This is a genomic window from Mycolicibacterium peregrinum (assembly GCF_001665625.1).
In the GTDB taxonomy this organism is placed as follows: domain Bacteria; phylum Actinomycetota; class Actinomycetes; order Mycobacteriales; family Mycobacteriaceae; genus Mycobacterium; species Mycobacterium peregrinum_B.
Map to the genome: position 1 here is coordinate 1 of NZ_LZSY01000193.1, position 45,934 is coordinate 45,934.

46 protein-coding genes and 1 pseudogene are annotated in these 45,934 nt (G+C 66.8%); 21 read left to right on the forward strand and 26 right to left on the reverse strand.

The annotated features are described in order from the left end of the window. The 5 genes and pseudogenes from A5779_RS30835 to secA2 form a co-directional block, all read right to left on the reverse strand. Positions 1-336 (reverse strand): annotated as a pseudogene (locus A5779_RS30835) (DUF881 domain-containing protein); the annotation flags it as partial. A 1-nt stretch (position 337) separates the two neighbouring features. Next, positions 338-670 (reverse strand): small basic family protein, encoded by a 333-nt coding sequence (locus tag A5779_RS30840; protein WP_036449743.1) that lies wholly within the window; start codon positions 668-670, stop codon positions 338-340. Positions 671-698: 28 nt separating this feature from the next. Further along, positions 699-1,598 (reverse strand): DUF881 domain-containing protein, encoded by a 900-nt coding sequence (locus tag A5779_RS30845; protein ID WP_064887613.1) that lies wholly within the window; start codon positions 1,596-1,598, stop codon positions 699-701. Further along, a complete protein-coding gene (locus A5779_RS30850) occupies positions 1,595-2,224 on the reverse strand; it encodes a CDP-alcohol phosphatidyltransferase family protein (protein ID WP_236734935.1) in 630 nt (209 codons plus the stop codon). The genes A5779_RS30845 and A5779_RS30850 overlap by 4 nt, the downstream gene beginning before the upstream one ends. Before the next feature lie 9 nt (positions 2,225-2,233). Beyond that, complete coding sequence (gene secA2, locus A5779_RS30855) at positions 2,234-4,579, reverse strand: accessory Sec system translocase SecA2 (protein WP_064887618.1); 2,346 nt, start codon at positions 4,577-4,579, stop codon at positions 2,234-2,236. 110 nt (positions 4,580-4,689) lie between these two features. On the opposite strand from secA2, the gene A5779_RS30860 reads away from it, so the two are divergent. Together A5779_RS30860 and A5779_RS30865 are read left to right on the forward strand one after the other, a co-directional pair. Continuing rightward, a complete protein-coding gene (locus A5779_RS30860; RefSeq protein ID WP_064887620.1) occupies positions 4,690-6,621 on the forward strand; it encodes an ABC transporter ATP-binding protein/permease in 1,932 nt (643 codons plus the stop codon). A 32-nt stretch (positions 6,622-6,653) separates the two neighbouring features. Beyond that, positions 6,654-8,567 carry an ABC transporter ATP-binding protein/permease gene (locus tag A5779_RS30865; protein WP_064887622.1) on the forward strand — a complete coding sequence of 638 codons (1,914 nt, stop codon included), beginning with the start codon at positions 6,654-6,656 and terminating at the stop codon, positions 8,565-8,567. On the opposite strand, the gene A5779_RS30870 is transcribed toward A5779_RS30865, so the two are convergent. The 5 genes from A5779_RS30870 to A5779_RS30890 form a co-directional block, all read right to left on the reverse strand. Next, positions 8,564-10,069 carry an FAD-binding protein gene (locus A5779_RS30870; RefSeq protein ID WP_064887624.1) on the reverse strand — a complete coding sequence of 502 codons (1,506 nt, stop codon included), beginning with the start codon at positions 10,067-10,069 and terminating at the stop codon, positions 8,564-8,566. The two genes, A5779_RS30865 and A5779_RS30870, sit on opposite strands and share 4 nt — an antisense overlap. Beyond that, positions 10,066-10,560: a VOC family protein gene (locus A5779_RS30875; protein ID WP_064887626.1), complete on the reverse strand. Its 495-nt coding sequence runs from the start codon at positions 10,558-10,560 to the stop codon at positions 10,066-10,068. The genes A5779_RS30870 and A5779_RS30875 overlap by 4 nt, the downstream gene beginning before the upstream one ends. 65 nt (positions 10,561-10,625) lie before the next feature. After that, entirely contained in the window at positions 10,626-11,291 is a 666-nt protein-coding gene (locus A5779_RS30880) for an Rv1815 family serine proteinase (protein ID WP_064887628.1), read from the reverse strand. Positions 11,292-11,499: 208 nt separating this feature from the next. Continuing rightward, positions 11,500-12,108, reverse strand: a complete 609-nt coding sequence (locus A5779_RS30885) for a LysM peptidoglycan-binding domain-containing protein (RefSeq protein ID WP_064887630.1) — start codon at positions 12,106-12,108, stop codon at positions 11,500-11,502. Positions 12,109-12,400: 292 nt separating this feature from the next. Beyond that, positions 12,401-13,306, reverse strand: coding sequence for a sterol desaturase family protein (locus A5779_RS30890; RefSeq protein WP_064887632.1), 906 nt, complete (start codon positions 13,304-13,306; stop codon positions 12,401-12,403). Positions 13,307-13,381: 75 nt separating this feature from the next. On the opposite strand from A5779_RS30890, the gene A5779_RS30895 reads away from it, so the two are divergent. Together A5779_RS30895 and A5779_RS30900 are read left to right on the forward strand one after the other, a co-directional pair. Continuing rightward, positions 13,382-13,717, forward strand: coding sequence for a DMT family transporter (locus A5779_RS30895; protein ID WP_064887634.1), 336 nt, complete (start codon positions 13,382-13,384; stop codon positions 13,715-13,717). Then, complete coding sequence (locus tag A5779_RS30900) at positions 13,717-14,052, forward strand: DMT family transporter (protein ID WP_064887636.1); 336 nt, start codon at positions 13,717-13,719, stop codon at positions 14,050-14,052. The genes A5779_RS30895 and A5779_RS30900 overlap by 1 nt, the downstream gene beginning before the upstream one ends. On the opposite strand, the gene A5779_RS30905 is transcribed toward A5779_RS30900, so the two are convergent. From A5779_RS30905 to A5779_RS30915, 3 genes are read right to left on the reverse strand one after another with little or no spacing between them, the layout of a single operon-like run. Then, positions 13,990-15,225: an MFS transporter gene (locus A5779_RS30905; protein ID WP_064887638.1), complete on the reverse strand. Its 1,236-nt coding sequence runs from the start codon at positions 15,223-15,225 to the stop codon at positions 13,990-13,992. The genes A5779_RS30900 and A5779_RS30905 overlap by 63 nt on opposite strands. Before the next feature lie 28 nt (positions 15,226-15,253). After that, the gene (locus A5779_RS30910) at positions 15,254-16,162 is read right to left on the reverse strand and encodes an SDR family NAD(P)-dependent oxidoreductase (protein WP_064887640.1); all 909 of its coding nucleotides are present in this window, start codon (positions 16,160-16,162) and stop codon (positions 15,254-15,256) included. Beyond that, positions 16,159-16,767, reverse strand: a complete 609-nt coding sequence (locus A5779_RS30915; RefSeq protein ID WP_064887641.1) for a TetR/AcrR family transcriptional regulator — start codon at positions 16,765-16,767, stop codon at positions 16,159-16,161. Before A5779_RS30915 ends, A5779_RS30910 begins: the two co-directional genes overlap by 4 nt. 102 nt (positions 16,768-16,869) lie before the next feature. Between A5779_RS30915 and malQ the strand changes: the two genes are divergently transcribed. The 4 genes from malQ (at position 16,870) to A5779_RS30935 (ending at position 21,605) form a co-directional block, all read left to right on the forward strand. Beyond that, entirely contained in the window at positions 16,870-19,005 is a 2,136-nt protein-coding gene (gene malQ / locus A5779_RS30920; protein WP_064887643.1) for a 4-alpha-glucanotransferase, read from the forward strand. A gap of 79 nt (positions 19,006-19,084) precedes the next feature. Then, positions 19,085-19,495, forward strand: a complete 411-nt coding sequence (locus A5779_RS30925) for a hypothetical protein (RefSeq protein ID WP_064887645.1) — start codon at positions 19,085-19,087, stop codon at positions 19,493-19,495. Between the two features lie 74 nt (positions 19,496-19,569). Continuing rightward, complete coding sequence (locus A5779_RS30930; RefSeq protein ID WP_064887647.1) at positions 19,570-20,469, forward strand: metal-dependent hydrolase; 900 nt, start codon at positions 19,570-19,572, stop codon at positions 20,467-20,469. Positions 20,470-20,480: 11 nt separating this feature from the next. Further along, the gene (locus A5779_RS30935) at positions 20,481-21,605 is read left to right on the forward strand and encodes a PDR/VanB family oxidoreductase (RefSeq protein WP_064887649.1); all 1,125 of its coding nucleotides are present in this window, start codon (positions 20,481-20,483) and stop codon (positions 21,603-21,605) included. Between the two features lie 4 nt (positions 21,606-21,609). Here A5779_RS30935 and A5779_RS30940 read toward each other — a convergent pair whose 3' ends face one another. Next, positions 21,610-22,107 carry an NUDIX hydrolase gene (locus tag A5779_RS30940; RefSeq protein ID WP_064887686.1) on the reverse strand — a complete coding sequence of 166 codons (498 nt, stop codon included), beginning with the start codon at positions 22,105-22,107 and terminating at the stop codon, positions 21,610-21,612. A gap of 280 nt (positions 22,108-22,387) precedes the next feature. Between A5779_RS30940 and A5779_RS30945 the strand changes: the two genes are divergently transcribed. Both A5779_RS30945 and A5779_RS30950 read left to right on the forward strand, forming a co-directional pair. Beyond that, positions 22,388-22,687 carry a hypothetical protein gene (locus tag A5779_RS30945; RefSeq protein ID WP_064887651.1) on the forward strand — a complete coding sequence of 100 codons (300 nt, stop codon included), beginning with the start codon at positions 22,388-22,390 and terminating at the stop codon, positions 22,685-22,687. A gap of 101 nt (positions 22,688-22,788) precedes the next feature. Beyond that, a complete protein-coding gene (locus A5779_RS30950; protein WP_064887653.1) occupies positions 22,789-23,559 on the forward strand; it encodes an SGNH/GDSL hydrolase family protein in 771 nt (256 codons plus the stop codon). Positions 23,560-23,578: 19 nt separating this feature from the next. On the opposite strand, the gene A5779_RS30955 is transcribed toward A5779_RS30950, so the two are convergent. Both A5779_RS30955 and A5779_RS30960 read right to left on the reverse strand, forming a co-directional pair. After that, positions 23,579-24,142 carry a hypothetical protein gene (locus A5779_RS30955; protein WP_064887654.1) on the reverse strand — a complete coding sequence of 188 codons (564 nt, stop codon included), beginning with the start codon at positions 24,140-24,142 and terminating at the stop codon, positions 23,579-23,581. A 74-nt stretch (positions 24,143-24,216) separates the two neighbouring features. Next, positions 24,217-25,017 carry a ketosteroid isomerase family protein gene (locus A5779_RS30960; protein WP_064887656.1) on the reverse strand — a complete coding sequence of 267 codons (801 nt, stop codon included), beginning with the start codon at positions 25,015-25,017 and terminating at the stop codon, positions 24,217-24,219. A gap of 90 nt (positions 25,018-25,107) precedes the next feature. Between A5779_RS30960 and A5779_RS30965 the strand changes: the two genes are divergently transcribed. The 3 genes from A5779_RS30965 to A5779_RS30975 all read left to right on the forward strand — a co-directional run bounded on the left by A5779_RS30965 (position 25,108) and on the right by A5779_RS30975 (position 27,797). Further along, positions 25,108-25,494 carry an Rv0313 family protein gene (locus A5779_RS30965; protein WP_064887658.1) on the forward strand — a complete coding sequence of 129 codons (387 nt, stop codon included), beginning with the start codon at positions 25,108-25,110 and terminating at the stop codon, positions 25,492-25,494. Between the two features lie 113 nt (positions 25,495-25,607). Next, entirely contained in the window at positions 25,608-26,045 is a 438-nt protein-coding gene (locus tag A5779_RS30970) for a hypothetical protein (RefSeq protein ID WP_064887660.1), read from the forward strand. Between the two features lie 81 nt (positions 26,046-26,126). Beyond that, positions 26,127-27,797 (forward strand): acyl-CoA synthetase, encoded by a 1,671-nt coding sequence (locus tag A5779_RS30975; protein WP_064887688.1) that lies wholly within the window; start codon positions 26,127-26,129, stop codon positions 27,795-27,797. A 72-nt stretch (positions 27,798-27,869) separates the two neighbouring features. Here the strand turns inward: A5779_RS30975 and A5779_RS30980 are convergent, their stop codons facing one another. Genes A5779_RS30980 through A5779_RS30990 form a run of 3 tightly spaced genes read right to left on the reverse strand, consistent with a single transcriptional unit; the run spans position 27,870 to position 30,374 of the window. After that, complete coding sequence (locus A5779_RS30980) at positions 27,870-28,337, reverse strand: SRPBCC family protein (RefSeq protein WP_064887662.1); 468 nt, start codon at positions 28,335-28,337, stop codon at positions 27,870-27,872. A gap of 22 nt (positions 28,338-28,359) precedes the next feature. After that, a complete protein-coding gene (locus tag A5779_RS30985) occupies positions 28,360-29,541 on the reverse strand; it encodes a cytochrome P450 (RefSeq protein ID WP_064887664.1) in 1,182 nt (393 codons plus the stop codon). Then, complete coding sequence (locus A5779_RS30990) at positions 29,538-30,374, reverse strand: mycofactocin-coupled SDR family oxidoreductase (protein ID WP_064887666.1); 837 nt, start codon at positions 30,372-30,374, stop codon at positions 29,538-29,540. The genes A5779_RS30985 and A5779_RS30990 overlap by 4 nt, the downstream gene beginning before the upstream one ends. Before the next feature lie 86 nt (positions 30,375-30,460). Between A5779_RS30990 and A5779_RS30995 the strand changes: the two genes are divergently transcribed. The 4 genes from A5779_RS30995 to A5779_RS31010 all read left to right on the forward strand — a co-directional run bounded on the left by A5779_RS30995 (position 30,461) and on the right by A5779_RS31010 (position 34,615). After that, a complete protein-coding gene (locus tag A5779_RS30995; RefSeq protein ID WP_082941927.1) occupies positions 30,461-31,033 on the forward strand; it encodes a TetR/AcrR family transcriptional regulator in 573 nt (190 codons plus the stop codon). Continuing rightward, positions 31,030-32,538, forward strand: coding sequence for an AMP-binding protein (locus A5779_RS31000; protein ID WP_064887668.1), 1,509 nt, complete (start codon positions 31,030-31,032; stop codon positions 32,536-32,538). The genes A5779_RS30995 and A5779_RS31000 overlap by 4 nt, the downstream gene beginning before the upstream one ends. Before the next feature lie 194 nt (positions 32,539-32,732). Next, the gene (locus tag A5779_RS31005) at positions 32,733-33,293 is read left to right on the forward strand and encodes a hypothetical protein (protein WP_055114598.1); all 561 of its coding nucleotides are present in this window, start codon (positions 32,733-32,735) and stop codon (positions 33,291-33,293) included. Between the two features lie 5 nt (positions 33,294-33,298). Beyond that, positions 33,299-34,615 carry a Dyp-type peroxidase gene (locus A5779_RS31010; protein WP_064887669.1) on the forward strand — a complete coding sequence of 439 codons (1,317 nt, stop codon included), beginning with the start codon at positions 33,299-33,301 and terminating at the stop codon, positions 34,613-34,615. 8 nt (positions 34,616-34,623) lie between these two features. Here A5779_RS31010 and A5779_RS31015 read toward each other — a convergent pair whose 3' ends face one another. Then, positions 34,624-35,547: a DUF7159 family protein gene (locus tag A5779_RS31015; RefSeq protein WP_064887671.1), complete on the reverse strand. Its 924-nt coding sequence runs from the start codon at positions 35,545-35,547 to the stop codon at positions 34,624-34,626. A gap of 174 nt (positions 35,548-35,721) precedes the next feature. Here A5779_RS31015 and A5779_RS31020 point away from each other — a divergent pair, with 174 nt between their 5' ends. Both A5779_RS31020 and A5779_RS31025 read left to right on the forward strand, forming a co-directional pair. Continuing rightward, positions 35,722-36,576: an SDR family oxidoreductase gene (locus A5779_RS31020; protein ID WP_064887692.1), complete on the forward strand. Its 855-nt coding sequence runs from the start codon at positions 35,722-35,724 to the stop codon at positions 36,574-36,576. Continuing rightward, entirely contained in the window at positions 36,569-37,834 is a 1,266-nt protein-coding gene (locus A5779_RS31025) for a spinster family MFS transporter (RefSeq protein WP_064887673.1), read from the forward strand. Before A5779_RS31020 ends, A5779_RS31025 begins: the two co-directional genes overlap by 8 nt. Here A5779_RS31025 and A5779_RS31030 read toward each other — a convergent pair. Further along, positions 37,831-38,226 (reverse strand): DUF4267 domain-containing protein, encoded by a 396-nt coding sequence (locus A5779_RS31030; protein ID WP_064887675.1) that lies wholly within the window; start codon positions 38,224-38,226, stop codon positions 37,831-37,833. The two genes, A5779_RS31025 and A5779_RS31030, sit on opposite strands and share 4 nt — an antisense overlap. A gap of 24 nt (positions 38,227-38,250) precedes the next feature. Further along, entirely contained in the window at positions 38,251-38,412 is a 162-nt protein-coding gene (locus A5779_RS34180; RefSeq protein ID WP_165609849.1) for a hypothetical protein, read from the reverse strand. Between the two features lie 208 nt (positions 38,413-38,620). Between A5779_RS34180 and aceA the strand changes: the two genes are divergently transcribed. Further along, on the forward strand, positions 38,621-40,900 hold the full coding sequence (gene aceA / locus A5779_RS31035) for an isocitrate lyase ICL2 (RefSeq protein ID WP_064887677.1): 2,280 nt from the start codon (positions 38,621-38,623) through the stop codon (positions 40,898-40,900). 17 nt (positions 40,901-40,917) lie between these two features. Here the strand turns inward: aceA and A5779_RS31040 are convergent, their stop codons facing one another. The 4 genes from A5779_RS31040 to A5779_RS31055 form a co-directional block, all read right to left on the reverse strand. Beyond that, on the reverse strand, positions 40,918-41,688 hold the full coding sequence (locus tag A5779_RS31040; protein ID WP_064887679.1) for an SDR family NAD(P)-dependent oxidoreductase: 771 nt from the start codon (positions 41,686-41,688) through the stop codon (positions 40,918-40,920). Continuing rightward, positions 41,675-42,673, reverse strand: coding sequence for a DUF7064 domain-containing protein (locus A5779_RS31045; RefSeq protein ID WP_207549144.1), 999 nt, complete (start codon positions 42,671-42,673; stop codon positions 41,675-41,677). The genes A5779_RS31040 and A5779_RS31045 overlap by 14 nt, the downstream gene beginning before the upstream one ends. 64 nt (positions 42,674-42,737) lie before the next feature. Continuing rightward, positions 42,738-43,889 carry a sulfotransferase family protein gene (locus A5779_RS31050; protein ID WP_064887683.1) on the reverse strand — a complete coding sequence of 384 codons (1,152 nt, stop codon included), beginning with the start codon at positions 43,887-43,889 and terminating at the stop codon, positions 42,738-42,740. Between the two features lies 1 nt (position 43,890). Continuing rightward, positions 43,891-44,766 (reverse strand): SDR family NAD(P)-dependent oxidoreductase, encoded by an 876-nt coding sequence (locus tag A5779_RS31055; RefSeq protein ID WP_064887684.1) that lies wholly within the window; start codon positions 44,764-44,766, stop codon positions 43,891-43,893. A gap of 122 nt (positions 44,767-44,888) precedes the next feature. Here A5779_RS31055 and A5779_RS31060 point away from each other — a divergent pair, with 122 nt between their 5' ends. Beyond that, positions 44,889-45,842, forward strand: coding sequence for a LysR family transcriptional regulator (locus A5779_RS31060; protein ID WP_064887694.1), 954 nt, complete (start codon positions 44,889-44,891; stop codon positions 45,840-45,842). Positions 45,843-45,934 lie beyond the last annotated feature (92 nt).

A 45,934-nucleotide genomic window follows, 5' to 3' on the forward strand; every position in this document is an offset into this window, starting at 1 on the left:
CTCGTTCTGGCGGACCTGGGTGACGATCGCCATGCCCAGCAGGATGCACAACAACACCCCGAGCGCGCCGAACACCAGCTGCGAACGGCTGCGGCGCACGATCCGCAGATTCCGGAACCGGCGTGGCGAGACGTCGGCGGGCATCTCGTGGCGGCCGTGGTGTTCGGCAGCGTGCTCTGCGTGATGTTTCGGCTCTGGTTCTGGCTCGGAATCCGTTTCGGGCCCGTCCGGCTCAGTCGGCTCCGTTGGCTTGGTCCGCTCGGCTGGCCCTGTCGGCTCTGTCGGCTCGGCCGGATGGTCCGGCTGGTCCTTGGGTGGGGGCTCGGCGTCGCTCATGTCAGGCGCCGAACAACCTGCGCCGCAGTGCGGCGGCGTTGCCGAAGATCCGGATGCCGAGGACCACGATGATGGCCGTCGACAGCTGGGTGCCGACGCCGAGCTGATCACCGACGTACACGATCAACGCGGCCACCAACACGTTGAACACGAACGAGACCACGAACACCTTGGCGTCGAATATGCGCTCCAGGTAGGCGCGCAACCCACCGAACACCGCATCCAACGCCGCCACGACGGCGATGGGCAGGTATGGCTCGACGAAGTCGGGAACGCTGGGGTGGAACACCAACCCGAGCACGATCCCGACGACCAGTGCGACGATCCCGATCATCTAGCGGTCCATCCTGTGCACCTCAGGCCTATCCAATCTGTTTGGCGAAGTTGACATCTCGCACCGACACCGCGGGCACGGTCAGGCCGTCACCCGCACTCACGTTCACCCCTACCCCGTAGGAAGTCTCCAACAACCGGAGCCGCTGCAGGCCCGGGGTCCGGTCGAAAGCGTCGGCCATCCCCTTCGGCGGTCCGATGGCCACAATGGCATACGGACTGGTGATCGGCTGGTTGTCGACCAGAATCCCGCCTCCTGCCTGACGGATCGTCACCCCGGCGCCGACCCGCACACCGCCTACCGAAACCGCCTCTGCGCCACTGGCCCACAGCGAATTCACCACCAGCTGCAGGTCCCGGTCCAGGATGATCTGCTGTCCACCGGCAACCCGCTGTTTCGACACGTCGCTGAGGTCCTTGGACAGACCGGGATCGGTGACCGTGACGGTCAGCCCGGGACCGATCATCGGGATGGCGGCCGCTTCGATGTTGGCGGTGTCCAGACTGCCGAGCAGATGCTGGCCGTTCTCGTCCATACCGAGTCTGCTGCGTCGCTCGGCGTCCACCTGATCGACGAGTGCATCGCGTTCGGAGCTGGCCTCGTCGGCACCAATCTGCGCCGCCCGCACCCGCCCGGCCAGGGTGTGCTGGGCTTCGCGGGCCGCGGGCGCCGCGGTCTGGGCCTGGCCGGCGGCCACCGCGAACACTGTCGCGATCGCCCCCGCACCCACCACCAACCACGCGAAATCCCGGATGCGCCGATGCGGTCGATCACCGGTCTCACGGGCCGCCGCGGCCGCGGCGTAACCCGGGTCGAGGTGCTCCGAGAGCAACGACCGAAGCAGCGAGGGCAGTGGGATCCGCTTGGGCGCGTGGGCCTCATGGTCGTTGAGTCCTGCCCCCGACTCGTAGCCGCCCAGCGTGCTCATGATCTGACTGGGAGTTGTCGCATCACCATGCCCACCTGCACCAGGTACAGCACGGCCGACCACAGGTAGAGCGCCACGCCCCACAGCAGGAAGGCCCATCCGCAGGCCAGCGCCACCCGGCTCCACGTCGCATCCCACTGCCCGAGCAGGATCCACGGGAACCCGGACATCAGCGCGAAGGTGGCGGCCTTGCCCAGATACGTCACCGGCAGTGCGGTCAGTCCGCGTCGACGCAGAAGCGGCAGTGTGGCGGCGAGCACTATGTCGCGCCCGAGCAGGGTCAGCACCACCCACCACGGCACCACGCCGTACAGCGCGAGGGCGACCGGCACGGTGACCATGTAGATCCGGTCGACGAGGGGGTCGAGCAGTTCACCGAGCCGCGACGACTGATTGTCGACGAGGCGCGCGATCTTGCCGTCGGCCCAGTCGGAGAAGCCGCTGAACATCAGGATCGCCACGGCCCAGCCGTTGGCGTGTGCGCCGAACAGCAGCCACAGGAATACCGGCACCAATACGAGGCGCAGCGCACTGAGCGCGTTGGGCACCGTCAGCACCCGATCCGACCCCGGTGGTGCGGCCCGACTCGTTGCGCTCCTGCCCTCAGGAGCAGGCGCGTGATCCATGTCTAAAACTTAGCGGAACACACCCGGCAGGCTCAGCGCCGACATGGTGTCGTCGTTGAGCGGATTGTCGTGGACCATGTACGTCCACGTCGATGTCGGCCGCGCCAGCTTCGACAGATCGATGCCCGGCTCGTCCTCGATGTCGTCGGCCGTGTCGAAGGTCTGCTGGGCTGCCTCGATGGCGTCGGCGGCCAGCGAGGCGAACGCGTCGACGGCCATGCGGTGGAACTCGTCGAGCGGATTCTGCCGGCCCAGCGCCCGCAGATGGATGCTCTCGCGGATGTCGGCGAGGAATGCCAGGTGATCACACCAACCGCGGTCGAGGTGGTAGAGCATGATCAACCGGCAGATCTTGGTGAGTTTCTCCTCGGCGTCCTCACCCAGGCCTTCTGCCAGTTTGGCGTAGCGCTCGGGTGAGCGGGTCTCGAGTTCCTGGCGGGCGGTATCGGTGCGCAGCAGGGTTTCGCGACGCTCCACGATGATCGCACGCTGCTGGGCGATGAGTTGGTTGTAGCGCCAGGTGTTGGCGTGCACGTCGAGCAGCCGACCCTCGGCGACCCGCTGCGCGTGGTCGAGCAGACCGGCCGCCTTGGGTGCGCTGACACGGCCGTCCTCGTCTGTTTCGGTCGGCAACTTGGTTTCGTCGAGGTGAGCTGCCACCACCTCGTCCTCCCAACTGGAGAAGAACACCGTCGACCCGGGATCGCCCTGACGTCCGGCGCGGCCACGCAACTGGTTGTCCAGGCGCTCGGTGTGGTGCCGGCCAGTGCCGACCACGTGCAGCCCGCCGAGGTCGGCCACCTTCTCCTTCTCGGCCGAGTCGTCCGCCACATCGGACCCACCCAGGCGGATGTCGGTGCCGCGGCCGGCCATCTGGGTGGACACCGTGACCGAACCGAGCTTGCCTGCCTCGGCGATCACGGAGGCTTCTTCGGCGTCGTTCTTGGCGTTGAGCACGACGGCGGGGACGCCCGCCTTGACCAGCCTGCGGTGCAGGTCTTCGGACTCGGCCACGTCGTGGGTGCCGACGAGGATCGGTTGACCGGTCTCGTGCACCTCGGCGATGTGCTCGACGATGGCGTGGTTCTTGGCGGCCTCGGTGAGGTACACCCGGTCCGTCTCGTCCTCGCGGATGTTGGGCTTGTTCGGCGGGATCGGCGACACCCCGAGCTTGTAGAACTGGCGCAACTGCTCGCCGGCGGCCAGCGCGGTACCGGTCATTCCGCACACCGTCGGGTAACGGTTTACCAGCGCCTGCACGGTGATGGTGTCGAGCACTTCACCGGTCTCGGTGGTCTCGATGCCTTCCTTGGCCTCGACGGCGGCCTGCAGGCCGTCCGGCCAGCGCTGCAGGGAGGCGATCCGGCCGCGGGACGCGTTGATCAGGTGCACCGCGCCGTCGCGGACGATGTAGTGCACATCGCGCTGGAGCAGCACGTGCGCGTGCAGCGCGACGTTGACCTCGGTGAGCGTGGTGGCGACGTGCTCCTCCGAGTACAGGTCGATGTTGCCAAGGCGGGCCTCCAGCTTGCGGGCGCCGGCCTCGGTGAGGTGCACGTTGCGGTTGTCGTCATCCGTGTCGAAATCTGTTCCGGCGGTGAGGTCTCCGACCATGCGGATGACCTCGACGCGCGGCTGCTCCCGGTGGCTGGTGCCGGCCAGCACCAGCGGCACCAGCGCCTCGTCGACCAGCACGGAGTCGGCCTCGTCGATCAGCGCGACGTCGGGATTGGGTGACACCAGATCGTCGACGTCGGTGACCAGCTGGTCCCGCAGGACGTCGAACCCGATCTCGTTGACCGACGCATAGGTGACGTTGCACTCGTAGGCGGCACGCCGCTCTTCGGCTGTCGAGTCCTCGGTGATCCAGCCGACGGTCAGCCCCAGCGCCTCCAGCAGCGGACCCATCCACTCCGCGTCGCGCTTGGCCAGATAGTCGTTGATGGTGATGACATGCACGTGCCGGCCGCCGATGGCGTAGCCGGCCGCGGCGATCGCCCCGGACAGGGTCTTGCCCTCACCGGTGGCCATTTCGACGACGTCACCGGCGAGCATGCGCAACGCGCCGAGAAGCTGTACGTCGAAAGGCCGGAGGCCCGTCGTCCGGTCGGCGGCCTCGCGCGCCAGCGCCAGGAACTGTGGCATGTCGGCGGAGGCGGCCAGGTCCTCCAGCTCGAGCAGTTTGGCAGCCTTGGTGAGCTGCTCGTCGTCGAGCTTGGCAGCCTTGTCTTCGAACGCGGCTGCACCCTTGACCTCTGAGAGCGACCGGGCCTCGTTCCGCTCGGTACTGGCCCCCAGTAGCTTCCAGAACTTGCTGCTCAAGCGGCCCGGTTTGGCGCTGGACGTCTTCGGCACATGTTCACGGTACGCGGGCGCGCCGAGTGTCCCGGAAACCGGATCGGTGCAGCCACGCCCGGATGACGTCCGGCCGGGCTCATGCCAGCTGATGGGGGTACTTTGCCCGCATGGAGATGTTCACCCCGACACTGGACTGGGGCAACGAGCTCGGGACATCGCTGGTGTGGATCGCCAAGGGCTGGCTGATCGCGGCGGTGTCCACGCTGGTGATCCTGTTGCTGATCGCCAGGTTCACCGCCTGGGGCAGGCAGTACTGGCGGATCACCAGCGGGTATTTCACCGGGCGCGACAGCGTGATCGTGTGGGCCTGGCTGGGTGCGATGCTGCTGTCGGTGATCGCCGGGGTGCGACTGGCGGTGCTCTTCAGCTATCAGGGCAACGACATGATGACCAGCTTCCAGGTGATCGCCGGCGGCATCTCCAGCGGCAACGAGGCTGTGAAGGTCTCGGGTAAAGACGGGTTCTGGCTGTCGCTGGGCGTGTTCGCGCTGCTGGCAGCGATCCATATCGCCCGGATCATGCTCGACATCTATATGGCGCAACGGTTCATGCTCCGTTGGCGGGCCTGGCTGACCACCCAGCTCACCGGTGACTGGCTGGAGGGCAAGGCCTACTACCGCACGCGCTTCATCGACGACACCATCGACAATCCGGACCAGCGCATCCAGGCCGACATCGACACTTTCACCGCGGGCATCGACTCGCTGCCGAACCGTCCGAGCGCCAGTTCGACGAGCACGCTGTTGTTCGGCTCCATCTATTCGGTGGCCTCGATGATTTCGTTCACCGCGATTCTGTGGAACCTGTCCGGCGAAATCACCTTGCCTCTCGTCGGCATCGACCTGCCCCGGGCCATCTTCTGGATCGGCATCGTCTACGTTCTGTTCGCCACCGTCGTGGCGTTCTGGCTCGGCCGGCCGATCATCCAGCTGGCCTTCAACAACGAGAAGTACAACGCGGCCTTCCGCTATGCGCTGGTGCGGCTGCGTGACGCTTCCGAAGCGGTGGCCTTCTACCGCGGCGAGATCGCCGAACGCACCGGGCTGCGGAAGCTGTTCGCGCCGGTGGTGTCGAACTACCGGAACTACATCAACCGGATGGTCAAGTTCCTGGGCTGGAACAACTCGATCGACCAGGCCCAGGAGCTCATCCCCTACATCGTGCAGTTCCCACGGTTCTACAGCGGCGAGATCACCTTGGGCGCGCTGAACCAGACCGCCAGCGCCTTCCGCAGCCTTCTCGACGGGTTGTCGTTCTTCCGTAACGCCTACGACCAATTCGCCGGCTACCGCGCCGCGATCATGCGTCTGCACGGGCTGGTCGTGGCCAATGAAGAGGCCAGGGCCCTGCCCGAGGTGACCACCCTGCCGTGCGTGGACGGCACGGTGAAGCTCACCGACGTCGAGGTCCGCACCCCCGACGGCAGGCAACTCGTCAATCCGCTCGACCTGCACCTGCAGGTCGGTGACACGTTGGTGATCACCGGGCCCTCCGGCAGCGGCAAGACCACGCTGCTGCGCAGCCTCGCCGAACTGTGGCCGTTCACGTCGGGCACGCTGACCCGCCCGTGCGGGCCCAACGAGACGATGTTCCTCTCGCAGTTGCCGTACGTCCCACTCGGTGACCTGCGCGCCGTGGTGACGTATCCGGGTGAAGAAGGGTCCGTCGATGACGAGACCCTCAGGCGGATCCTCGACGAAGTGGCGCTCGCGCATCTGGTCAGCCGGCTCGACGAGGTCCAGGACTGGGCCAAGGTGCTGTCTCCCGGTGAGCAACAACGGATTGCGTTCGCCCGGATCCTGCTCGTCAAGCCCAAGGTGGTGTTCCTCGACGAGTCGACGTCCGCACTCGATGAGGGCCTGGAGTTCATGCTCTACCAGCGGGTGCGCACCGACCTGCCGGACACCATCCTGGTCAGCGTCAGCCACCGCACGACGGTCGAGCAGCACCACACCCACGAACTCGAGCTGCTCGGTGACGGTGAATGGCGACTCGGCCGGATCGAAGACGACGCGGCCGGCCTGGTCAAGCAACCCTGATCGGGCGGTAGTTCCCGGTAACTTCCCGGGGTATGGAGATGTTCACCCAGTCTCTGGACTGGGGCAACGAGATCCTGGGATCCCTGGTCTGGGTCCTCAAGGCGTGGGCGATCGGCTCGGTGGCGCTGGTCGCGGTCGCGGCCCTGCTGGCTCGCTTCACCACATGGGGTCGTCAGTTCTGGCGGGTCACCGGCGGCTATTTCATTGGGCGCGAGAGCTTTCCGGTGTGGGCGCTGCTGGGTGTCCTGCTGTTCTCGGTGATGCTCTCGGTGCGGATGGACGTGTTGTTCAGCTACTACGTGAACGACCAGACGACTGCGCTGCAGGTGGCGTTCTCCGGTGCCGGTTCAGGTGACGAGGCGGTGCGCCGTTCGGGAATCGACGGGTTCTGGCACTCGATCCTGATCTTCGCGTTGTTGGTGACAGCCGATATCACCCGCACCCTGCTCGACCTGTATCTCATGCAGTACTTCATCATCCGCTGGCGGGTCTGGCTCACCAACCGGCTGACCGGCGACTGGCTCGACGAGCGTGCCTACTATCGCGGCCGGTTCATCGGCGGTTTCGGCGGTACCCCGATCGACAACCCGGATCAGCGGATCCAGCAGGACATCGACGTCTTCACCACCGGCACCGGTCCGGAGACCAACACGCCGACCGTCGCCACCGCGCAGACTCTGGTCTTCGGCTCGGTGTACTCGATCGTCTCGGTCGTCGCATTCACCCCGATCCTGTGGAACCTCGCCGGCCCGTTGACCCTTTTCGGCGTCACCGTGCCGAAGGCATTGTTCTGGATCGCCCTGCTGTGGGTGGCGATCACGACGGTCGTGGCGATCTGGATCGGTAGACCGATGATCCGGCTGACGTTCCGCAACTCGCTGACCAACGCGGCGTTCCGCTATGCACTCGTGCGTATCCGTGACGGTGCCGAGGCAGTCGGTTTCTATCACGGTGAACGCACGGAACGCGGCACGCTGTCCGATCGATTCGCCAACGTGATCACCAACTATCGCAGGCTCGTGCGCCGGGGCGTCGCGTTCCTCGGCTGGAATCGGTCCATCAACCAGATCATCGATCCCCTGCCGCTGATCATTCAGGCACCTCGGTTGTTCGCGGGTCAGCTCACGTACGGCGACGTCTTGCAGTCGGCCAGCGCGTTCAACAACGTGCAGAGCTCATTGAGCTTCTTCCGCTCGGTGTACGACGCATTCGCCGGATACCGGGCCGCGATCATCCGTCTCGACGGACTCGTCAGCGCGAACGAACAGGCAAGGGCGCTACCACGTTTGGACACCGGGATGAGTGCCACCGGCGGGGTGGAACTCGAGGACGTCGAGGTGCGGTCACCTCAGGGCGACCTGCTGCTGCACAACCTCGACCTGCAACTCGCACCCGGCGATTCTCTGGTCATCACCGGGCCGTCCGGTACCGGTAAGACGACGCTGCTGCGTAGCTTGGCGCGGCTGTGGCCGTACGGATCGGGCACCGTGCGTTATCCCGAGCAGGGTGAGGTCATGTTCCTGTCACAGCTCCCCTATGCCCCGCTGGGCGATCTGCGGACGGTGACCTGCTATCCCTCACCTACCGGTACCTACACCGACGACGAGATCCGGGCCGCTCTCGACAAGGTCGCCCTCGGTAATCTGACCTCCCGTCTGGGCGAGGACGCCGATTGGGGAAAGGTGTTGTCCCCCGGCGAGCAGCAGCGGATCGCGTTCGCCCGGATTCTGCTGGCGAGGCCGTCTGCGGTGTTCCTGGACGAGGCCACCTCGGCGCTCGATGCCGGTCAGCAGTACGCGTTGTACTCGACCCTGCGCACCGAGTTGCCCGATTGCATCGTGGTCAGCATCAGCCACCGGGACAGCGTGAACCGGCTCCACGACCGTCGCCTGGAACTGCTCGGCGACGGTCGGTGGCAGCTCGCGTCCGTCGGCTCGCCGCCTTAACCGGCCTGGCGCGCCGCTGCGTGCGTGCCGGCGCGGCGCCCGAAGAACGACCCTTCGCCGAGCTGCACTCCGCTGGCGTAGCCCTCGCCGTCCTGGGCGATGTTGGACGCGCAGGCGCCCGCCGCGTACAGGCCCGTGATGACGCTGCCGTCCTCACGCAGCACCTCGCCGTCGATGGAGACCGTCAACCCGCCCATCGTGAATCCCGAATACATGGCGATCCCGAGCGACAGGTCGAACGCCGCGTACGGCCCGCTGTCCTGCACCGCGATGTAGTCGGGTTGCTTGTGGAAGTCGGGATCTTCACCGTTGGCCGCGTTCTTGTTGTAGCGATCGAGGGTGGCGGCCAGGTTGCCGGCCGGGATGCCCAGTGCCTCTTCGACTTCGGCGATCGTCTCGTAGCCGTCGATGAACTTGATGAGCGGCATGGCCGGCATCTCCATGTGTTGCTCATCCACGATGAGGTACGCCTGCTGGTCAGGCTGTCGCAGAACGAATGCCGAGGTACGCGAGTGGTAGGAGTCCTCGGTGACGAAGCGTTGGCCCTGGTTGTTGACGATCACGCCGGTCAGCAGGATCTCCGGCGGGTAGGCCGCGGCGGTGATGAACAACTGGTCCATGCCGTTGGCCACGCCGCCTGCCGCGACACCCATCCGGATACCCAGGCCGTCGTCGTTGGGGTTGCCCAGGATGTAGGGCTCCACCTCACCGTGGTGCTTGGTGCGACGTTTCTTGCCGAGCGCCGGGGTGTACTCGGCGACCATCTCGGGGTTCATCGCGAATCCGCCGGCCGTGATGATGACCGATTTCGCTTTCACACAACCGGTTTCGCCGAAATGCTTCCACTTCACCCCGACCACTGGGCGGTCATCCGCACTGCCGTCGACGATCAGGTTGGTGGCACCCACCTCATAGCGGATCGTGACGCCCAGCGTCTCAGCGCGTTTCAGCAGGAGATCGATCACCATCGCCGCGCCGCCCAACTCACCGGGCACGGGAACCGAGTGCCCGCGGGGCGCCGGCTCGGCCTTCTCGGTGAACGGCCAGACCTTCTCGTTGCCGGTGTAGGACAGCCCCTCGGTACCCGGCGGGACCACCACCTTGCCCGGGTAGAAGCTGCGCTCGAACTGAAAGCCCAGTGCCTCAAGCCAATTGAAATGCTCGACACTGCCGTCGCTGTAGGCACGGATCTTGGCCAGATCGGGTTCGCGCGAGACGGCGACCAGATACTTGTACATCTCCTCGGCGGTGTCGGGATGCCCGGTGGCCTCCTGCACCGCGGTGCCGCCGCCGAGATAGAAGTGCCCGCCCGCCATCGCGGTGGTGCCGCCGGCCGCCGCGGCCTTCTCCAACACCAGGACCCGGGCGCCCTCGGCGGCAGCACTGACCGCTGCACAACCTCCGGCGATGCCGAATCCGATCACCACGACATCGAACTCGTCGGACCAGGATCCGACGGCGTCGACCTCGGAGGCCTCTAGGACCGCGGGGATTTCCTTCACTGCTGCTCCTGTTTCACATACTCGAAGAACGCCCGGATCTCGGGCGGGATGTAAGCGATCTCCAGATACGGCACCCCGGCTCCGGCGGCCGACAGGTAGGCGAATTTCATTCCCCCGGGCATCTCGCCCTGACACACCGCCGGGGTCCCGTCGTCTTCGGCGTCGCGCACCCGTGCGTCGAACGCCGCCGGGTCGGCTGCCTCGACACAGATGTGGTGCAGGCCGGACCCGTGCGCTTCGAGGAACTCCGTGTAGACACTCTCACCGCTCACCGGTGCGATCAGTTCCAGTTGGGTGTCACCGGCGTAGCTCAGCGAGATGTCGGCCACGAAATCGGCAGGCTTGCCGCGGTATTGACACGTCTCAGGGCCGAAATGCACCGCAGGCATGCGCACCCACCGTCGCGCGCCCAGCAGGGTGGACAGGGCCTGTTCGGTGGCAGCCAGGTCAGCGGTGACCCAGGCGATCTGGACAGGTGTCTGATTAAGCATCGCGATGAGAATATCGCCCACCCGCCTGGATGGCTAGAACGTGTTCTAGTTAGGGGAACGGCGAGTCACGGCTGCCCGACGAGATTCGACACCTCGCCGGCGAGCGGTGCGCCGTCACTGCGGGCCTGGACGCTGGCGTTCTGCCAGGAGACCGCGGCCGGATAGTTACCCCACGTGCTGTTGAACATTCCCACGATGGCAGCACGACCATCGGGGGTGACGATGTATACCGGACCACCGGAATCGCCTTTTTGACTCACCACGCCGTTGGCCATCGTGAACCAGCCGTTGTTCACGGCCTCGACAGTGCCGCAGGTCTCTCCGGTCACCACCCCGAAGTGACAGACCGGGGCGCCGGGCGTCGGCACCACGGCGGGATCCTCGACCAGCATCCGCCCACCCGGCAGGATGTTGTTCACCACGACATCGCCTGCCAGTTGGATGGTCTCCCAATCGGAGATCATGTGATTGGTGTCGACCGTGGCCCCGTCGGGCGTGTTGTCGCGGTAAGAACCCATGTGCCCGATGAAATTGCCGTCCCGGTCGTTCACCGGCCCACCGCCGCGGCAGTGCCCGGCGGTGAATCCGACCCGGCTCCCCGGGTCCACGAAGCCGAGGGTGCACAGATTGGTGCCTTGGCGAATCTCCATCCCGGGGTACACCAGCGAACCCGCCGCAGCCGCCGTCGGTACCGGACATGCCAGCAGCCCCGCCGCCGGCACCACCGCCATCGCCCGTATCGCCCCACCAAGCCAACTGTTCACGGCCGGCCTCCCTCGTTTTCGGACGTGGTGAAAGTCACCCTACCGACTTCAATATCGGTCAGGCGGCAACTTCGTTACCGGGGGTACCCACGACGCGCGAGATCCAATGCCAGAAACGACGACGGCCCGGACCAAGTGGTCCGGGCCGCGCGTCCGTTCAGGTCTTCCGTTCAGGTCACGGAATCGTCAAGACCTGGCCGGGGTGAATCAGATCGGGATTGGCGATGCCGCTGGCATCGGCGATCTGCTGGTAGCGGTTGCCATCGCCGTAGAAGCGCTCGGCGATCGCCCACAGGGTGTCGCCGGACACCACGGTGTAGGTGCGCGGCTCGGGAGCCGGCGGGGGTGGCGGCGGCGCTGCCGGCTCGGGTGCGGCCACGGGCTCCTCGACAGCGGCCGGGGCAACCTCAACCTCGGGCGCGGCGGCCTCGGGCGCCGGTGGCGGCGGCTCGGAAGTCTCGGTCTTGGACGACCATGCGGGACCGTCCGCGGCGTACAGCACCAGGTTGCGGTCGTCCTGGAGAACCAGCTTGACGTCCTTCTTGCCCTTGGTGTCGGTGTGCCACACCGGCTTCTCCGAGGTGTACAGCACGAAGTTGCCGTCGGTCTGTACCTCGGCGCGCACCACGTCCTGGCCGTTGGTGGAAGTAGACCAGACCGCTTGGCCACGTGCCTCCAACACGAGGTTGCCGTCATCCTGCAACGTCAGCGTGTACGCGCCGTTGTTGGAGGTGAGCGAACCACCCTTCTCCAGCTTCTGTCCTTCGGTCAGTGTGTCTCCCACGCATTGCCCCTTTCGTGACCGTGATCCGGGTTGTCGCACCCGGGTTCTGTCGACCTTACTGACTTCGAGTTTGCTTTGGTGCTATTCGGCTCGGCTCGAATTCAAACGTCCAACCAACACTGGGAAACGCCGGGTATCTGGACGGCAGACGGCGCAAATCGGCGGCGCCCGGCGTGTCGCACATCGAGCCGCGGCTACCGATCAGCCCGAGTCAGTCGGAATCGTAGGTTGCGTCAATTCACATGCCGGCCAATGATTCTGGCCGCACGTTCGAGAACTGGGCCGACCCGTGTCAGCCGACCGGCTGTGTTTCGGAAGATTCGGCTGGCTGCCAGCCGGGTGGGCCGAATACGAAGCCCAACCGGTCACGCAGACGGCGGGCCCGCCGCACGTCGCGGGCGATCGCCACGTACTCGTGGGTCTGCAGTTTCCAGATGTTGAAGGTGTTGACCGGCTTGGTCAGCCCGTAGTGCGGACGGAACACCTCCGGCTGGAACGTTCCGAACATCCGGTCCCAGATGATGAGGATGCCGCCGTAGTTGCGGTCCAGGTACAACTGGTCGCGCCCGTGGTGCACCCGGTGATGTGAGGGTGTGTTGAAGATGAATTCGATTGGCCGCCACAACTTTCCGACCCACTCAGTGTGCACCCAGAACTGGTAGACCAGGTTCAGCGAAAAGCTGGCGAACACCAGCCACGGCGGAATCCCGAGCAGGGGCAACGGAATCCAGGCCAGGATCTCACCGCTGTTGTTCCATTTCTGGCGCAGCGCGGTTGCGAAGTTGTAGTACTCACTGGAGTGGTGGGCCTGATGCGTCGCCCAGATCAACCGCACCCGGTGCGCAATGCGGTGGTAGGTGTAAAACAGCAGGTCCACCCCGACGATCGCGACCACCCAGGTGTACCACCGGTCCCCCGGCAGGTGCCACGGTGCCAGGTAGGCGTAGATGGCGGCGTAGCCCAGCAGCGCCAGCAGTTTCCATCCGGCAGTGGTGAGGATCGACACCAGACCCATCGAGATGCTCGCCCAGGCATCGCGGGTGTCGAACGCGCCTGCGGGCTGTCGTTGGGATTCGATGTGCTCCAGGCGACGGGCGGCGAGCCATTCCACGGTCAACAACACCAGGAAGAACGGAATCGCGAAGAACACCGGATCCCGCATCGGCGGGGGCAGGAAGTCCAGGACGGACCCGATCATGTGGACTCCTCGTTGAGCTGGGCGAACTCTCCTACGGTACTCACCCACCAAAGCCGGCTCGGATAGGTTTGTCCGGTGCAGAAGTGGGCGTTGCTGATCGCGGCCGTCATCACCGAAGTCACCGCCACGCTGTCGCTGCGCGCGGCCCAGGACCATTCGGGATGGCTGGCGCTGGTGGTGTCCGGCTACCTGGCCGCGTTCGTGTTGCTGACCCTGGTGCTGCGGGCGGGCATGCCAGTCGGCGTCGCCTACGGAATCTGGGGTGCGCTGGGTACCGCGGCGACGGCCGTGCTGGCCGCGGCGTTGTTCGGCGACCCGTTCACCTGGCCGATCGTGGCGGGTATCGGTCTGATCATCGCCGGCGTGCTGCTGGTCGAACTCGGGTCGCACCCGCGTCAGGCCGAATCATGATGTGGCTGGCCCTCACCGGAGCGATCCTGGTCGAGGTGTTCGCCACGCTCGGGCTGCGCGCCTCGGACGGATTCCGGCGCAAGGCGTGGATCGTGCCGGTGATCGCCGGCTACGTACTGTCGTTCTACCTGCTGTGGCTGGCCCTGTCGTTGGGGGTGCCCGTGGGCATCGCCTACGGCATCTGGACTGCGTGCGGGGTCGCGCTGGTCGCGATCATCGCCCGGTTCTTGTTCCGGGAACCGCTGACCCCGGTGATGCTGCTCGGTATCGCGCTAATCGTGTCGGGTGTGTTCACGATCGAGCTGGCCGGCATCGGCCCTGAGACGGTGCCCTGACTCGGTTACTGCCGACGGCCGCCCCGGCAGCACCCCGGCCAGCAGCGCGGCCACCAACCCGGCCAGCGGTACGACCAGGAGACCGACCCGCAACCCCGCCGCATCGGCGACGAGCCCCACCAGTAGTGGCGCACCGAAGAAACCCACCCGCATGAGCCAGGTGACCACGGTCAGACCGGTCCCCGGTCGCAACCCCGGCAGCTGATCGGCGCCGTGCATCGCAGCCGGCACCAGGGTGGCCACTCCCAGACCAGCCAGCGCGAAACCGGCGATCGTCGTGGCGATGTTCGGGAAGGCCAGCGCGGTCCCCATCCCGGCGGCGGCGATCACGCCGCCCGCCCGTGCCACCGTCGCCTCGCCGAACCGGTCGACCAGCCGGTCGCCGATCACCCGTCCCACGAACATGAAGCCGACCAGCGCGATGTATCCGAAGACCGCGACGGCAGGCGGCGTGTGCAGGTAATCGCGCAGATACAGCGTGGCCCAGGAACTCCCGGAATCCTCGACGGTGGCGCCCACGATCGCGATCAGCACCAGGGCCAGCAGGATCAGGTACACCCGCGGCCCCGCCCTCGTTCCGGCCGGTGCATGCGCTGCCGGATGATCGTCATGGTCGGGTCCGGGCAGCAGGTAGCGGTAGGCGACCACCGCCACCGCGCTCAACAACACGGCGGCCACCGAGAGATGGATGGCCCGCGGGATTCCCAGGGCAATCGCTCCGGCACCGGTGAGACCACCGAGGATCGCGCCTGCAGCCCATACCGCATGCAGTGAGTTGATGATCGACCGGCCGTGTTCGCGCTGCAGCCGCAGTCCGTGTGCGTTCTGCGCGACATCCACCACCGAATCGCAGGCCCCGGCCAAAAACAACGCGGCGGCCAGCAGCAGTGGGGTGCTCGCCATGCCGGCTGCGACGACGAAGGCGGCCAGCGCCACGGTGCCGATGACCGCCACCCGCGCGCTGCGGAACCGTCGGATCAGGGTCGCCGCGGTCAATCCCGCCACCAGCGCGCCGCCCGAGAACGAGGCGACGGCCGCGCCGTACACGGCATTGGTCAGGTGAAGGTCGCTCTTGATCTCCGGATAGCGCGGCAGCAGATTGGCGAAGATCGCGCCGTTGGTCAGGAACAGCGCCCCGACCGCGATCCGGGCCCGGCGCAACGCGGATGCCACTGAGCCGACACTACTGCGCGTCCCCGGGTCAGTAGACCGCCGGCACCAACCGTTCGCTGACCTGCCACAGGTCTGCCGCCTTGGCCTCGTCGTAGGAATCTCGTGAGGAACGGATCCGGCGGGTGCCTTCGAAGTACGCGCCGGTGACGCCGTCTAGGACCGGATCGGTGACCAGCGCGGCGAGATTGGCGCCGGAGCGTCGGATGCTGTTGACGTTGGGCAGTACCCGCAGGGCCGGCATGAGCACGCGCCAGGCCAGCCGCTGGATGCCCGAATAGTCCCTGGCGAGCCCCGAACCCGGCATCAGGCCGGGGTCGAACGCGTTGACCGTGATTCCGCCGGACCCGTGGCCCAGCCGCCGGTCCAACTCGTAGCTGAACAGCATGTTGCACAGTTTGGAGGTGGTGTAGCGACGCCGACCTTCTTCGCCGGTCAGCCCGCCGGGTGGCGGACGAAGAAGTTCCTCGGCCGAGTTAAATTGCGGCGCAGGCATACCCGTGAACCGATCCGGATCGTGGGTGCCGCTGCTGACCACCACGATTCGCGCCGGGGCAGTGAGCGCGGCGAGCAGCTGCTGCACCAGGGCGAAATGACCGAGATGGTTGACGCCGAAGGTCATCTCGTAGCCGTCCACCGTCGTCTGGGCGCCTGCGACCAACTGGAGTCCGGCGTTGCACACCAGCGCGTGCAGCGGCGGTAGGTCGCGGTGCGGCAAACCGGCGGCGAAGTTCCGCACCGACTGCAGCGATGCCAGGTCGAGCTCACCCACCGTGGTACGTCCGGGACAGTCCAGGCGAGCCGCCGCCTCGGCGCCACGGTCGGCGTCGCGCACCGCGAGCACCACATGCCAACCCGGATCGGATTCCAGGAGAGTCCGGGCGCATTCGAAGCCCAGCCCCGTGTTCGCGCCGGTGATGATCACGGTCTTGTCGGTCACTGTTCCTCCAGGAGTATCGGGATGAGCACCGTGACCGCCTGCCACAGCCGCCGGTACATGCGGGCCACGTCGGTGGTGGCCGGATCGAGGTGCGCGGCGAAGAACACCCCGTCGGACTGGGCCACGGCGAATGCGGTGAGTTCGGCCACCACCTGCTCGATGCGACGTGGCGGTAGGCCGGCGGGCAGCTGGCTGCGCACGGCGGCAGAGAACCGTGCGATCGCGGTGTCACGCACGCGGCGCACCACCGCCGTCACCGTCGGATCATCGCCGCGTTCCAGCGACAGCAGGTACAGGATGCGGAGGAATTCGGGGCGCTGTGCCTGCAGATCCGCCAGAACCGCCAACTGCTCGTCGATGCTGCCGCTGCTCGGTATCGCCGCGAAGAAGCGGTCGGCTCCGCGTTCCATCACCGCCGCGAGGACACCGTCCTTGGATCCGAAATGCCAGTAGATGGAGCTGGCCGGGAGGCCGCAGGCCTTGCGGATGTCGCTGATCGAGGTGGCGGCGTAGCCACGGGTGGCCATGAGTTGTTCGGTGGCGTCGAGAATCTGCCCTCGGGAATCCGCACCCTGCTGTTGTCGCCGCGTGGTTGGAGTGGCCACCTGAAACCCCGTCTGTAAGGATCGTTACAGACAGCGTAGAGCGTCGGCAGCCACCACGCCAGTGGCACGCACGATCGGCTTCTGGGCAGCAAGATTGACACCATGACTTCTTCGTCACCGACGCTGCTGGAGCTGGCCCGCCGCTACGGCGTCGCCTCGGAGTTCGACGACTGGACCGGCCGCCGCACCGCCGTCGCAGAGTCCACCCTGGTCGCGGTGTTGGAAGCGTTGGGCGTGGCGGCCGGCACCGAACAGGAGCGGGTGGACGCCCTGGCCGTCCACGACCGGCAGTACTGGCAGCGCTGCCTGCCGCAGATCGTGCTGGGCCGCGCAGGAATGCCGGCGAGCTTCTGGGTCCACGTCACGCACGGAGATCCGGTGCACCTCACGCTGTTGCTCGAAGATGGCACCGAGCGCGGCGGCCTGCGGCAGCTCGAGAACAACCGGCCTCCATACGATCTCGGGAACCGGTTGATCGGTGAGGCCACGTTCGAACTGCCTGCGGACCTGCCACTGGGTTATCACCGGCTGCGATTGGACGGGACCGATATCGAGACGCCGGTGGTGATCTCCCCCGCAACCGTGGGCCTGCCCACCCGACTCGGCGAGCGGCGCGCCTGGGGACTGACTGTTCAGCTCTACAGTGTTCGCTCCAAAAACTCTTGGGGCACAGGGGATCTCACCGACCTGGCAGATCTGGCGGTGTGGTCGGCGGCCGAGCACCGTGCCGGGTTCGTCCTGGTCAATCCGCTGCACGCGGCCGCTCCCACTGCCCCGATGGAGCCCTCGCCGTATCTGCCCACGTCGCGGAGGTTCGGCAATCCGCTCTACCTGCGGGTCGAGGCCGTCCCGGAGTTCGCCTCGGTCCGGCACCGCAGCCGTATCCGGGCGCTGCGCGCCGCGCTCAACAAGCGTGCGGACCGCAACCCGACCATCGACCGCGACGCGGCCTGGCAGGCCAAACGCACCGCACTGCAGCAGGTGTACCGGGTTGAGCGTTCGGCGGGCCGGGAGCTGGCGTACGCCGCCTACCGGGCCCGGCAGGGCCGCAGCCTGGAGGAATTCGCAACCTGGTGCGCGCTGGCCGAACGGTACGGTGCCGATTGGCACGCCTGGCCGCACGCACTGCAGCATCCGGCGAATCCGGAGGTCGCCGCGTTCGCAGCGGCCCATCCCGATGCCGTGGACTTCCATCGCTGGCTGCAGTGGGTTCTCGACGACCAACTCACCGCGGTACAGGCCACGGCGGTGCAGGCCGGGATGGAGTTGGGCGTCATGAGCGACCTCGCGGTCGGCGTGGATCCCGACGGCGCCGACGCCTGGGCCCTGCAGGATGTGCTGGCTCTGGGGGTGACCGCCGGTGCCCCGCCGGATGAGTTCAACCAACTCGGCCAGGATTGGTCGCAGCCCCCGTGGCGGCCGGACCGACTGGCCGAGCAGGCCTACGAGCCGTTCCGGGCGTTGGTCGAGATGGCACTGCGGCATGCCGGCGGGGTGCGTATCGACCACATCATCGGAATGTTCCGGCTGTGGTGGATCCCGAAGGGTGCCGCACCGACCGAAGGCACCTATGTGCGCTACGACCACGACGCGATGATCGGCATCATCGCGCTCGAAGCGCACCGGGCCGGTGCGCTCGTGGTCGGCGAGGATCTCGGCACGGTCGAACCGTGGGTGCGTGACCACCTGCACGAGCGGGGTCTGTTCGGCACCTCGATCCTGTGGTTCGAGTCCGACGGGTCCGGGCGGCCCCTCCCGGCCGAACGCTGGCGCGAATGCTGCCTGTCCTCGGTGACCACCCACGATCTGCCGCCGACAGCGGGGTATCTCGCGGGCGAACATGTGCGGTTGCGGGACGAACTCGGGCTGCTCACGCGGCCCGCCGACGAGGAGTTGACCTCGGACCGTGCCGCGCAGGCCGCCTGGCTGGACGAATTGCGCCGGGTCGGCCTGCTCGGACCCGATCCGGACACCGATCAGATCGTGGCAGCGCTGTATCGGTATCTGGCCCGGACCCCGTCGAAGCTGCTGACCCTGGCGCTGGCCGACGCGGTAGGTGAGTTGCGTACCCAGAATCAGCCGGGAACGACCGACGAGTACCCGAACTGGCGGATCCCGCTGGCCGGCCCGGACGGCCGTCGACTGCTGCTCGAAGACGTGTTCGCCGATCCGCGGGCAGCGGTGTTGAGCGAGGTGATGGCCGAGATCACCGGGCAATCCGGCCGGGCCGGGATGTAACACCCGGGGCGTCTTCTCCGGTTTCACATTCGTCACCGCTGCGATATGTTCGCAACCGCACCCGACTGACGGAGTTCACGTGAAGAAGCTTGTTGCGCTCGGTGGCGGTCTGCTCGCCGCCGGTTCGATCGCCCTGATGGCGGCAGGTGCCGCCACCTCACAGCCGAGCTCCGCTTCGGTCAACGTCGTCGGTGAGCCCTATATGAAGGCACTGGCGATCCTGAAGAGCCAGGGAGTCAAGGCCACCTTCGGCGGCTCGTTCGGCAGCGCCCTTCCGCAAGCCGAGTGCCTGGTCGATTCCCAGAAGGTCAACTCCAGCGGCAAGATGATCCTGATGCTGGACTGCAGCGAGGCCGCGGCCGAGCAGGGTGCCGAATCGGCTGTCCCGGGCGGCCCGAGGGTCGGCAGTAACGGCGTGACCACGGTGACGCCGACGCCAGTGGTCCCGATCGCCGGCGCCCCAGGCGCGGGCACGCCGCCACCGGCCTGACCCGCACCCGGTACCGCTGTTCCCACCTAAATCCGTACACTGCTGAGAGTCCACTCATCCCAGGGAGGCTCTCGATGTTGCGTCCGTTGCGGTTCGACAATGAGATCGACCCGGGCCCGGTACAGATCCAGGCCCGTAAAGTGCACTTCGATCTCGACGGCATACCGTTGCACTGGATTCCCGGCCACCCCGTGGCCGCGACGATGGTCAACCTGTTCAACGTGGTGCTGCCGATGGCCGAACACTGGTTCGTCGCGACGTTCAACGAAGCACTGCCCTATGTGCGCGATCCCAAGCTCGCTGATGACATGCGCGGCTTCATCGGTCAGGAGGCGACCCACGCCGAGACCCATGATCAGGTGCTCGACGAGTTCCTCACCGCCCACGGCGTGGATTACCAGCCGCTGATGGCCATGGTCGAGCACGTGTTCACCAAGATGCTGGGCCCGACCGATTCGACCGACCCGCGGCGCCGGCTGTCCAACCTGTGCGACCGACTGTGGCTCATCGCCGCGATCGAGCACTACACGGCGGTACTCGGTGACTTTGTGCTGAACTGCACGTGGGAGGACTTCGATGCCGACCCGACGATGACGGATCTGTTCCGCTGGCATGGCAGCGAGGAGGTCGAGCACCGCAGTGTCGCCCACGACGTCGCGGTCTACTTCCAGGACAGCTACTTCAGCCGGGTACGGGCCATGTCGATCGCCGCGACCGCCGTCTATATGTTCTTCCAGCGCGGTTGCTGGGCCATGGTCAAGAGCGATCCGACCCTCGACATCGGCTGGTGGCGGATGAATCGGTTGCGGATGCGCGATTCCAAGCTGGGGCTGCTGCCGAAGTTCTCCCGGATGTTCGGTTCCAACACCCTGGCGTACTGCCGACCCGGTTTTTCGCCGGAGGAGATGGGCTCGACCGCCCAGGCAGTGGCTTACCTGGCGAGCTCCCCCGCGGCGCGGGCCGCCCACCTGTGACGGGCGCAGCCATGCCGACGCTGTCACTGATATCCCGGTACCGTCGGCTGCCACCGAGTGCGTCGGGGCGGTTCCGGCACGATCCCATGCTCGGTCTGGCCGAGGTGTCGATCGCCACCATGTGGGGTGTGAACCGCTTGCTGCGGCGTCCCTCGCCTCCACCTGAACTGGACCGCACGATCACGTTGACCGTGGTCGGCCGGGAAGTGGTGGCTCACGACCAGGACGTCATCGCGCTGACCCTGGCCGCGGCTGACGGCGGCACGCTGCCGCAGTGGTATCCGGGTGCGCACATCGACCTGCACCTGGCCAGCGGCCGGGTGCGGCAGTACTCACTGTGCGGTGATCCCGCAGTCCGCGACCGCTATCGAATTGCGGTGCGGCGCATACCCGATGGCGGTGGCGGTTCGGTCGAGGTGCACGAGAGTCTGCAGGTCGGCAGCCGGGTGAGCACCCACGGCCCGCGCAATGCGTTCGCGTTGACGGTGCCCGGCTACGGGTCCCCCACCCAGCGGTTCCGCTTCATCGCGGGCGGAATCGGCATCACCCCGATCCTGCCGATGCTCGGGTTGGCGGCGCGGTTGGGTGTCGACTGGTCGATGGTGTACGCCGGGCGCAGCAGCGACAGCCTGCCGTTCCTCGACGAGCTCGCCCGGTTCGGAGACCGCATCGAGATCCGCACCGACGATGTCCACGGCCTGCCCGGTGCCGGCGATCTTCTCGGCGACTGCCCCGACGGCACCACGGTGTACGCCTGCGGTCCGGCGCCGATGTTGACGGGAATCCGCGCCGCACTCGCCGGCCGTGATGACGTGGAGTTGCATTTCGAAAGGTTCGCGGCGCCACCGGTTGTCGACGGTGCCGAGTTCTCGGTGAGGATCGCCTCGACCGGCGCCGAGGTGACGGTCGGAGCCGACGAGACCATGCTCGCCGCACTGAGCCGGTCCGGGGTGAACGCTCCGTACTCGTGCCAGCAGGGTTTCTGCGGCACCTGCCGCATTCGGACCGTGCCGGGAACCGACGGGACTGTGCAGCACCGCGATACGTTGTTGACCGACCCGGAGCGCGACGCCGGCTATCTGCTGACCTGCGTCTCGCGGGCGGAGGCCGGCCGCCCGCTGACCCTCGACCTCTGAGCCGCTACCCGTCGTCGGCGAGGCCTTCGCCATAGCCTGCGAGTTCGGGTGCGGCCATCAGCTGGTCCAACAGCGGGCGTTGCCCCGTCAGCAGCTTGATGCGCGCAGTTGCGACGGAAACCCAAGCAACACGGTCGATTTCGGGAAACTCGACCAGTCGTCCCGACCCCTTCGGCAACTCGATACTGAACGTGTTGCTCACGGCGGTGGCGGGGTCGAAATCCCCGCCCACCGCGAATGCGGTGACCACCTTGCCGCCGGCCTGCCGCACCGGGTCCAGATCGATGCGCGGACCTGCCGGCGGTGGCGACCCGAGTTCCTCGGCGAACTCGCGTTGCGCCGCCGCCCACGGGTCCTCGTCGTCGGCGTACTCCCCCTTTGGCACCGACCACGCCCCGGCGTCCTTTCGCGCCCAGAACGGCCCGCCCGGGTGAACGATCAGCACTTCCACGTCCGCCCCGGCGAGGCGGTACAGCAGGACACCCGCGCTCAGCTTCGCCACGCGCTGCACGCTACTCGACGAGCTGATCGCGACGACTTCACCGCTGCACAACGGTGAGGTGCACCACTTTGCCGGCGGGACGTAGTTCGCCTCACTCCAGTGGAGGTTCCGAAGTGTGACGCAGCCCTCGTCAATGGGTTTCGGTCAGCCGGAATTTAAATTGTGAACTGCCGGTTAATTCTTGTGTAACACCTAAATCGAGGTGACGACAGCGCTTGGGTGGGCAGCCGGCGTCGGCATCACGCGCGAAACAACAGAAGAGTGAAAGAAGGCACCAAAGATGATGAGGATCGGATTTGCCACTGCACTTGCAGGAGCGGCTGCCGCAGCGGTGATCGGCCTGGCCGGACCTGCCCAGGCGGCACCGACCGGCCCGGGCAACGCCCAGCAGACGATCAGCGAACTGCAGGCGCAGGGTTACAAGGTGATCGTCAACCACGTCGGTTCGACCCCGTTGGACAAGGCTTCGGTAGTGTCCGTACGCCCGGGCCAGACCTACAGCCGGACGGATTCCAGCAGCCCCGGTGGCGATTTGCAGACCACCGTACTGAACAAGACAGTTTACGTAGATGTGAAGTAAGCCCAAACATCGCGAAACATCAAGGAGGGGCGCCCTTTTCGGGCGCCCCTCCTTGGTGTCCACGCGAAGCGGACGGGCGGGTCCGCGCTAGAGTCGCCAGCGTGCGACGTTTTACCCGATATGTCGCCCTCGGCGACAGCCAGACCGAAGGGTTGTGGGATGGCGACGACGCAGTCGGCCTGATGGGCTTCGCCGATCGTCTCGCGGTCCGTCTCGACGGGCTCTATCCGGGATTGGGTTACGCCAATCTCGCCATTCGCGGTCACCGCATCGGCGATGTCCTGAACACCCAGCTCCCCACCGCGTTGTCGATGCGACCAGACCTGGTCACCGTCTGCATCGGCATGAACGACGTGACCCGCCCCGGGCGCGCCTTCACCCGTGCTTTGGGTGACCTCGACGCCGTCTACCGCACGCTCGCGGCCGCCGGTGCGACCGTCGTCACCACCACGTTCCCTGACATCACCCAGATCCTGCCAGTGGGCCGGCTGCTGGGAAAGCGGGTGGTCCGGATCAACGACGCGATCAACGATGCCGCCGATCGGTACGGGTTCCACCTCGTCGATCTGTACTCGGCCCCCTCGATGCGCGACCCGGCGACCTGGAGCCCGGACCGGGTCCACGGCTCGGCGAAGGGACACGTCCTGTTCGCGGCGGCGGCCGCCGAAGCGCTCGGATTGCCTGACAGCAACCATGATTGGGCGCTGGCCACGGGCCCGGACCAAATCCAGTCTTTTCGGTCCAGGGCCTACTCACAACTGCTGTGGACGCAGAACATGCTCATGCCGTGGCTGTGGCGTCACCTTCGCGGCCGGTCGGGAGGTGCGGGCCGCTCAGCCCGGCGGCCGGCCCTGATGTGCCTGAGCGCCTGACCGAAGCCTCGGACGTCGGTCAGATCCCGCCCCAGGTGGAGTCGAGCTCTTTGGCGACGTCGATCACCTTCGCCTGCTCCGACGCCGGACTGTCGATCTCACCGGCCACGTGCGCGGCGATGAAACGTTTGATCTCCGCGTCGACGCCGGCCAGGATCCGCAGCACCTCGGCACGCAGCGACGTGGAGGTGACGTGGATCGAGATGTCGGACGGCCGCGGCTTCTTGACATCGAGGATCAGCAAGAGCGGCTCGGCGGCCAACGCCGTGGCTCGCAGGGCGATCTCACCGAACACCATGAACTTGGGCCGGTCGATGCGCAGGTCGATCACCATGTCGATCTCCAGCGGGATCCGGATGGAGAACGTGATGGTTTCGCCCACAATGCGGCTCACGCGGGGCTTTTGGATCTTGACCCGGGCGGTGACCTTGGCGATCTTGCCGGGCCCCTGCGCGATCGGACCCATCTCGAACGCGTCGCCGGCGATCGAGCCGATGGCGTCGCCGACCCGTTCCTCGGATACCGCCACCTCGAAGAACCGGCGCCCGAATTCCTCGTAGGTGATGTAAGCGTGATCAGCCATGATCCTTCTACGGTCTCACGACGGTGTGCGGCGACGGTGAAGCCGGGCCGTAATTGCTGTCGACGTCGCGTCGTTCAGGCCTCGTCGGCGAAGTACCGCAACCGGGCGACACCCAGCGGTGCGTTGCTCAGATCGACGATCAGTACAGCCCGGCGGCCGTCGAGGTCGAGCCCGGCCACCAGGTGATGCCCGGACGCGATGAGCTTGCGCCAGGAGGCACCCGAGGCACGTTCCACCAACCCGGACGTGCTCAATGGGGTGTCGTCACCCAGGTAGATGTCGGTGTCGGCGGTCAACCGCCGCTGCACCGCCACCGTGTCGCCGGCGCACAGGTCGTCGAGCAGCCCCGAGACCAGCCGCCTGCCTGCCCGCCCGGCGCCTGCCATCCCCTTGGCGAAGCCCACGGCACCCGCGGGTCCCTGGTTACGCAGCAACGCCACGGCCAGGCGCAGCCCGACCGGCACGGCGCCCAGTCCGGCGCGGGCGAACTGCCCGATCATCGCGGGCAGCTGCCAGTACGCCTGCAGTTGACCGATCCACGGCCCGTCCGGACCAGGAGCGACGACGTAGCGCAGGTAGGCAGGAATCCGCATCGAGACCGATGTGCTCATCACGACCTCGAGCTCGAGATCGCGGATCACCGTGGACCCGGCGACGAGGTCGACGTCGCGGTGGAAGGTGATGTCGCGCGGGGCGATGAAGGTGTCGTAGAACCGCTCGATCTCGGCGGCCCCGCGGTGTGGCCGGGAGCCCACCGGGTCCTCGACCTGTCCGCCCGCAGCGAACAACCCCACCCATCCTCGGCGGTCGTGTGCGCCCGCTGCCTGCGGTGACAATTCGACGGTGGCTAGCAGGTCGTCCCGTGTGAAGGCCATATGGTTCGTTTACCATCCCGCCCGCCGCCGCGTGCGCGCACACTGGTGTTTGACACCTTGAGATTGCCCACAACCACCGAGGAGAGCGCCATGAGTGGCAGTGGACCGTTCGGATTCGACCCTGAGGACTTCGACCGCGTGGCCCGGGAGGCCGGCGAGGGGCTGCGCGACGCCCTGGACGGGTTGAGCAAGTTCATCGCGAGGCCCGGCCAGGCCGGCGGCTGGGCGGGGCTGCTCGATGAGTTCGCCCGGTTCTCCCAGCCCAGAACGGAGCCGGAGACCACCGGCGAGAAGGGCGACGGGGTGTGGGCCATCTACACCGTCGACGACGCCGGCGGCGCCCACATCGAGCAGGTATACCCCAGTGAGCTCGAAGCGCTGCGGGCCAATGCCGGCAACACCGATCCGGGCCGCCGCGTCCGGTTCCTGCCCTACGGCATCGCCGTCAGCGTGCTCGACACGGATACCGGCGAGTAACAACGGCCCGAAATGTCGTCTGCCGATCTTCCCGACCGGCTAGGATTCTGGCCCAAAGTCAACGAACTGCCCGGCCCGGCTCGACCGGCGGCCGGCAATGCTGAGGGTGGGACATGATTCGCGAACTCTTCGCCACTACGGCGGTCGCCGCGGCGGCACTGGCTACAGCCATTTCGGCGGCGCCGGGTGCTCTCGCCGACGACAACAGCAACATGTACCCGGACAATCCCGGGCGCTATCCCACCGACGTTCCCGGCATGAGCTACGAGGCCTCCAACGGTGCGCCGTGTTTCAGCTGGGAACGGAACGTCTTCGGCCGCGGCCCGGGCGGCACCGCCATGCAGTGCAAGTGGATTCCCAACCAGTGGCCTCCGGTGTACACCGGCTTCTGGACCTACGCCTACCCGTTGAACGGCGTGCAGGAGATCGGGTCTCCGTGCCCGGGACCGCAGGAAGCCGCTCAGTCGCCTGACGGCCGACCGATGCTGTGCCTGGGCGAGCAGGGGTGGCAGCCCGGCATTTTGACCGGAGACGGTTTCTTCCCGGTCTGAGGCGCGGGTCACATCCCACCGGCCATACAGCCGAGCGGTGCATGTATGGTCGTGGGGCCCGAATCCGTGACCAGGAGTGCCATGAGCGACGTCAAGTTCGACCTGTCCACAGTGTTCTCCACGGTGGCCAAAGCCGTCCCCGATCAGACCTTCCTGGTGTGGCGGGATCGCCGGTTGAGTTACGCCGAGTTCGACGCGCGCGTCGACGGCTTCGCCCATTACCTGGTGTCGGCCGGTCTCGGCACCCACACCGAGCGCGACGGGCTGGCCGGGCACGAATCGGGCCAGGACCACCTGGGCATCTACCTGCGCAACGGCAACGAGTACCTCGAGTCGATGATCGGCAGCTACCGCGCCCGGGTGGCACCGTTCAACGTCAGCTACCGGTACGTGGAGGAGGAACTCCTCTATCTGCTGAAGGATTCGAACGCCCGCGCGGTGATCTACAACGCCGAGTTCGCGCCGCGGGTGGCCGCGATCCGCGACCAGCTGCCGAATCTGCAGGTGCTCATCCAGGTCGCCGACGAATCGGGCAACGAGCTCCTGCCGGGTGCCGTCGATTACGAGACGATCCTCAAAACCGCTGCGCCGCAAGCCGGCATGCCGTCCCCGTCGGGGGATGACCTGTATGTCCTGTACACCGGCGGCACCACCGGTATGCCCAAGGGTGTGCTGTGGCGTCAGCACGACATCTTCCTGTCGTCGATGGGTGGCCGGCCGTTCGGCAGCGACACCTTCATCGCGTCGTACGAGGAGCTCGCCGAGCGGGCCGCCACCGCGGGTGGCGGGCTGTCGCTGCTGATGATCCCGCCGTTCATGCACGGTGCCGCGCAGTGGGCCGCCTACAACGCCATCACCATGGGCGGAAAGCTCGTCATCCCCGACGATGTGGTGAAGATGCGCCCGGGCAACGTGTTGGAGCTGGCGGCCCGCGAACGGGTACTGAGCATCCCGGTGGTCGGCGACGCGATCGCGCGACCGCTGATCGACGAGATCGAGAAGGGCGACTACGACCTGTCGGGTCTGTTCACGATCACCAACGGCGGAGCGCCGCTGTCCCCCACCGTGCGTGAGCGCATCCTGGCCGCGCTTCCGCACCTGATGTTGCTCGATGCCGTGGGTTCCTCGGAGTCGGGCACCCAGATGAGCACCGCGTCCACCGCGGGCACCGATTCCGAGGCGGCCACCTTCAACGCCCAGTCCGACACCGCGGTGGTGGCCGAGGATCTTTCCCGGGTGCTCGGCCCCGGCGAGAGCGGCGGCTGGCTGGCGCGGCGCGACCTGATCCCGCTGGGCTACCTGGGCGACGAGGCCAAGACCGCACGCACGTTCCCCACCATCGACGGTGTCCGTTGGGCCGTTCCGGGCGACCGGGCAAATGTCTTGGAAGACGGGCGCATTCAGCTGCTGGGCCGGGATTCGGTCACCATCAATTCCGGCGGCGAGAAGATCTTCGTCGAGGAGGTCGAGCGGGCCGTCGCCGCGCACCCCGCCGTTTACGACGTGGTCGTCGTCGGTCGCCCGTCGGAGCGTTGGGGTAACGAGGTCGTGGCGGTCGTGCAGTTCGCCGAGGGCGCCTCGGCCACCGACGAGGAGCTCGCGACGGTGTGTGAGCGCGCGATCGCGCGCTACAAGATCCCGAAGGCGTTCGTCCGCTCCCCCCAGATCGTGCGCTCCCCCGCGGGCAAGGCGGATTACCGGTGGGCCAAGTCGGTGGCCGCCGAGCACGCCGAGGCCGTCAGCACCTCGTAGCTTCGAAGCCTGCCCCGTTCTTCCTTGCGCGAGCAGACGCTGAGGTACCCCGGAACCGCGATTTCCTGGTACCTAAGTGTCTGCTCGCCGGAAAAGGTTCCCGATGGCCGCGAGCATCGTGGTGTGGGCAGCGACGGCCTGCCCCACGGTGAGCGCCAACAGCGGCCTGGGCGCGGCGATGGTCAGCTCTTCGATGATCCGGGTTCCGGCCTCGGTCGGAGCGAAATCCACCTGGCTGTCCAGCTTTACCTGCGGGAACTGCCGGGCCTGCGCGGTTATCGGGCCCGCGGTGGGGACGACGAGTCGGGCCCGGTAGGTGATCGGAAGCGCGAACGGCCCCATCGGGATTCGATCGCGCACCTGATAGTCCTGCTGGTACCCGTCGGCCAGATCGACCCGCGAGGTGCTGCGCACCCACTGCACGAGCGGGTGCACCTGCGAGATGTGGTCCAGGTCGACGTAGAACGCCCGCACCTGCTCGGGCGGCGCGGGCACCTCACCGCTGACCCTGCGCCGGGCCTGCCCGATCCAGATGCTCACCGGCTCAGTTCACCACAGCCGGTCAAACCACGAGGCGCAGTTGCTCCCAACCACGCACGGTGGAGGTCGGTGCCAGTTGCGCGCTGTCGTAGTCGATCTCCCATTCGGGGAATCGGTTGAGCAGTTCATCGAGTGCGACGCGGCCCTCCAGCCGGGCCAGGTTGGCGCCCAGGCAGTAGTGCAGTCCCTTGCCGAAGGTCAGGTGGCTGATGTTGTCACGATGGATGTCGAAGGTGTCGGGGTTGCGATAGCGACGCGGGTCGCGGTTGGCCGCACCGAACAACAGCAGCATCGCGCTGCCCGCCGGCACCGTGGTGCCGTCGTACTCGAAATCCCGTGCCACCCAACGCGCCACATGCGGACCGGTCGGTTCGAAGCGCAGCGTCTCGTCGACCGCGCGGGTCAGCAGTGAGCGGTCCCGCTCCACTTCCCGACGCTGGTCGGGGTGTTCGGCAAGCACTTTCGCCAACCAGCCGATCAGCCGGCCGGTGGTCTCGTTTCCGGCGCCGGCCACCACCTGGGTGTAGTGCAGCACCTCCTTGCGCTCCAGCTTGCGGGTGACGCCGAACTCGTCGGTGAACTCGACGTTCAGCAGGGCCGTCATCAGGTCGTCGGACGGATTGTTCGCCCGCCACTCCACGTAGTCGGCGTAGATCCGGCCGTCGGCGATGCGGTCGGCCTGCACCACCTTCATCGGCGCACCCGGCTTGGTCCGCAGATTGGCGTCGTTGGCGTCACGCACCCCGATCTGCTCGGATTCCGGTATGCCGAGCAGCATTCCGATCACCCGCATCGGCATCATCGAGGCCAGTTCGGCGATGATGTCGAATCCGCCCGAGCCGACCAACGGATCCAGGCACCGCACACAGAACTCCCGGATCTGATCCTCGATCTCGGCCATCCGCCGCGGAGTGAACACCCGCGACATCAGCCCACGCAGCAGGGAGTGCATGGGCGGGTCCTCGAACATCATCACGCCCGGCGGCATGTCGAAGTCGGACTGGATCAACTCGAGGATGTCACTTCGGCTGTTGGAGAACGTTTCCCAGTCCGACAAGGATTTTTCGACGTCGGCGTGCCGCGACAGGGCCCAGAAGTCGTAGCGCTCGTTGTAGTACAGCGGCGCTTCGTCGCGTAGCCGGGCGTAGACCGGATACGGGTCGGCGACGATCCCGACGTCATAAGGGTCGTAGTACACGGTCATTTCAGGCAGCTGCCGGCGTCGACGGGCAGGGTGACCCCGGTGATGTAGCGGGCCTCGTCCGAGGCCAGGAACAGCACTGCGTTGCTGATGTCCTCGGGTGTGACCCAGGGGATCGGCAGCATGTGGAACGTCTGGCAGATCGGGGCCAGATCGTCGGGTCCCGGGTTCTCCAGGTCCGGCCGGAACATCCGGTAGGTCTTGTCGTTCATCAGCATCGGGCTGTTGACGTGGGTGGGGTGCACAGAGTTGACCCGGATCGAATGTTGGCCCAGTTCAACGGCAAAGCTGCGCATCAGGCCGACCACACCGTGTTTGGCGGCGACGTAGTGCCCGGTGAACGGGTAAGCCTTCGTCCCGGCCACCGAGCTGGTCAGGATGATCGATCCGCCCCTCCCACCGTCGAGGATATGGGGCACACCGGCTTTCACCGTCTTCCAGACCCCGCTGAGATTGACGTCGATCATCTCCTGCCAGAGGTCTTCGTCCATCCGGTCCAGCTTCACTCCGGTGGTTCCGATGCCCGCGTTGGCCGCGATGATGTCGAGCCGCCCCAGCTGCTCGACGCCGCTGTCGACGGCGGCCTTGAGTGCGCCGAAATCGCGCACGTCGACCTCGGCGGTGACGATGCGCCGGCCCAGGTTCTTCACCAGATCGGCGGTCTCGGCCAGGTCCTCGGCCGTCGCCCCCGATGCCGGCGACCGGTCGAAGGTGGCGCAGATGTCCACCGCGATGATGTCGGCGCCCTCGGCCGCCAACCGCACCGCATGGCTGCGGCCCTGACCCCGGGCCGCTCCGGTGATCAGCGCGACCTTGCCGTCGACCCGTCCTGTCATCGCCCACCTTCCGACTTTGGGCGATCGCCCAATAATTACACTCAGGCCATGTCTAGCAGCCGTCGCCGCGCGTGGTCAAGGGTGCGATGAGCCCGCCGAGCACCACCCGCCGAGCACTGATCCGGGCCACCGCCCAGGTCATGCTCGAGGAGGGCTACGCCGCGGCGACCTCACGGCGGGTGGCCGCGCAGGCCGGGGTCAAACCCGCACTCGTGCACTACTACTTCCCCAGCATGGACGACCTGTTCATCGCGGTCCTGGCGGCCGGCGCCGAGACGAACCTCAGCGCTCAGCAGGAGGCCTTCGCCCAGGACGCTCCGCTGCATGCGCTGTGGGAGCTCAACAACACCCAGGGCGCGGCCCTGTGGATGGAGTTCATGGCCCTGGCCAACCACCGCAAGGCCATCCGCAGCGAGATCGCGGGTTACGCCGACCGGTTCCGTGATCTCGAGGAGGCCGCGATGGCCTCGGCGCTGCAGGCCCACGGCATCGACACCGACGAGTTCCCGCCCGTCGTGATGTCGATGATCGCGGCGAGCCTGGCCCGCATCCTCGTGCTCGAGCAGGGTCTGGGCATCAGCCGTGGGCATGCCGAGGCGCAGGCTTTCGTGCGGCGCTATCTGGACCGGTTCGATCAGCCCGAGGAGGATCCGGCATGAGCCTGCTGCACGAATTGGTTTCGGCCGCTGCTGCCGGCGCGCCCGAGCGCCCGGCCGTGGTGACCGATGACGGCAGCACCGCAACGTTCGCCGAGTTCGATCGCCAGATCCGTGGCGTCGCGGGCTGGGTGGCGGACCGGACCGCTCCGGGTGACCGGGTGGCCGTGGTTGCCGACAACAGCGCCGCCTACGCCCAGTTGTACTACGGCGTGCCGCGCAGCGGACGGGTGCTGACCCTGATCAACCAACGTCTCAGCCCGACCGAACAGACGGCCCAGTTGGCCACCGCCCGGCCCACCCTGCTGCTGGGCGACGAGCGGTACCTGTCGGCTCTCGCACCCACGGTCACGCCGGCCGTCGCATTCGAATCCGACGAATGGCGGGCCGCACCCGGGTCCGATCTCCTACTGCCCGGTGTCACCAGGCCCGACGATCCGGCCTGGCTGCTGTTCACCAGCGGATCCACCGGAGTTCCGAAAGCTGTTGTGCACAGCCATCGTTCGGTTCTCACCGCGGTGTGGGGTTCAGTGGCGGGCCGCTCGGTGCGGCCGGGCGGCGTGTACCTGTTGCCGTTTCCGATGTGCCACGTCGCCGGTTACAACATGCTGGTCCAGCACGCGGTGGCCGCGACAGTCGTCCTGTGTGCCCAGTACCGCCCGGAGAGTTTCGCGCAGCTGGTACGCAGCCACGGCGTCACCTCATGTTCGTTGGCGCCGACCATGCTGCACTCGCTGCTCGGCCATCTCGAACACACTGGGACCGGTCTGCCCACCCTCGACGCGATCGCCTATGGGTCGGCGGCGATGCCGCTGGACCTGCTGCGTCGGGCGATCGACACCCTCGGCGTCGACTTCCACCAGGGCTATGGGATGACCGAAACCGGCGGCAACATCACGTTTCTCGGCCCCGAGGACCACCGGGTCGGGGCTGCTGGCCGCCCCGAGTTGCTCAGCAGTGCCGGCTATCCGCACGACGATGTCCAGATCGGCATCGCCGACGCGGACGGCGGTCTGCTGCCGCCCGGCCAGGTGGGCGAGATCATGGTTCGCGGCGCGCAGGTGACACCTGGCTACTGGCCCGAAGGGGCAAGCACCGAGGACGGTTGGCTGCGCACCGGCGACATGGGTCGCACCGACCCCGACGGACGACTGTTCGTGGTGGACCGGCTCAAGGACATCATCGTCACCGGTGGTGAGAACGTGTCGTCCCGCGAGGTCGAGGATGCCCTGTCCGGACATCCCGGGGTGGACCAGGTAGCGGTGGTCGCGGTCCCCGACGACTACTGGGGCGAAGCCGTGTGCGCGGTGGTCGTGCCGAAACCGGCGCACCGACCGACCGCCGACGAGCTGATCAGCCATGTGCGCAGCGCGATCGCGGGTTTCAAGCGGCCGCGGGTGGTGTTGTTCACCGAGGCGCTGCCGCTGACCGGTAACGGCAAGGTCGCCAAGGACCGGGTTCGCGCCTTCGCTCGCAGTGCTGTTCTGGACGGGGCCGGGCACTCGTAGTTCCTGGCCCCGGGGTGGTCGTGGCCAACCCCTCGACGGCCCCGACACAGCGGACAATACGCCGAGCACGGACGTTTTCCGGGGTTTCTATGAAACACCCCGGCAAATTTCACGGCGCGTCAATGCAATCCACGTGTCAAGCGGCCCGACGGTGCTAGCGTTCGGCGTTACCTGAGCGCACCTGGGGGTTCTGAATGACTACCGATCAGCCTGACTGGACCAAGCCCGCAGCGATGGCCATCCCGCCGGAGGGCTATTTCGAACTCAAGGAGGGCCGATACGGCCCGACGTATCCGAGAACGCCCGCCTGCCATGGGTTTTCCATCATCGCAAAGGTGAAGGAAGGCCGTGAGGAGGCGGTGCGCGCGTACGGCAAGCAAATTGAGGAAGCCGTCGCCGCGAGCCCTGAAGTCCTTGCGCCACTGCGGCTGCACTACTTGCGCTGGCAACTGTTCGACGTCGGTTCGGGCCTGCATTTCCAATACCAGGGCATCTTCGACACCGACTTCGACAAGTACACCGAGGACGCAGTGCAATTGTTCAGCGCCACCGGCATCACCACGGTGTTCACCAACCTGGAGGGCTTCCCCGAGGACTGGAAGGAGAACCCGCAGGCGTTCATCGAATTCGTCCGGGCCCACCAGGTGCCGAGCTTCCTCGAATACGGTGAGTACCCCTACGTCACTGCCGACGAGATCAAAAAGGCCCTGCGCCTGAAGTCCGCCTTCTCCACCATGCTCGACCAGATGCAATAACAGCCGTGCTCGAGTTCGACGACATCCAGCACATCCTGCTGACCCGCACACCGGCCATCACCGGGCGCTACGAGTTTTTGACCTTCGACACCCCTGCGGGCGGACGGGCCTGGCTCACCGAACTGCTCGACAAGGTGTCCTCGGCCGCGGACGCCAAGGCCACCATGGACGAATCCGACCGCTGGGTCACGCTGGCCTTCACCTGGACCGGACTGCGGGCACTCGGCGTCGACGAGGAGTCGCTGGCCACCTTCCCGGATGCGTTCCGGGAAGGTATGGCACGGCGCGCCCCGATCCTCGGCGACACCGGCGCGGCCGCCCCCGAGCACTGGTTGGGCGGCCTGGCCGGCGACGATCTGCATGCGATCGCGATCCTGTTCTCCCGCACCGACGAGCAGTACCGTCGCTCCATCGCCGAGCACGACAAGCTGCTCGACCGAACCCCCGGGGTACGCAGCCTGTCCTACCTTGACCTGAATGCGACTCCGCCGTTCAACTACGCCCATGACCACTTCGGATACCGCGATCGGTTGTCGCAACCGGTGATGAAGGGCTCCGGCGAGGAGCCCACGCCGGGTTCCGGCGACCCACTCGAGCCCGGAGAGTTCATCCTGGGCTACCCCGATGAGGACGGACCGGTCGCGAACCTACCCAAGCCGGATGTGTTGTCCCGCAACAGCAGCTATATGGCTTACCGCCGACTCGAGGAACACGTCGCGCTGTTCCGCGACTACCTCCGCGAGCGGTCCGATTCGCCGGAAGCCGAGGAACTGCTGGCCGCGAAGTTCATGGGCCGGTGGCGCAGTGGCGCGCCCCTGGTGCTGGCGCCCGAGCAGGACGATCCCGAACTGGGCGCGGACCCCATGCGTAACAACGACTTCAACTACAAGGAAATGGATCCCTTCGGCTATGCGTGCCCGCTCGGGTCGCATGCGCGCCGGCTCAACCCACGCGACACCGCGCACTACATGAACCGCCGCCGCATGATCCGGCGCGGCGCCACCTATGGCCCCGCACTCCCCGACGGCGCAGCCGATGACGGCGTGGATCGCGGCATCGCGGCGTTCATCATCTGCGCCGACCTGGTGCGCCAGTTCGAGTTCGCGCAGAACGTGTGGATCAACGACAAGTCGTTCCACGAACTGGGCAACGAGCACGACCCGATCTGCGGCACCCAGGACGGCACTCTGGATTTCACCGTCCCCAAACGCCCGATACGTAAGGTGCACAAGGGAATTCCGGCGTTCACCACACTTCGGGGTGGTGCGTACTTCTTCCTGCCGGGCATGTCGGGGCTGCGGCATCTGGCGAGCCTGCCGTAATTCAGGACCTACGGCATCGCGCCGAGGAACCACAAGCCTGCCGGCGCCGGGCTCGGTGGCGGCGCCAGGCTCGGCTGGGCGGCCGGAAGGGCCGCGGAAAACGCGGGGCCGGGCGACGGGTCGGCCGCGATGTGCGGTTCGGCAGCGGGTAGCGCAGCCGACATGGGTAGGTGTGGCTGTGCGGCCGGAAGGTGTGGGAGGGCTGCCGGGACAACGTGGGACACAGCTGTTTCGGCCGCTGCGACCGGTTCGGCGGCCGGTTCGGCGATCGGTGCCCGCGCGGCCCGTTCGGCCGCCTGGATAGCGACTTCCGGCTCCACAGGTGACTCCGCTACCGCCCGGGGGACGTCCCGCGGGGTGAGGACGGTGACGAGTTGCGGCTGCGCAGCCGCAGTGACGCCGGCTTCGTCGGCGGCCGGGTCCGGCACCGGCTCGACGAACTGCGAGCCGACGGTGAGCAGTCCCACCGCGACCGCCGCGGCAGTCGCGGCCACTGCCCGCACGGCGTTGTGCCTGCGTGGGGCTGGGGCCCGCGGCGCGGCGAGCCTCGGCGTCCCCGCGACCGCGTCGGTCGCGACCGCCAGCGCGGCGTCGCGGGCGGCGGTGCCGGATTGTCCCGGGACCAGCCGCACATCGTCGAACCCGGCGGCGGCGAGCAGGTCGAAGAGTTCGGCCACCGGATCGCCGTCGCCGTGATCGGAGGCGACGCCGGCCGCACATACGCCGATCGCCACCACCTTCTGACCACTGGCGGCCGCGATGGCCTGCGCACTACGGGCTGCGGCCGCCGCTCGGCCGGGCAGGTCACCGGCGGCGTCGACATGGAAGGCGTCGTCATCGAGGGTGGTGAGATCTGCGGTGGGGTTGTCGCCGTCGACGAGTGCCCAGGCGATGCCGTGCGAAGTCACCGACAGCCCCAGCACTGTCTTCACCCTGCGCCCTCGATTCTTCTCGCGTGACCGGCTCCCGGCCGCGACGAGCGTATGACGCATCAAGGGCATCGGCATCCGGGAGAAGAGGTCGGTAACCGGCTGGGCACCGAGAATTCACCCGGATGCTATTTTGGCCGCCGAACCAGCCCGAATCCGGGCGGCAAGGAGGCGATCATCGGCACATACGCGGTCACCGGGTCCGCATCCGGCATGGGCTTACAGGCGGCCCGACGGCTCCGCGATCTCGGGCACACCGTGATCGGTGTGGACCTCAAAGAAGGCGATGTGGTTGCCGACCTGTCCACTGCGCAGGGACGTCGGGCGGCTGCCGACGGCGTGCTGGCGGCGTGCGGCGGAATGCTCGACGGGGCGGTGCTGGCTGCCGGGCTCGGCCCGGGTCCCGGCTCTGACCGCAACCGGTTGATCGCCGAGGTCAACTTCCTCGGCGTGGTCGAACTACTCGAGGCCTGGCAGCCCGCGCTGGCCAAGGCAGACCGCGCCAAAGTTGTGGTGATTTCCAGCAATTCGACGACAACGGTGCCGGTGGTCCCACGCCGGACCATCCGGGCGTTGTCGGCACGCGACACCGACCGGGCGGTCCGCTCGCTGCGTCTGCTGGGCCGCACCGGCTCGGCCATCATGTACGCGGCGTCGAAGATCGCGGTGAGCCGCTGGCTGCGGATCAATGCCGTCTCCGCAGAGTGGGCCGGTGCGGGTATTCGTCTGAACGCGTTGGCTCCCGGCGCCATCCTGACTCCACTTCTGCAGGCCCAACTCGCCGATCCGCGCGAGGGTGCCGCCGTGCGGAAGTTCCCGGTACCGATCGGCGGATACGGTGACGCGGGCCATCTCGCCGACTGGATGTGTTTCATGTTGTCGGACTCGGCCGATTTCCTCTGTGGCAGTGTAATTTTCGTTGACGGCGGCTCCGACGCCTTCTTCCGCCCGCTGGAGTGGCCCACCGCGGTGCCGCTGCGCCGTCTGCCGCGGTATCTGTGGCGGTTCGCCCGCGGCGTACGACATGGCTGACACTGGCCCTTCCCACGGGCGGCAGCGCGCGTGGGCTGCGGTCGCGCTGCTCACCCTGGTCGGAACCCTCAACTACGTCGACCGGTTCCTGCCCTCGGTACTGGCCGAGCCGATCAAACACGAACTCGCCCTGTCGGACACCGCGATCGGGGTGATCAACGGATTCGGCTTCCTGATCGTGTACGCGGTCCTCGGCGTCGCGGTGGCCAGGGTTGCCGACCGCGGAGCGTTCGGCGCGGTGATCGCCGGCTGTCTGACGCTGTGGGGCACCATGACCATGCTCGGCGGTGCCGTGCAGTCCGGGTTTCAGCTCGCGCTCACCCGGGTGGGCGTCGCGGTCGGCGAGGCGGGCAGCACCCCGGCCGCCCATGCCTATGCGGCCCGTAACTTCCCTCCGGAGCGTCGCGTGGCACCGCTGGCAGTCATCACGTTCTCGATCCCGCTGGCCAGCGGCGCCAGCCTGATCGGCGGCGGCCTGTTGGCCGAAAACCTGGGGTGGCGAACGGCTTTCGTTGCGATCGGTGCATTCAGCGTGGTATTCGCCCCACTGGTGCTGTTGATCGTAGGGGCCCGCCAGTCGCTGCCCGTTGCGGTACACCGGGAACAGGACGTGACCGTCAAGTGGTGGGGTCTGCTGCGCAAGCGCAGCTTCCTGGCCGTCATCGGTGGGACGGCGTTCGTCTCGGCCGCCGGTTACTCGCTGACCACGTTCTCGCCGGCCTTCCTGATGCGGACGCGTTCCATGTCACTCAGTGAGGTCGGGTGGGAGTACGGCCTGGCCACCGGGCTTTCCGGGGTGCTCGGACTGCTGATCGTGGGCCGGCTGGCCGATCGGCTGGCGGTGCGCGACCCGCGCTGGTTGCTGTGGATCGTGGTGGCGACGACGGCGTTGCTACTGCCGGCCTCCGTGTTGGCGTTCACCGTCGAAAGCCGCCTGGCGTGCGTGTGGTTCCTGGCGCTCAGCTACGTCATCGGCACGGCGTACCTGGCACCGTCCATCGCCGCCATCCACCGCCTGGTGCTGCCGGCGCAACGAGCTACCGCCTCGGCGATCTTCCTGTTCTTCAACGCCATTCTCGGGTCCATCGGCCCGTTCGTCACCGGCCTGATCAGTGACGCACTGACCGCCGATCTCGGCGTGCACGCACTGGGCCGGGCCCTGCTGATCCTGGTTCCGGTACTGCAACTGCTGGCGATGGGCTGTTATCTCGTCGCCGCCCGCTGGTACCGCAGCGACATCATCGAGACGAACGGCTAGCCCGTCGGGGTGCCCTCGGCACGCGCCCGGCGGCGGGTGGCACCCCACAGCCCTACGGCGATGCCGACCACCGCTCCCCCGAGGCCGACGATCTTCTGTGACCGTGGCAGCTGGTCGTGTACCGCCATCCCACCGAGCAGGTCTGCGGCGTCGGCGCCGCCGGAGGCCAGGAACCACCCGCGGGTGTCTTTGCCGCGCAGGCCCGCCGTCAACAGCAGTCCGCCGATCAGCGCGTCGCGGTATCCCATCGACCGCCACATCAGCTGCGCGGTTGCGTCTGGTGTTTCCCGGGCGCCCCACCACCGGTCGGCCCGCTTCGGGTCGACGAGAAACGAGACTCCCGACGCGAATCGGATGGCACCGGCGGCCAGCGCGGCCCGGTCGATCGACATGCCGTGCAGCCTAGCCGCCCGGTGTCAGGCCCTCGGGTGCTTCTTCGGATCGATGATCGTCGGCGGTCCGTCGGGATGGAGCGCACCACCCTCGTTGAGCCAGTCGGCAATCTCGGCGGCATCTTCGCGCGTGACTGGCCGACGCCTACTGAACAGCGATTTCACCTTCTTGGTCAGCTTCGGCATACCCCGATGGTAGGTCGGAATCGAGGTGACAGCCGCGGCTTGGCGAAGCCTGTGAAACCGCTAGTCAAACTGGCTGGAATACAGAGCATTTCGAAGCTGCCCGGACGTGGCTGCCGCTTGACATGGCGAACGATTTTTCCGCAACCGGTCCCTCGAATCGTCTCCACCGCGATAATCGAGGAAGCCGAGCTCGAAGAGGAGCAAACCCATGGCCACCATCGAAGCCAACGCAGAGACGTCACCGTTCCGGGAGGACGTCGAGGCCACGCAGGCCTACATCGACAGTCCTCGGTTCGCGGGCATCACCCGCCTGTACTCGGCGCGTCAGGTCGCCGAGCAGCGAGGCACGATCCCGGCGGACTATCCGGTGGCCCGTGAGGCCGCCACCGCGTTCTTTCCCTATCTTCGCGATCTGTTCGCCCAGAAGCTGAGCATCACCACCTTCGGGCCGTACTCGCCGGGGCAGGCGGTCGTGATGAAACGGATGGGGATCAGAGGGATCTACCTGGGCGGATGGGCCACCTCGGCCAAGGGGTCCATCAGCGAGGATCCCGGGCCCGACCTGGCCAGCTACCCGCTCAGCCAGGTGCCAGACGAGGCGGCAGGGCTGGTCCGGGCCCTGCTGACCGCCGACCGCAATCAGCAGTATCTGCGGCTGCGGATGACCCCCGAACAGCGCGCAGCCACCCCGGCCGTCGACTACCGGCCGTTCATCATCGCCGACGCCGACACCGGTCACGGCGGCGATCCGCATGTGCGCAACCTGATCCGCCGCTTCGTCGAGTCCGGGGTGCCGGGTTACCACATCGAGGATCAGCGTCCTGGTACCAAGAAGTGCGGCCACCAGGGTGGCAAGGTGCTGGTGCCCTCGGATGAGCAGATCAAACGGCTCAACACCGCACGGTTCCAGCTGGACATCATGCGAGTGCCCGGCATCATCGTCGCCCGCACCGATGCCGAGGCCGCCAACCTGATCGACAGCCGCGCCGACGAGCGCGACCAGCCGTTCCTGCTGGGGGCGACGAACCTGTCGGTGCCTACGTACAAGTCGTGTTTCCTGGCGATGGTGCGCCGGTTCTACGATCTCGGCGTCACCGAACTCAACGGGCATCTTCTCTATGCGCTGCCTGCCGGCGAGTATGCGACCGCAGAGGCCTGGCTGGAACGCGAGGGCCTCACGAACACGATCGCCGAGGCCGTCAAGGCCCATGTGGCCGGCGATTCGGTGGACGCGATGTTCGACAAGGTCGAGTCGGCGTTCGTCGAGGCGTGGCAGGCCGACGCCGGCCTGAACACGTACGGCGAGGCGGTCGCCGAACTGCTGGAGTTCCGGGAACGCGAGGGTGAGCCGGCCGCGATGAGCGCCGCGGACTGGCGTGACTTCGCCGCGCGGGCGTCGTTGTACACGGCGCAGGAGAAGGCGCGCGAGCTGGGCGCGGACGTGGCCTGGGACTGTGAGCGGGTCAAGACCCCCGAGGGCTACTACCAGGTGCGCGGCGGCATTCCGTACGCCATTGCGAAGTCGCTGGCGGCCGCGCCGTTCGCCGACATTCTGTGGATGGAGACCAAGACCGCCGACCTCGCGGACGCCAAGCAATTCGCCGACGCCATCCACGCCGAGTTCCCCGATCAGATGCTGGCCTACAACCTGTCACCGTCATTCAACTGGGACACCACCGGCATGACCGATGACGAGATGCGGGCGTTCCCTGCCGAACTCGGCAAGATGGGGTTCGTCTTCAACTTCATCACCTACGGCGGCCATCAGGTCGACGGCGTGGCGTGTGAGGAGTTCGCGACCTCCCTGCAGCAGGAGGGCATGCTGGCACTGGCGCGGCTGCAACGCAAGATGCGGCTGGTCGAATCCCCTTACCGCACACCGCAGACACTCGTCGGTGGCCCGCGCAGCGACGCGGCGCTGGCTGCCTCGTCGGGCCGTACCGCCACCACCAAGGCGATGGGCGCCGGCTCCACGCAGCACCAACATCTGGTGCAGACCGAGGTGCCCAAGAAGCTCCTCGAGGAGTGGCTGGCGATGTGGGGCGATTACTACAAGATCGGCGAGAACCTGCGGGTGCAGCTGCGGCCCCGCCGCGCTGGATCGGACGTCCTCGACCTCGGCATCTACGGTGACGGTGACGAGCCGCTCGCCAACGTCGTCGTCGACCCCATCAAGGATCGGCATGGCCGCAACATCCTGACGGTGCGCGATCAGAACACCTTCGCCGAGAAGCTGCGCAAGAAGCGTCTGATGGACCTCATTCACGTGTGGCTGATCCACCGGTTCAAGCCGGAGATCGTCTATTACGTGACGCCGACGGAGGACAACGTCTATCAGACCGAGAAGATGAAGGCGCACGGCATCTTCAGCGATGTGTACCAGGAGGTCGGCGAGATCATCGTGGCCGACGTGAACCAGGCCCGCATCGATGAACTGCTGGCACCCGATCGTGAGGCGCTGGGACGGTTGATCCGCAAGGAGGACTAGGGCTTCGACGGTTAAGCTCACTGCCGCATGTGTGATGCGCCGCCGATGTACCAGGTCTGTCCGTTGATCCATTCGGCCTCGTCGGACAGCAGGAACGCGGTGACAGCGGCCAGGTCGGCGGGCCTGCCCAGACGGGTGACCTTGGCGGCCATCAGGAACATCTGCTGTATCTGTTGATCGTTCTGCCGTTCCTGGGTCTCCCCCATGACCAGGCCCGGCATCACAGCGTTGCTGCGAATCCCCTTGGCCCCATAGTTGTTCGCCACGTGACGGGTCAGCTGATTGACCGCGGCCTTGGAGGCGTTGTACGCCACGTGCATGGGGTCGGTGCCGAGCGATCCTCCCGACGACGTGTTGACGATGCTGCCGCCGCCGTGTTCGAGCAGATGCGGCAGCACCGCCCGGATGGTGCGTACGAAGCCGAGCAGGTTGACGTCGAGGGTGCGGTGCCACACCTCGAGCGGGGTGTCCAAGATTGTGGTGTCGCGCCCGAGATTGTGCTCCGACAAGTCTGCGCCGACGTTGTCCAATCCGTGGACCGCGCCGAACTCGGCGATCGCGGCGTCGACGAGGTGACGGACGGATTCATCGTCGGCCAGGTCGAATTCGACCGCCACAGCCGCACCGCCCGACGCGGTGATGGTCTCGGCAGTGGCTTTGGCGCCCTGCATGTTGACGTCACCGACGACCACCGACGCGCCCTCTGCGGCCAACCGTTTGGCAGTGCCGGCTCCGATGCCCGTCGCTCCTCCGGCGACGATGAACGTCTTGCCCTCAAGCCCCAGCATCGAGGTCGATCTTCTCGATCGGGTTGGACCGTTCGAGCATCCCGAAGGTCTCCTCACCGTCCCACCGGTAGCGCACCCCGGCCTGTTGCAGGGCAGGGAAGTTCGGGTTCTCCTTCTTCATCTCGCGCACCGAGAACGTGTTGTCGTTGTGGTGGATGTCGTGGGTCGAGAAGACCGTCTCCCCCTCGATGTGCACCCGGCCGTCAGCGGTTTCCAGCACCACCGATACGTCCTCACCCAGTGCCTGCAGCTTTGTCAGCCACGGTGCCTGCACCGCACGTGCCGGGATCAGATCACCGTCGCCGGTGAAAAGATAACCCTCGTTGAAGGTGGGTTGCCCGTCGTCTCGCGGCGGGTAGGCGATGTAACCGAATGCCTTGCCGCTGGGGAAAATCGCCGACTGCCAGGCGTGCCCCCAGAAGCTACCCAGCTTGCGCACCCCCTGCCTGCGGATTCGCAGGCCGCTGCCGCTGAAGTCCTGACTGTCCCCGTTGATGGTCACCGATCCGCGCGCCCGGAACAGCTGCTCATAGCGGGGACCGCCCATCAGGTCGCCCTCCACCGAGTTCTTGATCCGATCCCCTGCCGCCTTCTGCAGTGAGCCCTGGATCCACGGAGGCACAGCCATATTCGCCTCGACGTGGAACGTCACGTCCACCAGGGGGCCGTCGGAGGTGCCGGCCACCAGATCGGCCGACGACGTCTCGACGGCCTTACCTGAGTACGTCATCGTCCAGGTCTGGAACGGCTCGACGCAGCGAAAGGCCAGCCCGCCCGCGCCGAGAACTGTCGGCCTGCCGTCGGGGCCCTCGGCCGGCAACGAAGGTGCCCCGTCGCGCAGGCGGTAGACCCGCCCGTCGGGGAACGCCAGATTGATCTGCATCTCGTGGTTGTCCCAGTTCGCCGCGACCGCCTCGATGCCGATACGGGGCAGCCCGATCTTGCCGCGGTCGTCGACCGTCCAAAAGCTCACGGAATCCCGCATTTCCGGGTTGTCCGGGCGCTGGGCGAAAACGAATTCGCGGGACGAGTCGATTCCGCCGGTGAGGTCAATTGCCATGCGCGTTCCTGTTCTCGTGAGTGGTCCAACGGGCGGCGTGTTCGGCATACCGGGCGAAGCGGGGCCGCACCTGATCCAGGTCGAGGTCGAACATCGCCGGGTCGGCGTGGGAGCTCGGCTCGCGTTCGGCGGCCGCGTGAGTCCACCAACTGTCCATCCGCTCGGCGAATTCGTCCGTCACAGGCTGTCCGAGCCAGGAGTACAGGGCGGTGACCTCGCCGATCGGGTCGGCCTGCATGGCCCGAAAATCGATGTCGTAGAACCGGTCCCCGTTGTCTTCGGAGCGAAAGCCCAGCGCCCGGTCCATACCGAGCGACCAGTGCTCGACGTTGAGCCGGCCGATGTAGGGCCGATCGATCTGATCGGTGAACGTGCCGATGATGTCGGCATACAGGTCAGCCACCGACAGGATGACGTCGGTCGGATCCCGGTGCGTCATCACGAATCTGGCGTCCGGGAACGCCTGGCCCACCGCCTGCAACCACAGTACGTGGGAGGGGCACTTCAGCCGCCAGGGCCGGTCGGGTTCACCCCACTGCAACAGCTTCATCACCCGGCGCTGGTACTTCAGAGTCGTTGTGAGATCGGCCTTTTCCACCAGCCAGGCCGAATACGTCGGCACCTGGGCGAAAGACTGGAACAGATGCGATTTGAAGTCCAGGGCCATCAGCTCGTGGCATTCCATGGGACCGTGCGTGTCCGCCGGGACATGATGCCGCGTACCGACCATCTCCCCTTTGTCGGGTGGAATTCGGGGGTCGGCGCCCAGCACCGTCGACGGCGGTGGGCACGGCTGCGAGGATTCCCACCGGCGCAGGTAGCGCACCTCAGGGTCCTGGGCGAGCAGCATCGACAGTGCTGTGGAACCCGTGCGCGGCAGTCCCATTCCGACGACGGGAGCCACGATGGGGACCTCGTCGATCTCCGGGTGGCGGCGGTACCAGTCTTCGACCTGCAGTCGCTGGGCGAGATACCCGACGATCCGGGGGTAGAGAAACGCCTCCCCGCGTGCGTTCAGCCGGGCCTCGGTCTCCAGCGACGCCACCAGGATCGCCAGGCCCTCCTCGAAGGAGTCGTCGCCGAAGTCCGTCAGTCCAGTCTGCTCGATGGCACTGGCTTTGAGGTCCGTGACCGTAGGCATCTCAGTTCATCCACTGCCCGCCGGCGACGTCGATCGTCTGCCCGCACAGGTAATCGGCGGCTTCCGACGCCAGGAACGCCACCATGTTGGCCGCCTCCTCCGGCAGCGAGGCCCGGCCGAGCTGCACCTGGGTGGTGATGGCCTCCAGGATCGCGCCGCGGCCCGCGAAGTGGGCCGGGGTCTTCGGATCGAGCAGGTACTCCATCATTTCCGGTTTGATCATGATCCCCGGCGCCACCCCGAGCACGTTCACTCCCCGCGGCGCGACTTCATGGGCGAGGTTTCGAGTGAACCCGACGACGCCCGACTTGCACGCGTTGTACACCACCAACCCACGCTGCTGGATGCGGCCGCCGACCGACCCGATGTTGATGATCTTGCCCGACCCTTGTGGCAGTAGGAATTCCAACGCGGCATGAGCGCCGTACATCATCATGGTCAGACTGCCCAGCACCGTGTGATCGATGTCGGCCTTCGTGTGTTTCTCGAACGGGCCGCCGACCACCATCACCGGGTTGTTGACCATGATGTCCAAGCCGCCCAGCTGCTCGTGTGCGATGTGAATCGCGTCGTGCACCTGATCCCAGTCGGACATGTCGGCCTTCACCGGGTGCGCCTTGACACCCCACCGCTGCTCGATCTCCTCCGCGCGGCGTTGAACCTTCTCGAAAGTGCGCCCGATCAATGCGACATCGGCCCCGAGCCCGGCCAAGCGATTGGCGATCGCCTGGCCCAGCCCGTCACCGCCCGCACCGGTGACGAACGCCTTCTTGCCCGAGAGGTCCATCAATTCGGTGACGCGCTTGTCGATGATGTGTCGGGGCAGGCTGTCGAGATTCAGGGCGGCGATGGCGTCGGCATCGTCATGGACCGTCATGGGGTTGGCTCCTCTCACCATGGCTTCGAGGGAAACGCTAGGGCCGCGGCGGAGTGCTGAGGTAATACCGATTTCGGCATCCAGTCATGCCGATATTCGATGGCTGGTATATCTCGATGGGTATGGACACCCACCGGCTCAAGTACTTCCTGCGCATCGCCGAGGAGCGGTCGATCACGCGCGCGGCCGGACTGCTCGGCATCGCCCAACCGGCTTTGAGCCGTCAGCTGCAACTGCTCGAAGAAGACCTCGGTGTTGCGTTGTTCACCCGCACCCGGCGCGGTGTCGAGCTGACCGAGGCCGGCGAGCGGCTGCGGGCCTCGACCGCGGGGCCGCTGCGCCAATTGGAATTGGCCGTCCAGTACGCCGGGACACCGTTGGCCCGGCTCGATCGGACGCTGCGCCTCGGCCTGCCGGAGTCGACGGTCGATGTCTTGACTGCACCCCTGCTCGGCAGCCTGGCTGCGGTTTTTCCCGAGGCCACCTTCTCGGTGACCGTCGGCAGTACGGACCATCTGGTCGAGGACATGCTCAAGGGCGCGGTCGACATCGCACTCGTCAACCCCGTGCCCGATGACCGGGTTTTCTATCGAGAGTTGTTGGCAGAAAGACTGTTCCTGGTCGGCGGACCCGAATCGGGCCTCGACGCCACGTGCGCCGTCGGGTTCGGCGATGTCGTCGGGCTGCCTCTTGTGGTGCCGCGTACGTCGTCGGGCGTCGGTACGGCTCTGCAGAATGCGGCGTTGCGCGCCAAAGTCCAATTCGGTCACCGGATCACGACCGATTCACTTCCGGCGATGAAGAATGTGATCGAGGCGGGTTTGGCCTACGGAGTACTGCCGCTGTCCGCCTGCCGTCGCGAAATCGACGATGGGCGTTTGCGATTCGCACCGATCGAGGATGCGACGCTCACTCAACGGCTGGGCGTCGCCGCGACGGCACAACTCGACCTACCACGCGAACTCAGCGTGAAGATCGGTGACACTATCCGCGAGGAAGTCGCGGCCCTGGTCAGGTCCGGCACGTGGACGGCGGACCTGATCGCCACTCGGCCGTGGAATCCGATGAAGGGATGATCCCCACTCCGACTGTCTCAGAAGGGTGGTGGTGGTCCGTTTTCTTCGGCGAGCCAGGCTTGGTAGTCGCGTTCGTAGGCGAGGTCGTTGTT

Excerpts from the sequence above, each read along its gene's own strand:
- A5779_RS30840 (WP_036449743.1), bottom strand. The coding sequence starts at position 670 with ATGATCGGGATCGTCGCACTGGTCGTCGGGATCGTGCTCGGGTTGGTG.
- A5779_RS30845 (WP_064887613.1), bottom strand. The coding sequence starts at position 1,598 with ATGAGCACGCTGGGCGGCTACGAGTCGGGGGCAGGACTCAACGACCAT.
- A5779_RS30850 (WP_236734935.1), bottom strand. The coding sequence starts at position 2,224 with ATGGATCACGCGCCTGCTCCTGAGGGCAGGAGCGCAACGAGTCGGGCC.
- A5779_RS30860 (WP_064887620.1), top strand. The coding sequence starts at position 4,690 with ATGGAGATGTTCACCCCGACACTGGACTGGGGCAACGAGCTCGGGACA.
- A5779_RS30865 (WP_064887622.1), top strand. The coding sequence starts at position 6,654 with ATGGAGATGTTCACCCAGTCTCTGGACTGGGGCAACGAGATCCTGGGA.
- A5779_RS30875 (WP_064887626.1), bottom strand. The coding sequence starts at position 10,560 with ATGCTTAATCAGACACCTGTCCAGATCGCCTGGGTCACCGCTGACCTG.
- A5779_RS30880 (WP_064887628.1), bottom strand. The coding sequence starts at position 11,291 with ATGGCGGTGGTGCCGGCGGCGGGGCTGCTGGCATGTCCGGTACCGACG.
- A5779_RS30890 (WP_064887632.1), bottom strand. The coding sequence starts at position 13,306 with ATGATCGGGTCCGTCCTGGACTTCCTGCCCCCGCCGATGCGGGATCCG.
- A5779_RS30900 (WP_064887636.1), top strand. The coding sequence starts at position 13,717 with ATGTGGCTGGCCCTCACCGGAGCGATCCTGGTCGAGGTGTTCGCCACG.
- malQ (WP_064887643.1), top strand. The coding sequence starts at position 16,870 with ATGACTTCTTCGTCACCGACGCTGCTGGAGCTGGCCCGCCGCTACGGC.
- A5779_RS30930 (WP_064887647.1), top strand. The coding sequence starts at position 19,570 with ATGTTGCGTCCGTTGCGGTTCGACAATGAGATCGACCCGGGCCCGGTA.
- A5779_RS30935 (WP_064887649.1), top strand. The coding sequence starts at position 20,481 with ATGCCGACGCTGTCACTGATATCCCGGTACCGTCGGCTGCCACCGAGT.
- A5779_RS30945 (WP_064887651.1), top strand. The coding sequence starts at position 22,388 with ATGATGAGGATCGGATTTGCCACTGCACTTGCAGGAGCGGCTGCCGCA.
- A5779_RS30955 (WP_064887654.1), bottom strand. The coding sequence starts at position 24,142 with ATGGCTGATCACGCTTACATCACCTACGAGGAATTCGGGCGCCGGTTC.
- A5779_RS30960 (WP_064887656.1), bottom strand. The coding sequence starts at position 25,017 with ATGGCCTTCACACGGGACGACCTGCTAGCCACCGTCGAATTGTCACCG.
- A5779_RS30965 (WP_064887658.1), top strand. The coding sequence starts at position 25,108 with ATGAGTGGCAGTGGACCGTTCGGATTCGACCCTGAGGACTTCGACCGC.
- A5779_RS30970 (WP_064887660.1), top strand. The coding sequence starts at position 25,608 with ATGATTCGCGAACTCTTCGCCACTACGGCGGTCGCCGCGGCGGCACTG.
- A5779_RS30975 (WP_064887688.1), top strand. The coding sequence starts at position 26,127 with ATGAGCGACGTCAAGTTCGACCTGTCCACAGTGTTCTCCACGGTGGCC.
- A5779_RS30985 (WP_064887664.1), bottom strand. The coding sequence starts at position 29,541 with ATGACCGTGTACTACGACCCTTATGACGTCGGGATCGTCGCCGACCCG.
- A5779_RS30990 (WP_064887666.1), bottom strand. The coding sequence starts at position 30,374 with ATGACAGGACGGGTCGACGGCAAGGTCGCGCTGATCACCGGAGCGGCC.
- A5779_RS30995 (WP_082941927.1), top strand. The coding sequence starts at position 30,461 with ATGAGCCCGCCGAGCACCACCCGCCGAGCACTGATCCGGGCCACCGCC.
- A5779_RS31000 (WP_064887668.1), top strand. The coding sequence starts at position 31,030 with ATGAGCCTGCTGCACGAATTGGTTTCGGCCGCTGCTGCCGGCGCGCCC.
- A5779_RS31005 (WP_055114598.1), top strand. The coding sequence starts at position 32,733 with ATGACTACCGATCAGCCTGACTGGACCAAGCCCGCAGCGATGGCCATC.
- A5779_RS31025 (WP_064887673.1), top strand. The coding sequence starts at position 36,569 with ATGGCTGACACTGGCCCTTCCCACGGGCGGCAGCGCGCGTGGGCTGCG.
- A5779_RS31030 (WP_064887675.1), bottom strand. The coding sequence starts at position 38,226 with ATGTCGATCGACCGGGCCGCGCTGGCCGCCGGTGCCATCCGATTCGCG.
- A5779_RS34180 (WP_165609849.1), bottom strand. The coding sequence starts at position 38,412 with ATGCCGAAGCTGACCAAGAAGGTGAAATCGCTGTTCAGTAGGCGTCGG.
- aceA (WP_064887677.1), top strand. The coding sequence starts at position 38,621 with ATGGCCACCATCGAAGCCAACGCAGAGACGTCACCGTTCCGGGAGGAC.
- A5779_RS31040 (WP_064887679.1), bottom strand. The coding sequence starts at position 41,688 with ATGCTGGGGCTTGAGGGCAAGACGTTCATCGTCGCCGGAGGAGCGACG.
- A5779_RS31045 (WP_207549144.1), bottom strand. The coding sequence starts at position 42,673 with ATGCGGGATTCCGTGAGCTTTTGGACGGTCGACGACCGCGGCAAGATC.
- A5779_RS31050 (WP_064887683.1), bottom strand. The coding sequence starts at position 43,889 with ATGCCTACGGTCACGGACCTCAAAGCCAGTGCCATCGAGCAGACTGGA.
- A5779_RS31055 (WP_064887684.1), bottom strand. The coding sequence starts at position 44,766 with ATGACGGTCCATGACGATGCCGACGCCATCGCCGCCCTGAATCTCGAC.
- A5779_RS31060 (WP_064887694.1), top strand. The coding sequence starts at position 44,889 with ATGGACACCCACCGGCTCAAGTACTTCCTGCGCATCGCCGAGGAGCGG.